This window comes from Metabacillus malikii (assembly GCF_030813355.1).
Classification (GTDB): Bacteria; Bacillota; Bacilli; order Bacillales; family Bacillaceae; genus Metabacillus; species Metabacillus malikii.
The window spans coordinates 57,672-115,342 of the sequence record NZ_JAUSUD010000008.1 but is presented as its reverse complement, the minus strand read 5'-3'; the positions used below and the strand labels follow the sequence as shown (position 1 = coordinate 115,342).

Annotated in this window: 38 protein-coding genes and 1 pseudogene (2 of these 39 cut by a window edge); 25 read left to right on the top strand and 14 right to left on the bottom strand. The window is 35.5% G+C overall.

What is annotated here, in order from left to right; genetic code table 11:
- On the top strand, nucleotides 1–240 hold the 3' end of the coding sequence (locus tag J2S19_RS10030) for a VOC family protein (protein ID WP_307340965.1). The gene continues 606 nt to the left of window position 1, outside the view; 240 of the gene's 846 nt are visible here — the last part of the coding sequence; its start codon lies beyond the left edge, outside the window; the stop codon is at nucleotides 238–240.
- 112 nt (nucleotides 241–352) lie between these two features.
- Here the strand turns inward: J2S19_RS10030 and J2S19_RS10025 are convergent, their stop codons facing one another.
- The 3 genes from J2S19_RS10025 to J2S19_RS10015 form a co-directional block, all read right to left on the bottom strand.
- Nucleotides 353–1,060 carry an ABC transporter permease gene (locus tag J2S19_RS10025; RefSeq protein ID WP_307340962.1) on the bottom strand — a complete coding sequence of 236 codons (708 nt, stop codon included), beginning with the start codon at nucleotides 1,058–1,060 and terminating at the stop codon, nucleotides 353–355.
- Nucleotides 1,057–1,905 (bottom strand): ABC transporter ATP-binding protein, encoded by an 849-nt coding sequence (locus J2S19_RS10020; protein WP_307340959.1) that lies wholly within the window; start codon nucleotides 1,903–1,905, stop codon nucleotides 1,057–1,059. The genes J2S19_RS10025 and J2S19_RS10020 overlap by 4 nt, the downstream gene beginning before the upstream one ends.
- A gap of 131 nt (nucleotides 1,906–2,036) precedes the next feature.
- Entirely contained in the window at nucleotides 2,037–3,089 is a 1,053-nt protein-coding gene (locus J2S19_RS10015; protein WP_307340957.1) for a LytTR family transcriptional regulator DNA-binding domain-containing protein, read from the bottom strand.
- A 244-nt stretch (nucleotides 3,090–3,333) separates the two neighbouring features.
- Here J2S19_RS10015 and J2S19_RS10010 point away from each other — a divergent pair, with 244 nt between their 5' ends.
- The 9 genes and pseudogenes from J2S19_RS10010 to J2S19_RS09975 all read left to right on the top strand — a co-directional run bounded on the left by J2S19_RS10010 (nucleotide 3,334) and on the right by J2S19_RS09975 (nucleotide 18,084).
- Nucleotides 3,334–4,062, top strand: coding sequence for a DsbA family oxidoreductase (locus J2S19_RS10010; protein WP_307340955.1), 729 nt, complete (start codon nucleotides 3,334–3,336; stop codon nucleotides 4,060–4,062).
- A gap of 607 nt (nucleotides 4,063–4,669) precedes the next feature.
- Nucleotides 4,670–7,180, top strand: a pseudogene (locus J2S19_RS10005) (LamG-like jellyroll fold domain-containing protein); the annotation flags it as partial.
- A gap of 21 nt (nucleotides 7,181–7,201) precedes the next feature.
- Nucleotides 7,202–7,660 (top strand): LPxTATN C-terminal sorting signal domain, encoded by a 459-nt coding sequence (locus J2S19_RS23830; protein WP_503128645.1) that lies wholly within the window; start codon nucleotides 7,202–7,204, stop codon nucleotides 7,658–7,660.
- 643 nt (nucleotides 7,661–8,303) lie between these two features.
- Entirely contained in the window at nucleotides 8,304–9,296 is a 993-nt protein-coding gene (gene ganR / locus J2S19_RS10000; protein ID WP_307340952.1) for a galactan degradation operon transcriptional regulator GanR, read from the top strand.
- Between the two features lie 229 nt (nucleotides 9,297–9,525).
- Complete coding sequence (gene ganS, locus J2S19_RS09995; protein ID WP_307340950.1) at nucleotides 9,526–10,803, top strand: arabinogalactan oligomer ABC transporter substrate-binding protein GanS; 1,278 nt, start codon at nucleotides 9,526–9,528, stop codon at nucleotides 10,801–10,803.
- Between the two features lie 95 nt (nucleotides 10,804–10,898).
- Nucleotides 10,899–12,155 carry a galactooligosaccharide ABC transporter permease GanP gene (gene ganP / locus J2S19_RS09990; protein WP_307340946.1) on the top strand — a complete coding sequence of 419 codons (1,257 nt, stop codon included), beginning with the start codon at nucleotides 10,899–10,901 and terminating at the stop codon, nucleotides 12,153–12,155.
- A 3-nt stretch (nucleotides 12,156–12,158) separates the two neighbouring features.
- Entirely contained in the window at nucleotides 12,159–13,010 is an 852-nt protein-coding gene (gene ganQ, locus J2S19_RS09985) for a galactooligosaccharide ABC transporter permease GanQ (RefSeq protein WP_307340944.1), read from the top strand.
- Nucleotides 13,011–13,049: 39 nt separating this feature from the next.
- Nucleotides 13,050–15,113, top strand: a complete 2,064-nt coding sequence (ganA, locus tag J2S19_RS09980; RefSeq protein WP_307340941.1) for a beta-galactosidase GanA — start codon at nucleotides 13,050–13,052, stop codon at nucleotides 15,111–15,113.
- Nucleotides 15,114–15,300: 187 nt separating this feature from the next.
- Nucleotides 15,301–18,084 carry a glycosyl hydrolase 53 family protein gene (locus J2S19_RS09975; protein WP_307340938.1) on the top strand — a complete coding sequence of 928 codons (2,784 nt, stop codon included), beginning with the start codon at nucleotides 15,301–15,303 and terminating at the stop codon, nucleotides 18,082–18,084.
- 156 nt (nucleotides 18,085–18,240) lie between these two features.
- Here J2S19_RS09975 and J2S19_RS09970 read toward each other — a convergent pair whose 3' ends face one another.
- Together J2S19_RS09970 and J2S19_RS09965 are read right to left on the bottom strand one after the other, a co-directional pair.
- A complete protein-coding gene (locus J2S19_RS09970; protein ID WP_307340936.1) occupies nucleotides 18,241–19,449 on the bottom strand; it encodes a SpoIIE family protein phosphatase in 1,209 nt (402 codons plus the stop codon).
- A gap of 34 nt (nucleotides 19,450–19,483) precedes the next feature.
- Nucleotides 19,484–20,287 (bottom strand): alpha/beta fold hydrolase, encoded by an 804-nt coding sequence (locus J2S19_RS09965; protein ID WP_307340933.1) that lies wholly within the window; start codon nucleotides 20,285–20,287, stop codon nucleotides 19,484–19,486.
- Between the two features lie 357 nt (nucleotides 20,288–20,644).
- On the opposite strand from J2S19_RS09965, the gene J2S19_RS09960 reads away from it, so the two are divergent.
- Both J2S19_RS09960 and J2S19_RS09955 read left to right on the top strand, forming a co-directional pair.
- Nucleotides 20,645–20,980, top strand: coding sequence for a PadR family transcriptional regulator (locus J2S19_RS09960; protein ID WP_307340931.1), 336 nt, complete (start codon nucleotides 20,645–20,647; stop codon nucleotides 20,978–20,980).
- On the top strand, nucleotides 20,977–21,987 hold the full coding sequence (locus tag J2S19_RS09955) for an HAAS signaling domain-containing protein (RefSeq protein ID WP_307340929.1): 1,011 nt from the start codon (nucleotides 20,977–20,979) through the stop codon (nucleotides 21,985–21,987). The genes J2S19_RS09960 and J2S19_RS09955 overlap by 4 nt, the downstream gene beginning before the upstream one ends.
- 79 nt (nucleotides 21,988–22,066) lie before the next feature.
- Here the strand turns inward: J2S19_RS09955 and J2S19_RS09950 are convergent, their stop codons facing one another.
- The 4 genes from J2S19_RS09950 to J2S19_RS09935 form a co-directional block, all read right to left on the bottom strand.
- A complete protein-coding gene (locus J2S19_RS09950) occupies nucleotides 22,067–24,007 on the bottom strand; it encodes an ABC transporter permease (protein ID WP_307340926.1) in 1,941 nt (646 codons plus the stop codon).
- Nucleotides 23,997–24,758, bottom strand: a complete 762-nt coding sequence (locus tag J2S19_RS09945; RefSeq protein ID WP_307340923.1) for an ABC transporter ATP-binding protein — start codon at nucleotides 24,756–24,758, stop codon at nucleotides 23,997–23,999. Before J2S19_RS09945 ends, J2S19_RS09950 begins: the two co-directional genes overlap by 11 nt.
- 102 nt (nucleotides 24,759–24,860) lie before the next feature.
- Nucleotides 24,861–25,862, bottom strand: coding sequence for a sensor histidine kinase (locus J2S19_RS09940; RefSeq protein WP_307340920.1), 1,002 nt, complete (start codon nucleotides 25,860–25,862; stop codon nucleotides 24,861–24,863).
- Nucleotides 25,859–26,548, bottom strand: a complete 690-nt coding sequence (locus tag J2S19_RS09935; RefSeq protein WP_307340917.1) for a response regulator transcription factor — start codon at nucleotides 26,546–26,548, stop codon at nucleotides 25,859–25,861. Before J2S19_RS09935 ends, J2S19_RS09940 begins: the two co-directional genes overlap by 4 nt.
- 370 nt (nucleotides 26,549–26,918) lie before the next feature.
- Between J2S19_RS09935 and J2S19_RS09930 the strand changes: the two genes are divergently transcribed.
- A complete protein-coding gene (locus tag J2S19_RS09930) occupies nucleotides 26,919–28,130 on the top strand; it encodes a NupC/NupG family nucleoside CNT transporter (protein ID WP_307340914.1) in 1,212 nt (403 codons plus the stop codon).
- Between the two features lie 474 nt (nucleotides 28,131–28,604).
- On the opposite strand, the gene gdhA is transcribed toward J2S19_RS09930, so the two are convergent.
- Both gdhA and J2S19_RS09920 read right to left on the bottom strand, forming a co-directional pair.
- Nucleotides 28,605–29,987 carry an NADP-specific glutamate dehydrogenase gene (gene gdhA, locus J2S19_RS09925; protein ID WP_307340913.1) on the bottom strand — a complete coding sequence of 461 codons (1,383 nt, stop codon included), beginning with the start codon at nucleotides 29,985–29,987 and terminating at the stop codon, nucleotides 28,605–28,607.
- Between the two features lie 779 nt (nucleotides 29,988–30,766).
- The gene (locus tag J2S19_RS09920) at nucleotides 30,767–32,260 is read right to left on the bottom strand and encodes a peptide MFS transporter (protein WP_307340910.1); all 1,494 of its coding nucleotides are present in this window, start codon (nucleotides 32,258–32,260) and stop codon (nucleotides 30,767–30,769) included.
- A 584-nt stretch (nucleotides 32,261–32,844) separates the two neighbouring features.
- Here J2S19_RS09920 and J2S19_RS09915 point away from each other — a divergent pair.
- Both J2S19_RS09915 and J2S19_RS09910 read left to right on the top strand, forming a co-directional pair.
- Nucleotides 32,845–34,587, top strand: a complete 1,743-nt coding sequence (locus J2S19_RS09915; RefSeq protein WP_307340907.1) for an ABC transporter ATP-binding protein — start codon at nucleotides 32,845–32,847, stop codon at nucleotides 34,585–34,587.
- A complete protein-coding gene (locus J2S19_RS09910; protein WP_307340904.1) occupies nucleotides 34,588–36,621 on the top strand; it encodes an ABC transporter ATP-binding protein in 2,034 nt (677 codons plus the stop codon). It begins immediately after the preceding gene.
- A 220-nt stretch (nucleotides 36,622–36,841) separates the two neighbouring features.
- On the opposite strand, the gene J2S19_RS09905 is transcribed toward J2S19_RS09910, so the two are convergent.
- Nucleotides 36,842–38,122 (bottom strand): MFS transporter, encoded by a 1,281-nt coding sequence (locus J2S19_RS09905; protein WP_307340901.1) that lies wholly within the window; start codon nucleotides 38,120–38,122, stop codon nucleotides 36,842–36,844.
- A 238-nt stretch (nucleotides 38,123–38,360) separates the two neighbouring features.
- A complete protein-coding gene (locus J2S19_RS09900) occupies nucleotides 38,361–38,801 on the bottom strand; it encodes a GNAT family N-acetyltransferase (protein WP_307340899.1) in 441 nt (146 codons plus the stop codon).
- Nucleotides 38,802–39,163: 362 nt separating this feature from the next.
- Here J2S19_RS09900 and J2S19_RS09895 point away from each other — a divergent pair, with 362 nt between their 5' ends.
- A complete protein-coding gene (locus J2S19_RS09895) occupies nucleotides 39,164–42,706 on the top strand; it encodes a glycosyl hydrolase (protein ID WP_307340896.1) in 3,543 nt (1,180 codons plus the stop codon).
- A gap of 92 nt (nucleotides 42,707–42,798) precedes the next feature.
- On the opposite strand, the gene J2S19_RS09890 is transcribed toward J2S19_RS09895, so the two are convergent.
- Nucleotides 42,799–43,632 (bottom strand): MurR/RpiR family transcriptional regulator, encoded by an 834-nt coding sequence (locus tag J2S19_RS09890; RefSeq protein WP_307340893.1) that lies wholly within the window; start codon nucleotides 43,630–43,632, stop codon nucleotides 42,799–42,801.
- A 182-nt stretch (nucleotides 43,633–43,814) separates the two neighbouring features.
- Between J2S19_RS09890 and J2S19_RS09885 the strand changes: the two genes are divergently transcribed.
- From J2S19_RS09885 to esaA, 9 genes are all read left to right on the top strand, one after another.
- Complete coding sequence (locus tag J2S19_RS09885) at nucleotides 43,815–44,669, top strand: DUF8171 family membrane protein (RefSeq protein WP_307340890.1); 855 nt, start codon at nucleotides 43,815–43,817, stop codon at nucleotides 44,667–44,669.
- Between the two features lie 2 nt (nucleotides 44,670–44,671).
- Entirely contained in the window at nucleotides 44,672–46,384 is a 1,713-nt protein-coding gene (locus J2S19_RS09880) for an ABC transporter ATP-binding protein (protein ID WP_307340887.1), read from the top strand.
- Nucleotides 46,359–47,174, top strand: a complete 816-nt coding sequence (locus J2S19_RS09875; protein WP_307340884.1) for an energy-coupling factor transporter transmembrane component T family protein — start codon at nucleotides 46,359–46,361, stop codon at nucleotides 47,172–47,174. The genes J2S19_RS09880 and J2S19_RS09875 overlap by 26 nt, the downstream gene beginning before the upstream one ends.
- Nucleotides 47,175–47,237: 63 nt before the next feature.
- Nucleotides 47,238–48,008, top strand: a complete 771-nt coding sequence (locus tag J2S19_RS09870) for a PHP domain-containing protein (RefSeq protein WP_307340881.1) — start codon at nucleotides 47,238–47,240, stop codon at nucleotides 48,006–48,008.
- 530 nt (nucleotides 48,009–48,538) lie between these two features.
- A complete protein-coding gene (locus J2S19_RS09865; RefSeq protein ID WP_307340878.1) occupies nucleotides 48,539–48,832 on the top strand; it encodes a WXG100 family type VII secretion target in 294 nt (97 codons plus the stop codon).
- Nucleotides 48,833–48,923: 91 nt separating this feature from the next.
- On the top strand, nucleotides 48,924–49,163 hold the full coding sequence (gene yukD / locus J2S19_RS09860) for an ESX secretion system protein YukD (RefSeq protein ID WP_307340875.1): 240 nt from the start codon (nucleotides 48,924–48,926) through the stop codon (nucleotides 49,161–49,163).
- 15 nt (nucleotides 49,164–49,178) lie between these two features.
- Nucleotides 49,179–50,513: a type VII secretion protein EssB gene (gene essB, locus J2S19_RS09855; RefSeq protein ID WP_307340873.1), complete on the top strand. Its 1,335-nt coding sequence runs from the start codon at nucleotides 49,179–49,181 to the stop codon at nucleotides 50,511–50,513.
- A 38-nt stretch (nucleotides 50,514–50,551) separates the two neighbouring features.
- Nucleotides 50,552–55,015 (top strand): type VII secretion protein EssC, encoded by a 4,464-nt coding sequence (gene essC / locus J2S19_RS09850; protein ID WP_307340871.1) that lies wholly within the window; start codon nucleotides 50,552–50,554, stop codon nucleotides 55,013–55,015.
- On the top strand, nucleotides 55,012–57,671 hold the 5' portion of the coding sequence (gene esaA / locus J2S19_RS09845) for a type VII secretion protein EsaA (RefSeq protein WP_307340870.1). 646 nt of this gene lie beyond the right edge of the window; the window shows 2,660 of its 3,306 coding nt (coding positions 1–2,660); the start codon lies at nucleotides 55,012–55,014; its stop codon lies off the right edge, out of view. Before essC ends, esaA begins: the two co-directional genes overlap by 4 nt.

The window sequence follows — 57,671 nt, the reverse complement described above, 5'->3', positions numbered from 1 at the left end:
TTTCTATCAAGCGGTAATTATCATCACCATATCGCGATTAACTTGTGGCAAGGGGCAGATGCTAAGAAGCCAAGTCACAACAGTGTCGGTTTGAATTGGTATACGATTGTTTATCCTAATGTTCAAACTCTAGATAGGATTGTAGCAAATTTAAAACAACAAGATGTACCAATTACAGAGAACAATCAGTTCATTGAGACAGAAGATCCGTCAGGTAATAAGATTCGATTAACAGTTTAGAGTGGCCGGCAATAAATAGGAACAAATATAGTATCTGAAAAGAAAAATGAGTTGTTGCTACACGAATAGCAACAACTCATTTTTAATTCAAGACCCTTCCTGAGATGTAATGTTAATCTATCATTCTTTTTCGATACAAGACAGTTACGAGGCTAAATATTGCAACAATCCAGATGAAAATTACGATGATGTTATTAATGACATCAATCATTCCTGCTCCAGTTTGTACTTCATTAGCTAATTGGATTAACTGGCTGTTCGGAAAATATTCAAGTACCCCTATAATAGGATAAGTATCACTCAAAGGAAGCAGAAAGTCTCCAAATGAGAAAATGCACATAAATGGTAGAATAATAATAGATGCTTCCATAATTGTTTTCGTAATTAACCCAAGCAACGTTCCAAGTCCAATATAAAAGAAAGTAGATAAAACAATTGCAATGGACACGACGGCTAAGTTTTCAGGAGCATATCCAGTTAATAATGCAGCTACAACTACAATTAGAATTGTCCCAATGAAACTTAGAAGACTTTTACCGATAATGATTTCAAATGTTGTAGCCGGGGAAAGCATGAGACCACGTAATGTGTTTTTTTCCTTTTCCTCAGCAATAAGTGAACATTGGACATATGCTGCTACTAAACAAAGCACCATATTAAAAACCATATAATGCTCATTAATCGTTTCAACTCCAAGTCTTCCATATATTGCTGCGAGAATAAGTGGCATAAGTGCAGATGATGAAACAAATAAATTTTTTGATAAATCTTTATAATCCTTTTGAAGAATAGCGATCGAACGTCTCATAGAAAATGTCATGATAATTTCCTCCCAGTAACTTCTACAAATATATCTCCAAGTGTAGGTTCATTAGAATAAATGGATACGATTTTATCTTCTTTCATATAATCATAAACTGCTTGTGCTCCGTCCGGTCCTTTATTAATGGTTACCTTATTTCCATCCGTAAGTTCGAGCGTTAAAGTGTCATTAGCAAACGTTGTCCGTAGCTTTTTTGGTGTATCAAGTAATTGAATCTCACCTTCATGTAAAAATGCTACACGGTCACAAAGTGTTTCGGCTTCATTCATATCATGTGTTGTCAGGAAAATTGTTGTCCCATTTTCCTTTAGACGGTTTAACCCTTTATATATATGTTTCGTATTAACAGGATCAAGTGCTGAAGTTGGTTCATCAAGGAATAATAAATCAGGTTCATGTAAAAAGGCTCTAGCTAAAATGACTCGCTGGACCATTCCTTTAGAGAGTTTTGAAATGGACTTCTTCTTTGAGTCAGTTAAGTTAACCATTTCTAAAACTTCATCTATTCTTTTATAACTCACTTCATATAAGTCGCAATAAAGTTTCAAATTATCATAGACAGTTAGCCGCTCATACAAACTGGAATTATCCGTTAGTACTCCGATTTTTTTACGGTAGTTTGATTCTTTTAATTTTGAAGCGGGTACACCAAATATGTAGGCATCACCATCCGTTTGTTCAAGCTGTGCAGTTAAGATTTTTATAGTAGTCGTTTTTCCTGATCCACTCGGACCTAAGAAACCAAATATTTCACCCTTCTTGACGTCAAAAGAAACACTTTTTAATGCTTGCTGATTGGCAAAAACCTTTGCTAAATTTTTCACTTCTATAATACGCTCCATATCATCCATCCTCCATCGCAGAAATGCTTTTGATAACTCAATCTTAGTAAATGATAATTGACAGTGCATTATATATTGGATGAAAGGAGCCTTCTAACAGACGAATGGAGAAAAAACAGGTTAAATGGAACTCATTTTAACCCTAACATTCCTTTTAATTCTGTCATTTTTGCTTTTGACAGTGGAATTTGTGACTTTTTTGTATCATTTAGTACTAAAGAAAAACTGTTCCTAGTGAATGTAATAACCTCACGTACTTTTTGTAGATTAACAATATAGGAACGATGGCATCTAAAGAAACCGTATGGAAGCAATCTCGTTTCTAACTCAGCCATTGTAAAAACACTCGGATATGTATCCCCTTTTATATAAATATTTGAGTGACCCTCATTGCTTTCAATGTAGTCAATTTCAGGTGGGTCAAAAAGAATGATTTTATCATTGACCTTTGTTGGGATTTTTTCGAAACGCACTGGTTGAATTGCGATTTGTTCTAAATCTTCAACTGTTGCAGCGGACTCCGCATTCACCAATTCTTCTTCAGAATTTATGTCGAGAGCGTTTAAACCGGATTCATCTAAACGATATACTTGATTAGTAAATAGAAGAGAACTTTCTATGTTGTCTGTAAAAAGTAAGATAGCCTTACCTTGTTGACTTAATTCTCTAACTATTTTAGTGAAGATTCGTTTCGATTCGAGGTCGACGTTCTGGTCAGGTACTTCAAAAATAAAAAGGTTAGGATTTTGTAAAAGTAACCGGCCAAAATGCACCCTCCTTTTCTCCGAATAGGATAAGTTGCATATACGTGTTTTCTTTTTACCCTCAAGCTGAATGAAGCGGAGACAATCTTCTATTGAGAGTTCTGATTTATAGATATCTCGATAAAATAAAAGACTGTCTTTTACAGTCAATCTTTCATATAGGCCGTCATCAAGTAGGAAAAAGCCTACCTTACTTGAAAGAGTTTTAATGACAGACTTATTGATGTGTTGCTCATATAATTTTATCTCTCCATTTGATATGGAAACCTCACCCATTATCATCTTTAAGAATATAGATCTAACATTTGTCGTTGCATGAATTGCAATGACATTGGACTCAAATATACTCAAAGAGAACTCTGAGAAAATTACCGTATGCTCTTCATGTTTTTCTAGATTTTTTATATCTAATATAGACATTGTAATTCACCCTTCTGACTGTAAATAGTTAATCATCTATTACCAATTATAATGTTTAGTGTGAGAGTATAGTGGAAAAATTGCATAGAATGACAAAAATAGGTTATTTCCAAGGAAATAGTGAGTGGAACTTGAGAATATTAGTCGAAATATGTAGTAAAAGCATAAACTTTGAGCAAGTATTTTTGTGGATGAGGAAGCACATGCTACAATTATGAATACTGAAGGAAAGAGGTGCAGCATATTGAAAATAGAAGTATGGTCGGACTTTGTATGTCCGTTTTGCTACATAGGAAAGCGAAGATTAGAAATGGCTTTGGAGAAATTTCCACATAAAGAAAGTGTAGAAGTGGAATTTAAAAGCTTTGAATTAGACCCAAATGCAGATGAGTATTCAGGTAAAAATATTCACGAAGCTATTGCATCCAAATATGGAATGAGTATTGAAAAGGCGAAGCAAAGTAATGTACAAATTGGAGAGCAAGCAGCTGCTGTTGGTTTAACGTTTAATTTTGATGACATGAAACCTACAAATACATTTAATGCTCACCGCTTAGCGAAATTTGCCAAGGAACATCAAAAAGAGAAGGTTATTACTGAAAATTTGTTAAATGCATACTTTGCTAATGGCGAGAATTTAAGTGAAATTGATACACTTACAAGAATTGCGGAAGAATCCGGATTAAACAGGAAGCAAGTGTTAAATGTACTTAACGATAAGAACGCCTATGCAAATGACGTCCGTATAGATGAGGGAATTGCCCAACAATATGGTATACGAGGGGTTCCATACTTCATCATCAATCAGAAATATGCAATTTCAGGCGCACAACCACTTGAAACATTCGTAAGTGCTTTACAAAAGGTTTGGGAAGAGGAAAAACCAAAACCAATGTTTCAAGAAATTAACTCGGATACTGCTGATGGGGCAATTTGTACAGATGACAGCTGTGAAGTACCTGAGCAAAAATAGTAAATGGTTAGCCTTTAAAAAGGTTTCTCTTTAAGAGGAGCCTTTTTATTGTTTTAAGGTAGATTCGTATGTACAAATAGGAATATTATAAAGATTGAGTTTATATTTGTATGGTTGTTCTGATTTACACATTAAGACATGTTTATAATAGATTGAAATATTCCAATAATTTAAAGATAGTAGTCCATACATGTCTATCAATGATCTATGAAAATGGTAAAATAGTTAGTAAGGTTTATTGAAGAATAAACCAAAATATAGTATGTTTAATGTGTAATAAACTTGTCGGTTAGTTTTGTAAGCGGTTTATTACTTGTATGCACATAAGAAAATTAAGGGAGGGAAATAGATAGACAAGTAGGGGATTATATAACATACAACTTCGAATTGACACACTTCAAACAAATCTACACGATAGAAAAAGCACATACTATTCCTTTTCTGCCCAATTCACTACATAGAGATTATGAGGTTTATAGCAACTAGAGCAACTTTTATTCTATTGATATGAGAGCGATTACTAGTGTTGCCGGTTTAATATTAATAGAGTTTTTGGTGCGATTAAATGGATGCGTTTTCATTTGTGCTAAATTGAGGGGAGAATAAGATGATATCAAATCTATTTAGAAAACTATCACTTACACTGTTAGCCTTTATTTTGCTGATTCCTGGAATGTTACTAGGTAGTAATAACGAAAATATAGCAAATGCAAATGAAAGTGAACCACCTGTATTTAAAAATGTTTCTGTTCATGACCCGTCAATTATAAAAGAGGGTAAAAATTACTATGTATTTGGCTCTCATATTGAGGCGGCGAAATCAACAGATTTACAAAGCTGGACCACGTTTACAAATGGATATACGACACCTAACAATGTGCTTTATGGTGATCTATCTGAAAACCTTGCTGAATCCTTTAAGTGGGCAGGTGAAGATGATTCAGATAGTAAAGGCGGATTTGCTGTATGGGCCCCAGATATTTTCTGGAATGCTGATTATAAAAATGAGGATGGCACAACTGGTGCATTCATGATGTACTATAGTGCATCTTCAACATATATTCGTTCAGCTATTGGTTATGCTGTATCAAAGAATATTGAAGGTCCATACACATATGTTGATACAATCGTTTATTCTGGTTTCACAAAAGAAGAAGCATATGATGCAGATAGTGATGTAAATAAAAAATGGACAAATACGAATATTCAAACGCTAATTGATGAAGGAAACTTAAACGGACCAAATGAAAATTGGTTTAATGAAAACGGTACTTATAATAATCAAATTTATCCAAATGCAATAGATGCTAATATTTTTTATGATGAAAACGGAAAGCTATGGATGTCATATGGTTCATGGTCTGGTGGAATATTCATGCTTGAACTGGATAAAGAAACAGGTGCTGCAATCTATCCAGGAGATGATGCTAAAACGGATGATGGCCGCCTAATTGACCGTTATTTTGGTACTAAAATTGCAGGTGGTTACGGTAAATCAGGTGAAGGTCCATATATTGTCTATGATCAAGCTTCTGACTACTACTATCTATATGTGACATATGGTTGGTTAGGAGCAGATGGTGGATACAATATGAGGCAATGGAGAGCAAAAAATCCAGAAGGTCCTTATATAGATGCAGCTGGACAAGATGCTGTATTGCCAAGCAGTGTTGAGAACACAAATTACGGTAATAAAATTATGGGGAACTTTTTATTTGAACGTCAACTCGGTGAACCTGGGAATATTGACGGTGTTGGTTATGTCTCACCAGGTCATAATTCTGTCTTTTTAGATGATGAAACAGGTCAGCAATTTTTAGTTTTCCATACGAGATTCCCTGAACGTGGGGAAATCCACGAAGTACGAGTCCATCAAATGTTTAAGAACAAAGATGGTTGGCCTGTTGTTGGAGCTCATCGCTATTCAGGTGAAACAATTGATGAAAATGTAACAAAGGAAGAAGTAGCAGGAGAATATAAGTTTATTAATCAAGGGTTAAGCTACTCTGCAGATATTAACAAATCTATCTTAATACGCTTGAATGATGATAACACAATTACTGGTGATGTGAGTGGAACATGGAGTCAAGATAAGCAATATGCAAGTCTAACAATTGATGGCGAAACATATAATGGTGTATTTGTGCGCTTATGGGATCCAGTCTCTGAAAGCTATGCGATGACATTTACTGCGTTATCAAATAAAGGTGTATCAATATGGGGAAGTAAAAGTCCATTATCTGACCAATCTGATGAAGAAATTGTAGATGGTATATTACAGGATTTAAAACTAGGAAATATTGATAGTATCGTAGGAAACATGAATTTACCCAAAACAGGTACCCGTAATACTGAAATAAAATGGGAGACATCAAATGCAGAGGTTATCACGACAGAAGGTGTTGTGACAAGACCAAGCTTTGAGGAAGGTCCTTCTAAAGTAACACTGACAGCAACAGTTACAAAAGGTGATATTGAAAAGACAAAAACTTTTGAGGTGACTGTGTTACCAAATAAGAAGGAAGAATTAATTGCACACTATAAATTTGAAGACGATCTTTCTGAGGAAACAGGTAATTTTGCTGAAGGTAAAGAAACCGGAAATCGAATTGACAATACTGGTGGTACTATTTCTTATGAAGAGGGAATCATGGGGAAAGGTGCAGTCTTCAATGGTGAATCTGGAGTAAGGTTACCAGACGGCTTGATTACGAGTCATTCCTATACTGTATCACTTTGGTTAAATCCTGAAGCACTAACAGACTTTACAACAACATTTTTTGGTGCTAAAGATGAAAACAATTGGGTGAGCCTTGTTCCACAAGGGCCAGTTGAACAAAATACAATGGTATGGTCTGGAAGTTCAACATGGTATGATGCACCTACAGGAAAAACAATCAATACTGGAGAATGGACGAATGTGACATTTACAGTAAAAGAAGGAGATATTAAAGTTTACTTAAATGGTGAGCAAGCTTTTGAAGGAAAGGAATTCCCACATCGTTTCACAACAACTAATACTTACTTCGGATTAGGTGTTAACCATTGGGATACTCCATTCAAAGGCGCAATGGATGAACTAATGATTTATGAGGGTGCGTTATCCGGCGAAGAAGTGAAAAGTTATTTTGATAGTGTGATGAATCCAGAGCCTCCAAATGAAGATGACGGAAAAGAAACACCAGGAAAACCAGGAGAAGATGACGGAAGTGAAACACCAGGAGAACCAGGTGGAGATGATGGAAGTGAAACACCAGGAAAACCAGGTGAAGATGACGGAAGTGAAACACCAGGAAAACCAGGTGGAGATGACGGAAGTGAAACACCAGGAGAACCAGGTGGAGATGATGGAAAAGAAACACCTGTAAAACCTGACGAAGGTGACGGAACAGAATCACCTACGGTAAAACCGGTTGTAGATAATGATGATGAAAAGACTGGTACAGGGTCCGAGGCAACAAATGGAGAAGCTAATAAAGATGGAAATACCTTACCAGCTACAGCAACTAATCAAGTTAATATTTTACTAGCTGGTATCGTGATGTTAATTATTGGTTGTATAGTGTTTGTTGTAAGAAAAAATAGATTAGAAAACTAAATGTAGAAAAGTCCGTATTCTAATTCATTCGAATACGGACTTTTTTCGTTCAAATTTAAAATAGAATCTACAGGTGGTTTAATTAGGTTATTTCTAAAGGATTGTGGATCTTTATACTAACCTTTTTATGGGTTTGTTGAATTCTGAGGGGTGCGTGGGAGAGGTGAGCCGTGAGTCGTCGGGGCGCAGACAAGCTTACCATCTATCCACGGAAAGCGAGTGATGCAAGAGGAGACCAACCCTAAACGACAACTTAGTAAAAAGCAACAATATATACGAAAACAGCCTATATTTATAAGAAATCATGTATCACTTAACTACTAGTAATAGTGAAAAGGCTTTATCGAATAGATCTTACATAAATCGGTAGTATTTGCTAAAATTTGAGTTACAAGATAAAGTCTTGAAATTAGTTTATAGGTCTGTTCTATGTGAAAAATTCGATATATGACTGATATAAACGGAGAATTTGTTTAGATATATCAATATATTCCTAATACATAACCAAGTAAACGGTGATTTAATTATTAATTATTGCTAAAAAATAAGATTTTTAGTAAAAAATTTTACTAAATGATAAAAAGATGGTATCGTATGATATAGATAAATAATCTTGATTATTAAACATTGGTGGTGTTTTTATATGGCGACAATTAAAGATGTTGCTGAGGAGGCTGGCTTTTCGATATCGACTGTTTCTCGAGTATTGAATAACGATGAAAGTCTTTCTGTACCGGATGAAACAAAGGAAAAGATATTTGAAGTTGCTGATAAACTTAATTATAGAAAAAAAACGATTAGACCTAAAATTAAAAATATAGCTTTTTTATATTGGTTAACGGATAAAGAAGAATTGGAAGATGTTTATTTTAAGACAATGAGATTAGAAATTGAAAAGCTTGCTAAAAAATTCAATGTGGATTTGACTACTTACAAAATTACAGACGATATATCGAGTATACCTACTGATATTGAGGGGTTTATTGCTGTAGGTACTTTTTCTGATAAAGAATTGCAATACTTAAGAGAAATTACTAATAATGGAGTGTTTTTAGATACATCACCTGACCCGAATCACTTTGATTCTGTACGCCCTGATTTAGCTCAGTTAACAATAAATACAATTGATTTGTTTATCGAGAAGGGGCATCGAAATATTGGATTTATTGGTGGAACATATCATAATCCGAATAATGATACGGATGAAATGGATGTTAGAGAGAGAATCTTCCGCTCATACATGGCTGAAAAAGGCCTTCTGAACGATGAGTTTATTTTTTGCCACAGAGGCTTTTCGGTAGATAATGGGTATCATTTAATGCAGGAAGCTATAGGGAGATTGGAAGAAAGGTTGCCAACAGCGTTCTTTATTGCCGCTGATCCAATAGCTGTCGGGTGCTTGCAAGCGCTTAATGAGCATGGGATTGCCATTCCTAACAGAGTTAATATCATTAGCATTAATAATACAAGTGTAGCAAAATATGTATCACCGCCATTAACAACTTATAATATTGATTTACATGAAATGTGTAAAAATGCAATCGAGTTATTATTAGAACAATTAGTAACAAAACGGAAAATTATTAAAACATTGTACCTTGGCGCAGAGTTAATCGTGAGAAAAAGTACAAATTAATCGTTATGTTAGTAAGAGGGTGACTTAGTCACCCTCTTACTATTTTTCCTAACAAATAAAGGGGAATGGTTTATTTTTTGTGTAGATAGATTGTTCCTGAATATTGTTTTCGTAAATTTTTTTACCGAAAAAGGTAAAATATTTATTTACAACTTTTTCTGTTAGTGCTATATTACTATTGTGAACGCTTTCTTATATACATTCCAATTGAAGGGAAGAAAAATATTCTATGAAAAACTTTAAAAGCATTATTAGTATTTTTAGTATTATAGCTTTATTTTTTGTCTTAGCTGCATGTGGACCGCAGGAAAGTGACGAAAAAGAGTCGAGTGGTAAAAAGGAAGATTCAGCTAAAAAGGAATTACTAGTTTGGGAAGATATTGAGAAATCAGATGGAATTAAAGATGCTATTGCAAAGTTTGAAAAAGAACATGATGTAACTGTTAAAGTCGTTGAAAAAGCTTATGCACAACAAATAGAGGACTTACGTTTAGATGGACCGGCAGGAACAGGCCCAGATGTCCTTACGATGGCTGGAGATCAAATTGGAACGGCTGTTACTGAAGGGTTAATAAAAGAATTAACAATTAGTGATGAGATTAAATCTCTTTATACAGAATCTGCTTACCAATCACAATTAGTAGATGGTAAGGCTTATGGATTACCGAAAGCAGTTGAAACTACATTGCTTTACTATAACAAAGATATTATTTCTGAAGATGAGTTACCTGCAACATTAGATGAATGGTATGAAAAATCAAAAGAATTAACAAAGGATGGAAATTATGGTTTCCTAGCATTATTTGACCAAATCTACTATGCACAAAGTGTTTTAGGTGGTTATGGCGGATATATCTTCGGGCTTGATAACGGTGTTTATGACCCGACAGATATCGGTTTGAATAATGAAGGCGCAATTGAAGGTGCTGAATATATTCAAAAGTTCTATACAGAAGGGCTATTCCCAGCAGGAATTATTGGTGAACAAGGTATTAATGTTTTAGAATCTTTATTTACTGAAGGAAAAGCTGCTGCAATCATTTCAGGTCCATGGAATTTAGAACCATTCAAAAAAGCAGGCGTGAATTATGGTGTAGCAAAATTACCACAATTATCAAATGGTGATAATATGAGTGCGTTTGTTGGAGTGAAAAGCTACAACGTAAGCTCATACTCAAAAAATGCTGAACTTGCTGAAGAGCTTGTTAAATTCTTAGCAAATGAAGAAAACTCAAAAACACGATATGAAATTACACAAGAGGTTCCAGCTGTACAAGCATTAGCAGATGACCCGGTTGTTAAGGAAAGTGAAGCGGCACAAGCTGTTGCTGAGCAGTCTCAATTCTCAGAGTTAACACCTAATATTCCGGAAATGAATGAAGTATGGACACCTGCGGATAGTGCTCTTCAAACGATTGCGACAGGTAAAGCAAAACCAGAAGAAGCATTAAACCAAGCTGCTGAGACAATTAAAGGTCAAATCGAAGCTAAACATAGCGGTAATTAATCGTAGAGAAAATAGGGTCGGCTCTTTCAATTGAAGGGGCAGACCCTATTAAAATAAATGACTAAATCATGTCTCATTTTATAGAGGTGAAAAAGGTGACATATCGAAAAAAAGCCTTATTATTATCAATTATTCCTGGTTTTGGCCAGTTTTACAATAAACAATGGGCTAAAGGTCTTTTGTTTCTCATTTTAGGTGTATCATTCTTTACCGCATTTAGTGACTTATTAAATATGGGTTTTTGGGGTCTTTTCACATTAGGGACAGAAGTACCGCGTGATAATTCTGTTTTCTTATTAGCAGAAGGGATTATTGCGGTTATCGTTACATGCTTAGGTTTATTAGTCTATTATTTAAATTTAAGAGATGCCTATAAAACGGGCGCAATGCGTGATGAGAATAAGGAATTATATACATTAAGAGAACAATATCAAAATTTGATTGCGCAAGGCTATCCATATTTAGTGAGTGGGCCATCACTATTTATTTTAATCTTTGCTGTTATTTTTCCGATACTGTTCAGTTTTGCATTAGCATTTACAAACTATGATTTATATCATTCTCCACCTGCTAACCTAGCAGATTGGGTAGGTCTTAAAACTTTTGGCCAGATTTTTACTGTTGATATTTGGCGGTCAACGTTTTTTGATGTACTAGGCTGGACAATTATTTGGACACTTTTTGCATCTTCACTTCAGGTAGGGCTTGGCATTTTGCTCGCTGTAGTAGTAAATCAGAAAGATATACGTTTTAAGAAGTTCTTCCGGACCATTCTAGTATTACCTTGGGCGGTTCCGGGGTTTGTTACAATCTTAATATTTGCAGGTCTATTTAATGATAGTTTTGGAGCTATTAATAATGACATTCTTGCCTTTTTTGGCATTGATGCTATTCCTTGGTTAACAGATGCAAATTGGTCTAAATTAGCACTGATATTAATGCAGGGTTGGTTAGGATTTCCGTATATATTCTTAGTAACTACAGGGGTATTGCAATCGATTCCAGATGATTTATATGAAGCTGCAACAATAGATGGTGCATCTATCATGGCAAAATTCAGACATATTACGATGCCGATGATCCTCATTGCAATGGCACCGATTATTATTACACAGTTTACATTTAATTTTAACAACTTCAATATTATCTATCTCTTTAATGGTGGTGGACCTGCTGTACCTGGTAGCACTGCAGGAGGTACAGATATACTCGTTTCCTGGATTTATAAACTAACAATGCAATCAAGCCAATATTCATTAGCAGCTGCATTAACAATCTTACTATCTATCTTTGTTATTGCAATTGCATTATGGCAATTTAGAAGAACAAATTCGTTTAAAGAGGGGGCTTAAGAGATGGTAACAGATATGAAGAGAAAGAAATTCATTCGACTCCTAAGTTCCTATGCATTATTAACATTTATGGTAGTCATCATCATCTACCCGCTACTATGGACAGTTGGTGCTAGTTTTAATCCAGGGAATAGCTTAATCAGCACATCAATTATTCCGAAAAATCCAACTCTCGAACATTATAAAGAGTTGTTTGCTGGAAAAGAAAGTCTTCAGTATGGTAATTGGTATTTGAATTCATTAAAAATAAGTATTTTCACGATGCTAGGAACAATTTTAAGTGTTTCTTTTACTGCTTATGCATTCTCACGATTTCGGTTTAAAGGCAGAAAAAATGCATTAACGATATTCCTTTTATTACAAATGATCCCTCAGTTTTCAGCGTTAATCGCACTGTTTGTGTTAGCGCAAATACTTGGATTAATGAATAGTCACTGGTTATTAATCTTATTGTATATCGGTGGGCAAATCCCTATGAATACGTACTTAATGAAGGGGTATATGGATTCAATTCCAATCGACTTGGATGAAAGTGCGAAGATTGATGGTGCAAGCAATACGAGAATCTTTTGGCAAATTATTATGCCATTATCAAAGCCGATGGTTGCAGTTGTTGCGATGAATGGTTTTACAGGGCCGTTAGGTGACTTTATTTTATCTTCAACTATATTAAGAACACCTGAATCATATACATTACCTATTGGATTATACAACTTAGTAAATGATGTAATGGGAGCAAGCTATACTACGTTTGCCGCAGGGGCATTATTGATTAGTATCCCAATTGCAATTGTTTTCTTATTGCTACAAAAGAATTTTGTATCAGGATTAACTGCTGGAGGTACAAAAGGTTAAAACAACTCCATAGGAAAAAACATGATAAGGGAGAGTACTATGCTAAATCGAGAAAAAAACTATGTAACAGATGCAAAATTTATGCTTCATGGTGGGGATTACAACCCTGACCAATGGCTAGACCGTCCAGATATTTTAAAGGACGATATAAAATTAATGAAACTTTCACATACAAATACTTTCTCTGTTGGCATTTTTGCGTGGAGTGCTCTTGAGCCTGAGGAAGGTGTTTACAAGTTTGAATGGCTTGATGAAATTTTTAAAAACATTGAGGGAATAGGTGGGCGTGTCATATTGGCAACGCCTAGTGGGGCACGTCCTGCTTGGATGTCACAAAAATATCCAGAAGTATTGCGTACGAATGCGCATAGGCAGAAACAACTTCATGGTGGTAGACATAATCATTGCTTTACATCAAAAGTGTATAGAGAAAAAACACAACAAATGAACCGTAAGCTTGCTGAAAGATATGGTCAACATCCTGCACTATTAATGTGGCATATTTCAAATGAATACAGTGGCGAATGCCATTGCGATAATTGTCAGCATGCATTCAGAGACTGGTTGAAAAAGAAGTATAACAATGATTTACAAGCTTTAAATAAAGCGTGGTGGACAGCATTTTGGAGCCATACATTTACTGACTGGTCACAAATCGAATCACCATCACCGCTTGGTGAAAATGCCGTTCACGGGCATAATCTGGATTGGCGTCGGTTTGTAACAGATCAAACAATATCATTTTTTGAAAATGAAATCGTTCCAATTAGAGACATTTCGCCAAATGTCCCAATTACAACTAATTTTATGGCAGATACAGATGAATTAATCCCATTCCAATCGTTAGATTACAGTAAGTTTGCGAAACACCTAGATGTGATTAGCTGGGATGCGTATCCTGCATGGCACAATGACTGGGAAACTACCGCAGATTTAGCAATGAAGGTAGGCTTTATTGATGATTTGTATCGGAGTCTTAAACAACAACCATTCCTACTAATGGAATCAACGCCAAGTGCTGTCAATTGGCACAAAGTAAATAAAGCAAAGCGCCCAGGCATGCATCTTTTATCTTCGATGCAAATGGTTGCTCATGGGTCAGATAGTATTCTTTACTTCCAATGGCGAAAATCCCGCGGGTCTTCGGAAAAGTTCCATGGCGCTGTTGTTGACCATGATAATAGCTCAGAAAACCGCGTATTTAAAGAAGTTGCGCAGGTCGGTCAAACATTAGAAAAGCTATCAGCTGTAGTCGGAACAAATAAATCAGCAGATGTAGCAATTCTATATGATTGGGAAAACAATTGGGCACTCAATGATGCACAAGGCTTTGGCTTAGAGTCAAAGAGGTATCCGCAAACATTGCAACAGCACTATAAGACATTTTGGGAAAATGATATAACGGTTGATGTGATTACGAAGGAACAAGACTTTTCGTCTTATAAACTATTAATAGTCCCAATGCTTTATCTAGTTAGTGAAGAGACGATATTACGCTTAAAAGCGTTTGTTGCAAATGGCGGTAAACTTGTGATGACATATGTAAGTGGGCTTGTGAACGAACATGATTTAACGTATACAGGCGGATGGCATCCAGATCTTCAAGAGTTGTTCGGGATTAACCCTGTCGAAACGGATACCCTTTATCCGAAAGATGAAAATCAAGTTTTATTCGGTAATGGAAGTTACCTATTAAAAGATTATGCGACGATTATCCATGTGGATGGAGCGGAAGTGAAGGGAACCTATGGGCAAGATTTCTACGCTCATACACCAGCAGTTACATGTAATAAGTTTAAAAAGGGAGAAGCATATTACATTGGCGGACGTTTAAATGAAGCATTTCATCGCGACTTCTATCAACAATTAATAGAGGAGCTTTCCATCGAGCCAGCCTTTAAATTAAAGCATGATAAAGGTGTATCTGTGCAAGTAAGACAAGATGCAGAAAAAGATTATATTTTCATCATGAATTTTACAGAAGAAAGTCAACAGATAACATTTGCAGAAACAGTAAATGATCTTATCACTGGTGAGCCAGTAACTGGTGAATATATTTTGAAAAAGTATGAAGTGAAAATAGTAGAAAAAAATAGAGATTAATAAAAAGGTGGGCGCTCAAAACGAATGCATTTCAAGTCGCCCACTTAATTTTCATTTGCGTTTTCAAATAAGGCATACCATCATATGCAAGAGCAAGCACAATTAGACGAGCTCATCCCCTAGAGTTTTACGGCTTTATGAAAGCGTTTTAATACTACTTTTTAATAAACGTAAAGGTGATGAAGTGATGAAAATGTATGTTTTAAATAAACGAGTAATGCATGTATTAGTTGTCATGATAATTTTAATAGGCTCATTCGTAATACATAATCCATCTAGTTATGCCATAGAGAATACATCTCCTATAACAAATGGCGGGTTTGAATCAGATTTTTGGGATGATAACACTTGGCAAATTGAAGGATCCGATGAAATAGAAATACACCATTTTCAATACGCAACTGACGAATGGATAACAAGTGATGAAGGATTGTCTGCGATGAAATATTGGATAAAGGATTCAGCAAAGACTACCGAGAATCTATCAATCAAGCAAACTATACCAAACATAGCTTCAGGACAATATGAATTGTCAGTACGGGCAATGGGCGGAGTAGATAATGAGGCAGCAACAGTTAGCTTGTTTGCAGGAAATGAGCAAGGTACAGCTACTTCTACAACAGGTTACAATGAGTGGCAAACAATTACATTGAACTTTGAAGTAAATGAGGATACGTCAGACCTTGCGATAGGTGCAACGATTAATGGTGATGCAAATGCATGGGGATACTTAGATCAAGTGAGATTAACCTCTTTAAACGAAAGTGAGCCACAACCTGTAGATGCAGAGATTTTTGTGGAACGAGTAGATGGTCTAGATGAAGGCTTTATTAAAGGAGTTGACGTCTCAAGTATTATTTCACTAGAGGATAGTGGTGTAAGTTTCTACAATTTTGAAGGTGAAAAACAAGATATATTTACAACATTAAAAGATGCTGGTGTGAATTATACTCGCATTCGCATATGGAATGACCCTTATGATTCAAATGGAAACGGCTATGGTGGAGGCAACAATGATTTAGCGAAGGCAATTGAAATTGGTAAGAGAGCAACTGAAAATGGTATGAAAGTACTCGTAGACTTCCATTATTCTGATTTTTGGGCAGATCCTGCGAAACAGCAGGCTCCAAAGGCTTGGCAAACATTAAGCTTTGATGAGAAGCGTGCGGAAGTCTACAATTATACGAAAGACAGTCTCCAGGCATTGATTGACGAAGGGATAGACATTGGAATGGTTCAAGTTGGCAATGAAACAACTGGTGGCTTTATCGGAGAAACAAACTGGGGAAAAATGAGCCAGCTATTCAATGAAGGTAGTCGGGCGATTAGAGACATTGACAAGGATATTCTAGTAGCTTTACATTTTACAAACCCAGAGAAATCGGGTAGCTATAAGTCTATCGCAAAGACTTTACATGACAATCAAGTAGATTATGATATTTTTGCAAGCTCATATTACCCTTTTTGGCATGGCACATTAGATAATTTAACATCTGTGTTAAAGCATGTTGCCGATACGTACGGTAAGAAGGTAATGGTTGCGGAAACATCCTACACATATACAGGTGAGGATGGAGATGGTCATGAAAATACTGCACCAAAGGATTCAGGTCAAACGCTTAATTATCCAATATCTGTTCAAGGTCAGGCAACTGCAGTAAGAGATGTCATCGAAGCTGTTGCAAACGTTGGTGAGGCAGGACTCGGAGTCTTTTATTGGGAACCTGCATGGATTCCTGTTGGCGATGCTAGTGAACTAGAAAAGAACAAGCAAATATGGGAAGAGTTCGGTTCTGGTTGGGCAACAAGCTACGCAACAGAATATGACCCTGAAGATGCTGGACACTGGTATGGAGGTAGTGCTGTAGATAACCAAGCATTATTTGATTTTAATGGAAGCCCATTAGCGTCGTTAAATGTTTTTAAATACGTGAACACAGGAGCTAAGGCCCCTTTATCAATTGAGGAGATTCAAGCTGTTAAAGTGAGTGGGAATGTCGGAGATAAAATAACTTTACCAAACACAGTTATTGTGAAATATAATGATGGGACTGAAGGAAAAGTTCCAGTCAATTGGGATCAGGTTATGCTTGAACAGGCAATAGCAAAAGGAATCGGACAATATATTATTGAAGGAACTGTTGAAGGTGGGCAAAAGGTTAATGCAGAGCTTGAAATTAAGCCAAAGAATCTTCTGAAAAATCCAAGCTTTGAGGATGCTGACCGTAGTATGTGGGACATATTTTATGAGAATGGATTGGAACCACATACTGATTTTGAAAAGATTGCAGCAAATGCAAAAACAGGTGACTATTCCCTACACTATTATTCAGATGACAATGTAGGGTTTAAGGTTGAACAAACAATAACAGGTCTTGAGCCAGGTTATTATCATTTATCGATGTTTATCCAAGGTGGAGATGCAAAAGATTCAACAATGTACCTCTATGCTAATACGAATGAACAAGAATACAAGGCAGATACTTCTGTTAAGGGTTGGGTTAATTGGAATCACCCAAGCATTAATGAAATACTTGTTTTAGATGGGACATTAACAATTGGGGCATCAATTAAAGCGAATCCTGGTGCATGGGGGAGCTTGGATGACTTTAACTTGTACTTAGCAAAACCGTATGTTCCAGAGAATGACGATGTAAATCCAGAAGAAGAGGACGAAGGAATGAAGGATCATCCGGCTGACATCAATGATGGTGAACAGGAACAATCAGAGGGTACTAAAAATGCTGATGGAGAAAAGGGAAATACCGATATAAATCCACAACTTGATGCAAACGATGAAGGGAATGGTGCAAGCATAACAAATCCAAGCGGAGAAAATAAAAGTGCTCAAGTTGTTGGTAAACAATTACCTAATACGGCAACATCAACTTATAATCTATTATTGCTTGGATTACTCATAGGAGGAATCGGGATTATCTATTTGCTTAGCCGGAAAAGACAAGCAGAATAAATACTATAGTAGCAATATCATGAAATGATAGCTTTTTTAAGGAGAAAGACAAAGTGTCAGACCTTTAAAACAAAAGATATAGATTAATAGAAAAGCTTTAATCTATACCTATATGTGTAAAGAGGTCTGACACATTATGATTATATGTAATAATAATTACGATAGCTCTGCTAAAACAAAACATTGATCATCACTTTTATGATAGCTTGTATTCGGATTAAGAGAATCGATAATTAAATTCTTCATTACAGTAAAAGGTTTAAATTGATTTGCCTTAATTAAAGGACCTAAGTGATTATCACCGAGTGGATCTGCAACACCGTCTGTATAAAGGAGAAGGTACCCACCAATCTCGTATTTAATCATGTTTGACTTGAATGTTAACCCTTCAAATGTCCCAATTGGAGGGTTTGTTGCATGTAAGTAAAATTGTTCTCCATCCTGTTGCTGCCATATTGCAGGAGGATGGCCGGCATTTGTATAATGAATCTCTCTTTTATTTGTATCGACGATAAGGTAAATAGAAGTGCAATAATGTCGTGCTTCTTCATTATTTTTAAACAGCGTATTCAAGTGATTATCTAATTCTTTCATCACCATATCTGTGGAAAAGCCCCTCAATATAATTCTCCGAAACAGTGAATGGAGAGACATTGTAATTAAAGCGGAAGAAATTCCATGTCCCATTACATCAAGAATAATAATTCCATAGCGGTTATCATCAATTTGATAGAAACCATAAATATCTCCTGACAATTCTTTAGATGCCTGGTAGAAGGAATCGATTTTAATATCGTCCTGATAAATAGGTTCTGTAAGAGGAGTTTCCTGGATTTTTCTCGCAAGCTCCAGCTCTTTTTTTGTTTCAATTTTATACTTTTGATTTAAATTATATAATTCTAGTAATTCCTCTTGTTTTGCTTCTAGTGTTTCATAGACCTGTTTTAGTTCATCTAAGGCATGATGTTTTGCAACATATGCTTCTTCAGCAGTCTTCTTCGCTTGCAAAAGCTTATGTTCTAATTCATTTCGTTTTCGTATTGGAATAATTATACAATCAATTGTCGAGTTACTAGAGTTATTTCTAGTTACCGCATTAATTAAAACAGGTATTTCCTCACCATTTTCAGATAACAAAGTACTATATAATTCTTCAATATGGCCCTCTAGTTTTAATAAAGGGAAAAAATAAAACTGAAAAAAGATCTGGGCGGATTTAACAAGGATTGAATTGATATGTAAGCCTTTAAATTTCTCTGATCTGTTACTTAGCATAGTAGAAAGGGTTTGATTAATGGATAAAATAATGCCTTCTTCTGACAGTGTCAGAAATCCACACGGTGCGTTATTTAATTGATTATCCATCTAATGGCCACCTTTAAACGGTTCATTTGTTATGTTATTCTTCTATGTATGCCTTTATAAGCTTAATTGTTTCTTCTGGGTGACTCATATGTGGGCAATGGCCAACAGCCATCATCTCTTTTAACGTACTACTTGGCATCTGATTGTGCAAATAATCACCAACAAAAGGAGGAGCAATAATATCTTCAGAGCATTGAAGAATAAGAGTTGGTGTTGTTACATTTGGTAAGTCACTTCGATTATCGGCAAAAAATGTTGCCTCTGCAAATTGACGCGCAATCAATGGGTCTGTCGAGCAAAAACGGTCTTCTAGTTCTTGTTTAACATCAGGCCGATCTGCTGTACTCAATAATGTAGTCGCAAATGCACTGGTCCAGCCAATATAGTTCTGTTCCATCATCGCAAGTAGACCTCGTAAATCTTCCTCTTCAAATCCCCCAACATATTCAGGTGGGTCATTTAAGTAACGGGGCGATGGGCCGATCATAATTAAGTGAGAGAAGAAATTCGGGTGTTCAAGTGAAGCAAGCATGCCAATCATACTACTTACTGAATGTCCTATGAATATGGCATTTTCTAAATCTAGTGCAGCACATATCTCTAACACATCTTGTGCATACCCTTTTAGTGTACTGTAACGTACCTCATCATACGATTGTAAATCTGATTTACCTGCACCGACATAATCAAATAAAACAACTTGATAATCCTCGGTAAAATCATCAATCATGTCCTTCCAGACACTTTGGTCACAGCCAAATCCTGCAGCAAAAATAATTGATCGTTTCCCTTCACCAATAATGTTTACATTATTACGCTTGATGACATCAATTTCCATAAGATAGACACCTCTTCAAAAAAATACTTCTTATAATGATAGCATTTTATTAAAATAATTTCAGAATATTTATGATTGTTTGCTAAATCATGTGAAAAAGGAAATATCTAATTAAATCATATTCAGCATACGGTATTTTATTAGAATTTAAGACAAAGGAAATTTAAATGAGTACATATAAAGAGTTTTCTTTTACGTTAACAAGAAATTGCTATTGTTTATCCAATAACTATAATAGTGCAATTTCCTTATTTTCCAGTTTATTCAATAAAGTTGATTGCTATACGAACTATAATACTGTACGATACATAGTATACAATATATATTATTATTTAATATTAAATAGGAGGTGTACCATTGGATTCAATCCGTCAATCATTATCAACTGAATTAAGAAGAGGAACCTTGACATTAGCGGTATTAAGTCAGTTGAAAACACCACAATATGGATACTCTCTTGTCCAACTATTAGAAAAGAGCGGCATCTCAATTGAACAAAGTACTTTATATCCATTACTTCGTAGATTGGAAAAGCAGGAATTAGTAACAAGTAGTTGGGATACATCTGAAAATAGACCCCGTAGATATTATGTTTTAAGTGAGTTAGGTATTGACGTTTTAGCACATCTGAAAAAGGAATGGGAAAAGATGTCTAAGGAACTTTACAATCTACTAAAGGGAGAAGATGAATGATGAATATAATGAACTTATATATTCAGGAGGTAGTTCGAAGGCTACCTGAAAAGGGTAGAGAGGATATAGCATTAGAATTAAAGTCAACAATAGAGGATATGCTGCCTGATGAATATAGTGAGCAGGATGTAAAGGCGGTTCTGGCTACATTAGGAAATCCACGTGATCTTGCTAATAATTACTTAGATAGACCAAAGTTTCTAATCGGGCCTAACTATTATGATGTTTATATGAATCTTCTCAAAATGATTATTCCAATCGCAGCAATAATTAGCATGAGTTCAGTTATCACAAATCATGTTATATCGTATAATGGCGAAGAAGCATTATTAAATCTTATTTTTGAAATAGTCGGTCTAGGTATTTGGCAAGGGATAAGTGTGTCTATCCAAGTGTTCTTTTGGTTAACCATTACTTTTGCAATTATCGAACGGGTAGATCCGAATGTGAAATATGCTACAATGACAGGAAAAGAGTGGACACCAGATGATTTGAAGCTCATGCCATATGTTGAAGCAGAAAATCGAATACCTGTCTCTGAAATATTCCTTGGTCTGCTTTGGACAGCGATTTGGGGCTCTGTTTATTTTACTGCTTCACAGCTTATTGGTATCTACCAAAGTAGTGGCGATAAATTAGAATTTATTACACCAACATTTAATCAGGAAATTCTCTTATCTTATTGGCCTTTTGTTGCTTTATTAATTGGTATGGAGATAGTCATTTCCACATGGAAATATTGCATCAGACATTGGACCATGAAACTAGCAACGTTTAACAGTCTTTATCATCTGTTAGCAACGGTAATTTTTATCGTGATTGTTAGTAACCCCAACTTAATTACTCCAACATTCATTGAATATTTTACAAACATGTTTTCAGCAGATAACGGCTGGGAAAATTGGATTAGACCACTGTCTATCTTTACTTTTATTGTATTTGCAGGAGTAGATGCATTGAGTGGATATAGAAAGGCGAAAAAAGTGAAGAAGCTTAAATTAGATTGATAAGACAAAAAGTTATATTATAGAAAGCAAAAAGGCCGTTATTTAAGATGCGGCCTTTCTGCAATCTATTACTAGTAAGTTATAAAGCTTCCTTAATCACTTTCTTATAATAAAGAACAGATAGCAATCCGAAAATTGAGTAAAGTCCTGTATATAAGACCATGACGATAATCATCGGTGTCCACAATTCTGTACCGAATAAAAACCAGCCAGATTGAACTGCAAAGTAGCTGTGTAATAGCCCGATAATTAATGGGATTCCAAAATTGTAAAGCTGCTTAATTTGGATGCCTCTTAATAAGTCGGTTTGTGTAAAACCGAGTTTCCTAAGAATTGTATAGCTTCCTTTCTCATCTTCACTTTCATCCATCTGTTTAAAATATAAAATGCATCCTGATGTAATAAGAAATGTTAGTCCTAGGAAGCCGACAATAAACATAATCAACCCCATATTGTTCTTTTGGTTTGAGCTCATATCTAGTCTTGAAAGTGCCTTTTCTGAAAGCTCTGCCTCGTGGAAAAGTTTGTTAGCCTCTTCTAAATCATTTGGATTTTTTATATTTATTCCAATGTAATAGGTTGAATCTTTTTGAATTTCTGGATTTACGTCATCTTTTAGTTGTTCAAATAGATCCTTATCAACAATTGCAGCGGGAAGTCCACCATTTGCGTATGTGTATGGCACGACATGGTCTTTCTTTAACCCCAAATAGTTCATTTTATAATCTTTATTCTTACCGTTTATTATGACTGTTCCTGATTCCTTTAAGCTCATAAATCTTTGTAAAATGTCAGTATATCCAGTAAAAACAGTCTCATTTTTAGAAAGGTTAACTCCTCGAAGTACATCTTCACTTAACAAGGGCAGTGTCATTTTACTTGTATCAAAATTCATCTCATTAAGGTTAGAATCCATGATATTTTTAACATCAATATCTACTTGAATAACAGGTGTAGTGTACTTGTTATACTCGATATCATCCTTTTGTAAAGCTTTTTCAAATCGTTCTGCTTCTTGTTCATCGAATAAAGCAAAGTGTGCAGGAACGCCATCCATTGCAGACTTTTCCGCTGAGTAGTAGGAAATATAACTTAGCGACAATAGACCTATCGCTAGTGCAGAAACTGTTGTAATAATTGTTAGCAAAAATGCATTCGATTTCATACGGAACATAATCGAGGATAAAGATAAGATTTCATTAATATTTAGGTAGCCCCCTTTACTTCTCCTTATAGCGTTAGCAAGGAAGCTTACAGACCCTTTATAAAAAAGGTATGTTCCAATAATGACAGTACCTAAAATGAAAATCATCGCAAAGAATAATTCATTCATTGACTTGAAGTCACCGCTAAATAATTTAGAGGAAACATAATACCCCAAAATTATAGAAGCGATTCCGATTGTCCCAATTATCATTTCAAAGATTGAAAGTTTTTTAACTTTATTTTCAGAAGAAGTTGTGACTCTAAATAGGGATAAAATACTTTGTCTTCGGATGAATGATATATTCAACAATAAAATGATGATGAATATTCCAGAGAACACGATAAGTGTTTGAATAAGTGCCATACTAGAAAATTGTAGGCTTGCGATTGCTTGGACTCCGACAATTTTATATAAAGTTAGAATAATTAATTTTGATGCAGAAAAGCCGATAAAAATTCCGATGAGCAAGGAGCTAAAGTAAAGAATGAAGTTTTCAACACTTAAAATCCGGAATATTTTATGCTTTGTCATCCCAATTAATTGAAAGAGGCCAATCTCCTTACTGCGTCTTTTAATGAACAGTCTGTTTGCATACAATAAAAAGATGGTGACAATTGCTACCAGAAGAATTGAGGCAGAACGGATTGCGGCGGCTCCTTTTATTGATCCTTCAACTTCATCCATCGAAGGATCATATTGCAATGTGACGAATGCAAAGTATAGGGCAACACTGAATATTAAAGCAAATACATAAAGGTAATAATTTTTTAAATTTTTCCTTAAATTACGGAGTATGAGCTGATTAATATTCATTTTGAACGCCACCTAATACACTTTGTGTTTTCATAATATCTTGAAAAAACACTTGTCTTAATTGTTCACCTTTATTTAGTTGTGTATAAATTTGCCCGTCTTTAATAAAAATCACACGACTACAAAAGCTTGCTGCAACTGGGTCATGTGTAACCATGATGATTGTAGCCTTACGCCTTTTGTTCAACTCACTTAATTTATTCAATAAGTCTGATGCTGATTTTGAGTCCAATGCCCCTGTTGGTTCATCGGCAAATATAATGCTAGGTTCATGAATAAATGCTCTTGCAGCTGACGTACGTTGCTTTTGGCCGCCAGATATTTCATTTGGGTATTTATCTTTCAATTCTAAAATACCAAGCTCTTTTGCTAAGGATTGAAATTTTTCATCTGCTTTTCTTTTAGGTGTCCTTGTAATTGAAAGCGGCAGTAAAATATTTTCCTTCACTGTTAATGTATCAAGTAGGTTGTAATCTTGAAAAATGAATCCTAAATTATTTTTTCGAAATTCCGCTAATTTCTTTTCTTTCATGCGTGTCATTTCATTTCCCTCAATCTTTATCGAACCTTGTGAGAGTTGGTCTATAGATGACAGGACATTTAATAAGGTCGTTTTGCCAGATCCTGATGCTCCCATAATACTTACAAATTCACCATGTTCAATTGAAAGATTTATCCCCTTAAGAACTTCTTGTCTATTTAATTTATTGCCATAGCTTTTATGGATTTGTTGGGCCTCTAGTATATACATAAGTTTTATCTCCCTTGTCTTTGATACTCTTATTATAAAAGGGTATTGATATCTAATTCCTTTCATTATCCGAACAATAGAGAAAAGCATATGACATTTTTGTCACATGCTCATGATATCAACAAAGTCATTGCGTTTAGGGAACGTTAAAGTGAAGGTAGTTCCTAAATTAATGTTCGACGTAACCTCAATTTTTATCATTAACGCAGTAGCAATCTTTTTTGTTAAATAAAGTCCCATACCTGTTGAAGCATTATCTGTAAAGGTAGTTGAAGTAAAGCCCCGTTCAAAAATTCTAGGTATATCTTGCGGACTAATACCACGCCCATAATCAGTGAAAGCTAATACTGTTCGTCCATCAATTTCATAGCTACTTATGTTTATATCAGAGTTATGACTATATTTAATAGCATTTGTAAGTAATTGACGAACGATGAAGGCTAACCATTTCTCATCCGTTAAGGCTGATTCTCTTTCAAGATTAACCTCAAAGCCAATTCCCTTCTGAATGCACCACGATTGTAATGTTTTGATTTCTTGGTAAATCACTTTTTTTACATTCACAGTTTCTAAGTACATATCATTTTCAATAAAGGAGGCACGTTTCTGATGTAGTTGTTGGTCTAATAAGAGATGGATTCGAAGCCATTCATACACTATTTGTGACTTTAAAGGTCCCTCCTCAAGTCGTTCAATCATTAAGTGCATAGCAGTCAATGGAGTTTTTACCTCATGTATCCAAGCCATTAATTCATCTTTTTCCTGATTTAGTTCTAGTTGATTTTTAGTTGCGATTCGTTTTAGTTGCTCTGTTTGGCTTTCAAATTGCTCGATGACTATTTTCTCGAAGGGGGAATTAGCAAGAGTTATTTCCTTTAAATCTAAACTGTTGTCCCATTCATGTAGCTTTGAGTAGAACTTCGTTTCTTTTATATAACGAAAAGTAAAAAATAACACAAATATAACCGAGGTTAAAAATGTAATATAGAGCATTGATGTGAAAGGAATTGATGAATCGAGATATCCGATTATTAATATAATTAGTTGCTGTGTTAAAAAAAGAAAAATCCAGCTTCTTCTTTCAATTATGTAATTAGCAATCATAGGTTTTTTGCTTCCCTCGCCATATATCCTTGTCCTACCTTAGTTTCAATATATTTGCCAAGACCTAACTCATCTAATCTTTTTCGAAGTCGATTTACATTAACAGTTAACGTATTATCACTGACAAAGCGTTCATCGTCCCACAGTGACTTTATTAACGCTTCGCGGCTAACAATCGTATTTTTCCCTTCAATTAGTTGTTTTAAAATGAGTGTTTCGTTTTTGGTAAGTTCAATAGAGCCAACATTGTTTGTTACAGTATTTCTCTCAAAGTCTACGGTTGCTCCAGACCATGTTTTAATTGAAATGGCTTCATGATTGTAATCATAAACACGACGCAAGATTGCCTGGATTTTTGCAATTAGGACATCGAAATGGAAAGGCTTTTGGACAAAATCATCAGCCCCTAATTGCATAGACATCACCATATCGGTTGGATGGTCTCTTGAGGACAAAAAGATAATCGGAACCTTAGAATAAGTGCGAATCATCCGACACCAATGGAACCCATCATATTTAGGTAACTGAATATCAATGATGACTAAATCAGGTTTTATCGCTGTAAACTCTTCAAGTACATTTTCAAAGTGAGAAATTCCATATACGTCATAGGACCAATCTATCAATCGTTCCTTTACTTCATTAAATAGAGTTGTATCATCTTCAATTATGAGCAATTTAAACAATTCATTCACCTCATTTATGGTAAATACTTCTTTTATGAGTATAACAAATCTTTTTTTCTAGGTTGATATATTATTGAAACTTGAACAATTGAACAAGTTATAAATTTTAATTATTATCAGCAATTAGCCCCAATTAGCTATAACATAGATAGTCCAAAATACAGTTATTTCAAGAGATGCTTATATTATTTAAGGAATTTTATACAATATGAATGACAACACGCCTTATGTTAATAATAATTAGGAATTAATTAATCAAATTGGTTCATTTACAGAACAGAATTGCTTTGTTACGATTGAAAATGTTGTCTTATTAGGTATTACTATACTATTTAACAGGGTAATAAAATAAAAATGACGGGGTGATGAAATGAATTTATTATGGGGCATTTTTGGTATGATAATCGTTTTGCTACTTGGCCTACTTTTATCGAATAATAAAAAATCAATCCAGTATCGTACCATCCTTGGCGGGTTAGCAATTCAATTAATTTTTGCGTTTATTGTATTGAAGTGGGAAGCGGGTAGAAGTGCGCTTGAATGGTTTACTAAAGTCGTGCAAAATGTGATTAGTTATGCAAATGCAGGGATATCCTTTTTGTTTGGCCCTTTAGGAACTGGTGGGGAATTTGGAACAATCTTTGCATTCCATGTGTTAACAATTATTATTTTCTTCTCTTCTTTAATATCGATATTATATTACCTTGGTATAATGCAGTGGTTTATCCGAATTATTGGTGGTGGATTATCAAAACTATTAGGAACATCAAAGACAGAATCAATGTCAGCTGCTGCTAATATATTTGTTGGCCAAACAGAGGCACCTTTAGTTATTCGACCTTATTTGAAAAATATGACAAACTCAGAGTTATTCGCTGTCATGACTGGTGGTCTAGCATCTGTAGCTGGTTCTGTTCTAGCGGGTTACGCCCTGCTTGGAGTTCCGCTAGAATACTTACTTGCAGCAAGCTTCATGGCTGCGCCTGCAGGATTAGTCATGGCAAAGCTTGTGATGCCTGAAACAGAAAAGGCTAATATCGCTGAGTTTGAGATGGCAAAAGATACAGAATCTACAAATGTCATTGATGCTGCAGCACGTGGTGCTAGTGATGGATTAAAGTTAGCATTGAATGTAGCTGCAATGCTATTAGCATTCATTGCCTTGATTGCTTTAATAAACGGTATTTTAGGACTTATTGGTGGTATTTTTGGATATGGATCGTTAACACTTGAAGGAATATTAGGGGTTATTTTCTCACCGCTCGCTTTTGCAGTTGGAGTCCCGTGGTCTGAAGCAGTTACTGCAGGAAGTTATATTGGACAAAAGCTAGTACTGAATGAATTTGTAGCCTATTCTGCATTTGCTCCTGAAATTGGTGAGTTATCTGAAAAAACTGTTATTGTTGTTAGTTTTGCATTATGTGGGTTTGCGAATCTAAGCTCAATGGCAATCTTATTAGGAGGTTTAGGTAGCTTAGCACCTAACCGCCGTTCTGATATTGCAAGAATGGGTTTACGTGCTGTTGCTGCTGGTACGTTAGCTTCACTCTTAAATGCTGCAATAGCTGGAATGTTTTTATAACATAACACGTCGATAAAAATGATTAAAAAAATAAAGTAAGATTCAAGGGTCTTACTTCTCTTTTAATTACTAATATATAGATTGGATGCTTAGGTTTAATCTATATTGTGAAAGAGTAGTCTGACCCTTTTTTTGTTTGAATCTTTTAATTTCTCCCTCTATATAGGCAATAGATTGTAGGGAAAAGTGACATGTAAGGACATGAGAGTTTATAATCATGTAACGGCTCAAATGACCGAATCCTGATCGGTAAATAGCTTTTTGCTGAGAGGAGTATCGAAGGAAACAATTAAAAGTGTGGGAGTAACACCGAGTATATAGAAGAACAAAAGTAGAGAAGCAGATAATCACTTTATTATATGAAGCAAAAGATACTATACATACATGTAAACATATTAAAGGAACAAAATGAAAAGAGGAATTACCTTTATATAAGGGAATCCTCTTTTCATTATCTTGTATAGGGAAGGTTAATTAAATTACTCCTTGTGCAATCATTGCATCCGCAACTTTTACAAAGCCAGCAATATTAGCACCTACAACAAGGTTACCAGGATGGCCATACTCATCCGCAGCTTTTACACTGTTGCGATAAATATTTTTCATAATATCATGTAATTTAGCATCCACCTCTTCAAACGTCCAAGAAAGTCTGCTGCTATTTTGAGCCATTTCAAGTGCAGATACAGCTACACCACCTGCATTAGCAGCCTTTGCTGGTCCAAATAACACCTTATTGTTAAGGAATACATCAATTGCTTCAAGTGTTGATGGCATATTTGCACCTTCACCGATTGCTATGACACCATTGTTAACAAGTGTTTGAGCAGCGGCTTCATCAATTTCATTTTGAGTCGCACAAGGTAGAGCAATGTCACATGGAATTGACCATATGCCTGCACAGCCTTCTACATATTGTGCTTCTGGATGTTCTTTCACATATTCACTAATACGTTTTTTCTCAACTTCTTTAAGACGTTTCACCGTATCGAGGTTAATTCCGTTTTCATCATAAACATAGCCACCTGAATCGCTACATGCAACAACCTTAGCACCTAGTTGGTGAGCCTTTTCAATTGCATAAATAGACACATTACCTGAACCAGAAACAACAACCGTTTTACCTTCAAAGCTCAAACCTTTATCAAGAAGCATTTCTTGTACAAAGTAAACTGTACCATAGCCAGTTGCTTCAGTACGCGCTAGGCTTCCGCCATATCCGATACCTTTTCCAGTAAGGACACCTGCTTCAAATGCACCACGAATTTTCTTATATTGACCAAACATGAAGCCAATTTCTCTTGCACCTACGCCAATATCTCCTGCAGGTACGTCAACATCCGGTCCGATATGTTTATATAATTCAGTCATAAAGCTTTGTGTAAAACGCATAACTTCGTTGTCTGATTTACCTTTTGGATCAAAGTCAGATCCACCTTTACCTCCACCAATAGGTTGACCAGTTAATGAGTTTTTGAAAATCTGCTCAAATCCTAAAAATTTAATAATACTAGCATTAACAGATGGATGGAAACGCAAGCCACCTTTGTAAGGTCCAATTGCACTATTAAACTGTACGCGGAACCCACGGTTTACTTGAACTTTCCCTTGATCGTCAACCCATGGAACTCTGAATGTAATAACTCGTTCTGGTTCAACCATTCGTTCAAGAATTGAATGCTCAATATATTTTGGTTGCTTAGCGAAAATTGGAATTAATGAGTCAAAAATTTCTTTAACAGCTTGGTGAAATTCACTTTCATTTGGGTTACGTTTCTTTACAGTTTCGAATACTTGATTAACGTAATCTTTAGCAGCTTGTAAACCAGGTTGACTAACATCTTTTGTTGTAATCATTTTATTCACATCTTTCTTTATAAATTTAATATTTGGCCTTTCACTTAAAGAAGTGTTTTGAAAATTGCAGTTTTCGTATACATTGTTACTTTTTACTAAGTTGGAGTCTTGAAGAGTTTTTCGCTCTAGCTATAATAAGTTTTTTAACTTTTATGATAGTTTGAATTTTATACTGATAAAGCAATATAAACAATATCAATATTAGATGATATTAATGCCGATATTAGATGGGTGTAATGCAGTCAATTTAAACCTATATATATCAGTGTGTTTGAGATGTTCTATATGTTAATTAATGGAGTAACCGCCATTGATGTTATATAATAAGACATACAATGTCACAAAAAGAGCATTTCTAATATAATAATTTATGATTGAGGTGTGTGGTTGTATATTTGATGGTTTAATTATGTTTTTTTGTTAGTGTAATTAGCTGTTTATTTAAAAAACCAGTGAGAGGCTAGTATTAAAAGTTATATTTTGGGCATTTACATGTCATTAATATTGACGTAAATGTCGACTTGTTTCTTCTATTATATATCTTGTGTTAATACGAGGAGTTATAATCATTTAGTCGATTATTGATTATGTCTACGGTTTTGTATTCATTAGCAGCTTACCTGTTGTGGTGTTAGGGGCATTCTTATAGATGAGATTTATAGTGTTTGGGTATTGGAGCTACTGAGCCTCTAGATATGTGTTGTTCACACATACAAAGGCTCACTCCAAACAATGTACAACGCTTATTACTTCATTAAAATGACTACATAGAGTTAGTTTTATTTAATGCCTTTCATAAACGATTGTATCTTTGATGATAATAAAAACAGAATAATACTTAATAAGATAGCAATACCGCCAATTGTGCCGAAATATACCATTTCAGTTTCTGGTGTATAAAATTTTACGATTTGTGCATTAATTGCTTGTGCGGCAGCATTAGATAAAAACCATAGGCTCATTGTTTGTGCTGAGAACGCCGCAGGAGCAAGCTTCGTAGTTGCTGATAAACCTACAGGTGAGAGACAAAGCTCTCCGATTACGACAATGAAATAGCTAAGTACGAGCCATAATGGATTTACAAGTGAATTTTCTCCGCCAAAATATGCAGGAAGTAATATGACGATAAATGAAATACCTGCAAATAATAAACCTAATGAAAATTTCTTCGGGATCGACGGTTGTCTGTTGCCAAGTTTCACCCATAACCATGCAAATACCGGTGCTAAAAGAATAATGAACAGAGGATTTAACGATTGAAACCAAGCTGGAGAAATCGTTAAGCCTAAAAATTCCAAATCTGTTCGTGTATCAGCATAATTAGCCAATATGGTTGCACCTTGTTCCTGAATTGACCAAAACATAACGGATGCAATGAATAAAGGGATGTATGCGATAATTCTAGACCGTTCAATTGCTGTTGTATCAGGACTACGATACATCACGATAAAATATATCGTTGGAATTAATAATCCGAGCACTCCGATGAATGCAGTAAATGTCTTAAATGTAAGAAGACCTAACGGGAGTGTAATCGCGATTAAGATTAAAATGATTGCGATACTTAAAGAGATAAACTTCAACGTCTTTTTCTTCTCAACATTTGATAAAGGATTTGCAACAATATTTCCAGCAAGCCCAAGATTTTTCTTTCGTGTGAACAAAAAGACAAGCAGACCGATAAACATCCCTACTGCTGCTATTGAAAATCCTAAATGGAAGTCATGCTTTAACCCAACTTCACCAACAATCAATGGAGCAATAAATCCGCCAAGGTTGATACCCATATAGAATATGCTGAAACCTGAATCACGACGATTGTCCTCTTCACTGTAAATTTCACCAACAATACTAGATACATTTGGTTTTAACAGTCCGGTACCAAGGACAATGAGAATCATCGAGATGAAAAATAATGATGTATTACCGGGGATCGCTAGAGCGATATGACCAAGCATAATTAGGACTCCACCATAAAATACTGCTTTTGATGTTCCTAATATTCTATCGGCAAGCCAGCCGCCGATAATGCCTGACATATATACTAATGATCCGTATATTGACATAATCGCCAGAGCAGTGCTTTTCTCTAAGCCGAGACCCCCGTTAGTAACGGAATAATACATATAATATAAAAGTATTGCTCTCATTCCATAGTATGAAAAACGTTCCCAGAATTCTGTAAAGAATAAAGTGAAAAGTCCCTTTGGATGTCCAAAGAATCCTGTTTGAGGAACGCTTGAAACAATTTTTTGTCTGTTAATATGTGACATCAGACAACCTCCTTCATTATTCTATTATAATACTTTTTTCTGAATATGAAGGAAAAATTGATAATTTCCAATAATTATTTGAATATATAACTTTATTAGCATATTAAAAATTCTAATTAATAACCCTGAAATGTGTAGAGTAATGAATGAAGGTGTGAAAAACTTATTGACAACAATAAATGGAAAAACATAAAATAGAAAAGAAATATTTTACAGAAATGGAGGGTTATAAAATGAAACATATTATGATGAGCCAAAAAGATATAATTTCATATAAAGTAACCCGCCGTTATAACATTTAAGATTAAATGCTTATTTGTCTTAACATTGCTATAAATGTCTTTAAATTAGCGCAGGTTACATAAAGTAACGTGCGTATATTTATGTCGATTAAAAGGGACACCATGCACTTACGCATTGGTGTCCTTTTGTGTATTCCGAGCTTTGCTCGTTTATATAAATAACAAATTTGAAAGGATGTTTCAGAATGGAACTAATGGTGATGATACGTATTGATTTGGATTGGATGAAGGGTGGCTAACAATGCTTTGAATTGAAATGAAATCCAGAGAAGGGATGATTTGATGTTTACAATTTTTAATAAATTGAGTTGGTTTTTTAAAAAGTACTGGAAACGCTATGCTGTCGCAATAACGCTTTTAATTATTGTCAGTGTGTTAGATGTTATTCCGCCAAAAATTATTGGCTTTGCAATTGATGATATACAATTTGGGCAAATGACTATTGAGCGGCTTGTGCAACTAATCGTGTTTTTTTGCACGCTTATTTTTCTAAGTTATGCGATAACTTATGTGTGGATGTACCAGCTATTTGGTGGTGCTCACTTAATTGAAAGAATTTTAAGGAAACGTTTTATGAAGCATTTGCTAGCGATGACCCCTAGTTTTTATGAAAAGAATCGTACAGGTGACTTAATGGCTAGAGCTACGAACGACCTTAAAGCAATATCGTTAACTGCTGGATTTGGCATTTTAACGTTGATCGATTCAACGATATTTATGGTTATTCTTATATTGGTTATGAGCATATCAATTAGTTGGCAATTAACTCTTGCAGCACTTCTACCTTTACCAATAATGGCGATTGCAATCAACCATTTTGGAAAACTGATTCATAACCGATTTATGAAGGCTCAGGATGCATTTGGTGATTTAAATGACAATGTCCTTGAATCAATCGCTGGCGTTCGAGTTATTCGTGCATATGTTCAGGAGAAGGCTGATGAGAAGAGATTTCACGAAATGACAGAGGATGTATATGAAAAGAATATTGAAGTAGCAAAGATTGATGCCTTATTTGAACCAACAATTAAAATACTTGTCGGGTTAAGCTATGTAATTGGACTTGGCTATGGTGCCTATCTAGTGTTTCACCAAGTTATCACATTAGGTGAATTAGTAAGTTTTAATATTTACTTAGGAATGCTGATTTGGCCGATGTTCGCTGTTGGTGAGTTAATCAATATTTTGCAACGTGGTAACGCCTCATTAGACCGCGTAAATGAAGTGCTCTCATATGATCCTGATGTAAAGGATGTTGTTCAGCCTCAGAATGTAAATGTTGCAGAATCGATTGATTTTAATAATGTCTCTTTTCGTTACCCATCTTCTTCTGTAGATAATCTCAATCATATCACTTTACACGTAAATAGAGGTAAAACAATAGGGATTGTTGGAAAGACAGGTAGCGGTAAAACAACATTGTTAAAGCAATTGCTAAGAGAATATCCTCTAGGTGAAGGGGAACTAAAAATATCTGATGTGCCATTGGAATCGATTAAGATTGACGATGTCCATCATTGGGTTGGTTATGTTCCACAAGAGCAAATATTGTTCTCAAGAACGATTCGGGAAAATTTGAAATTTGGTAAAGAAGAGGTGAGTGAGGAGGAAATCCTCAAATCACTTGAGTATGCATCCTTTGATTTGACAATGCTACCCAAAGGTTTAGATACACTTGTCGGAGAAAAAGGTGTTGCTTTATCAGGTGGTCAAAAGCAGCGGATATCAATAGCAAGAGCTCTAATAAAAGACCCAGAGATTTTGTTGCTGGATGATGCAATGTCGGCTGTCGACGGAAAAACAGAAGCGAATATTATTAAAAACATTCGCCGTGAAAGAAAAGGGAAGACGACGTTTATCGCAGCACATCGGATTTCAGCAGTAAAACATGCTGATTGGATTATTGTTATGGATGATGGAAAAATCATAGAAGAAGGAACACATGAACAACTTCTAAAACAAGGAAAATGGTATAAAGAGCAATTTGAACGGCAACAGGCTGATTCATATGGAGAGGTGAGTTAATTGAAGAAAACAACGACAGGAAGACGATTGTTTCAATATGCACTTCTCTACAAAAAGACTATTATTATTGCACTTTTCCTATTAACATTTGCAGTTGCTGCTGAGTTAGTTGGGCCATTTATTGCAAAGAAAATAATCGATGAACATATGATGGGTGTAGAAAGCCCATGGGTTGAAGTAGAGAAAGCAACGGATAAATCTGTAGCCTATAATGATAGCTATTATAAACGAGAATCATATGTTACAGAGGAAGATGTAGTTCGGGATGGAAAACTACAAATCATTCAAGTTGGGCATGTTTATTATGTGACAAATGAACACTTACAATTTGATGGGGAAAGAACGGTTAGCAATCATGAGTTAATTGTGAATAAAGGGAAAGAAGAAGCTAAATATCCAGTTACAAAGTTAAATCAAAATGAGTTAATTGCCTTTTATGGACCGGAAATAAAGCCAATAATTCTCTTGTTAAGCCTTTATGTAGGGTTGTTGTTCATTGCGGCATTTTTCCAATATGGCAAGACTCTAATGCTGCAAAAAGCTGCAAATCGGATCATTCAAAAAATGAGAACGGATGTATTTGGGCATATTCAACGGGTACCGATTCAATACTTTGATAATCGCCCAGCTGGAAAGATTGTTTCTCGTGTCACAAATGATACCGAAGCAATAAGAGAACTTTATATAAAAGTATTAGCCACCTTTTTTACTAGTGGTATTTATATGACAGGTATCTTCATTGCGTTATTCTTTCTAGATGTGAAATTAGCAATGATTACATTGCTGTTAGTACCGATTATCGGATTGTGGATTGTAATCTATCGAAAGCTTGCGTCAAAATACAATCATCTCATTCGGACTAGAATTAGTGATATTAATGGAATGATAAACGAATCAATCCAAGGGATGCCAATTATAAGAGCATTTCAACGTAAGAAACAAACGATAAATGAATTTGAAACGTTAAATAAGGAGCATTTTACTTATCAAAATAAATTATTAAGTTTAAACTCCTTAACATCTCATAATTTAGTGAACATCTTACGTAACGGTACATTTGTCGTATTAATCTGGTATTTTGGAGGACAATCGATTAATGCAGTTGGAATTGTATCAATTGGTATGCTATATGCGTTTGTTGACTATTTAAATAGATTGTTCCAGCCGGTTACAGATATAGTGAATCAGTTGGCACAGTTAGAACAGGCGCGTGTAGCCTCCGAACGGGTTTTTGAACTGCTAGATGAAAAGGGTGAAAAGGTAGCGGAAGGAGAGATTCCTAGATATCGAGGTGATGTTCAATTCCAGCAAGTTTCATTTTCCTATGATGGCAGCAATGATGTATTAAAAAATATTACATTTGAAGCTAAAAAGGGAGAAACAGTCGCTCTAGTTGGGCATACAGGGTCAGGGAAAAGCTCAATCATTAACCTATTATTCAGATATTACGATATTGAAAGAGGAACAATCACAATTGATGGTCAGGATGTATCGCAAATTCCGAGGCAGCACCTTCGGCAACATATGGGCATTGTTTTGCAGGACCCGTTTTTATTTTCTGGTACGATAACATCAAATGTAAGTTTAGATAATCCAGAAATATCTGAGGCTCAGGTCATTAAGGCACTAAAGGATGTTGGTGCAAATCGTTTTATTGAAAAGTTGCCAAAACAGTATGAAGAGCCTGTAATCGAGAAAGGGAGCACGTTATCAGCTGGTGAGCGCCAACTCATTTCATTTGCCCGTGCACTCGCATATGATCCAGCTATTTTAATATTAGATGAAGCGACAGCAAATATTGATACCGAGACAGAAGCAATGATTCAACGGGCATTGAATATTGTGAAGGAAGGCAGAACGACATTTATTATTGCCCACCGCCTTTCAACGATACGCAATGCGGATCAAATACTAGTGTTAGACCATGGTGAAATTGTAGAGCGAGGAAATCATGAACAACTACTTAGCCAAAGAGGCAAATACTATCAAATGCATCAGCTTCAGTTAGGCAAAGAAGTATCAAATGTTGGGTAAAGAAAGAGGGAGAATCCTATTCGTGGCGATTCTCCCTCTTTTAGTTTATTATCATGTAGGTTGCTTTGAAAAAAATAAACAGAATAAAATGTGACTTTTCATGAGATTTTTATTCCAATGGGCACAAGACTATTGTTCACGACTCTCTACCAACTACCTGAGTAACCCAACTAGTATGCTACTTCGAATAAAAGGTAACTAAATTTATTGCGTTTGCTCCTCAATAAGAAATAGTATTTGGTGGAATCGTCTTATCAGTTTTCGGCTCGGGAACACGGGCTAAAACAATCATGCCAATTATGAATAATATAATAAGACTAAATACACCCGTATTTGATTTCCCAGTTAGTTGTGCAGTGACACCTACTAAGATTGGCCCCATAATGGAGGCGAATTTACCAAAAATATTATAAAAGCCAAAAAACTCATTTGTTTTTTCTTTAGGGACAAGCTTTGCAAAGTATGATCTACTCAATGCTTGTATCCCACCTTGTGAGGTTGCAACAAGCATCGCTAAGATCCAAAAATCAAGGGTTGTCTTTAGGAAATACGCGTATATACAGACAATCATGTAAACAAAGATTCCGACATATAACATTTTCTTACCGGTAAATCGTTCTGATAATCTACCGTATAAGATTGAAAATGGGGCAGCAACTACCTGGGTGACGAACAAAATTATTAATAGACTTGTTGAATTAATTCCTAAATCTGTTCCATATGCAGTCGACATTGTTATAACTGTTCCAACTCCATCGATGTAGAAGAAATATGCGATTAAAAATAAGAATAGAGCTCTATATTTCCTAATTTCCTTCAATGTTTTCGCTAATCGTTTAAAACTATTAGCGACAGGCTTAGGCTCGCGTTTAATATAATAAATTTGTTTAACATTTTTTAATAATGGTATCGAGAAGATTAGCCACCATATCGCAGTTATTAAGAACGCAATTTTACTTGCAATAGTAGCAGATATAGGGATTATCCCGTTTTGTGATAAGAGAATGACCGCAATGCTAATAATAAAAGGAATGGTACTCCCGATATATCCGTAACTAAATCCTCTTGAAGAAATGCGATTCATTTTTTCTTCTGTCGTAACATCAACCAAAAAGGCATCATAAAATACATTGGCACCTGTTGAACCGACTGCAGCAAATGTATAACAAATTAATAATAATAACCATTGATCACTTGGGATAAAGGCAAGTATAGCAGTTGCTAATACTCCTAATGAAAAAAAGAAAATGAAAAAGCGTTTTTTGAAGCCTTGATAATCTGCAATTGTTCCGAGTATAGGCCCAAGCATCGCAAGTATAAATGTTGCAATTGCAACCGTATAGCCTAAATATGCAGTTGAATCTGCTGCACTAACTCCTGCACTAGTAGCAGCTGCTTTGTAGAAAATGGGGAAAACAGCTGTCGTAATAATAATAGAATAAGCTGAGCTAGCCCAATCATACATCATCCAACTCTTTTCTTCCTTGGAAAAACGCCTCATATAGTATCCTCCTAGTATATAGTTAACTTCATTGTACAAGGAAAACTTGTTTTCGAGATGTGCTAATAGAAACATTTACATATAATTTACAATATTCTAAGCTCTAGCATTGCATGTCTTATGTTATATCGTAAATATGAGGCGGAATTACTTTGAGAGGTATCAATTGAATTTTATAAATAGCCTAGGTCTATTTCAAAATATAGTGATTTAACAAGTTTAAAAGGTGATCCTGAATTTATACTAGTCTATGTTCCATGATAGTAGAAATATCATAAAAACCTAGACTTTCATAAAGTTGCTTAGCTGGATTTCCGCTGAAAACGTTAAGCTGTACCTTCTTATAATTATTCATACGGAATTCATTTAGGGCATGTAACATTAATTGTTTACCGATACCGTGTTTTCTGTATTCAGGGTACACATACAATGAGATGATACTACCGGTTTTTTCGTAATGAATAGGATTGAAATCAGGACCAATTAAAATCCACCCGCATAAATGCTGATGATGAGTTGCAATGAGATAATATGCACCATTATTGAGCAAAGGCATAAAGGCATTTTGGCTATTTTCTAGACTGTTTTTTACTTGACCCATCGAACTTTCTTCCATTACTAATGCAGATAAGTGGATAAGTTGTTGTGTTTCTAACTGATTAGCTTTTCTAATCTCCATACTTCACTCTCCCCAATTAGTTCACACTTTAGAATAATATAGAATATGAGAATGCAAAAGAATGGTTAAAATGTATTGGACTAAATTGATTAATTGATGGATGTGAAGTCAATTGTTTGGATTATTTGTAACAAGGAGATTTAAGAGAGTTTTAGCTTCTGCAGTTTCGAAAAACAGTCATATAATAAAACTTTTCTTGTGCCTTTAGGTAATCGTTAAACTAATATTTATAAATAATAATTATAAAAATCAAAAATATTACTTTATTAATTTAAGTAATGAAAGTATAATAGATTCCGTAGATAGCGCTTACATAAGTTTTCGTGCTATTTAAACTAAACAATTAGTGAGGAGAGGATACTTTGAAAAGGAGTAAAGGGTATTTATCTATTTTTTTAGTGATTTTACTAGTTTTTTCAGGATTCCCGTCAGCTTTTGCTGCAACGGATGGCGGTGCAAAATCAATTAAGTTAGTTGACCAAGATGCATCAAGCTACACTAGACAGTTATATACATATTTACAACGAGTAAGTGGTCAGCAAGTATTATTCGGCCATCAACATGCAACAGATGAAGGTTTAACGATAACTGGTTCTGGTACACGTGCGGGCTCAACGCAATCCGAAGTTTTAAACTCTGTAGGAGATTATCCAGCTATATTTGGTTGGGATACGTTAAGTCTTGATGGTGATGAAAAGCCAGGGTCAAATGACAACACTGATGAGCAAAATCGCGCTAACCTAATAAAATCAATGAAGGCAGCTCATGACTTAGGTGGTATTGTTGCTCTTAGTATGCACCCGCCTAATTTTGCGACAGGTGGACGTTATAATGATACAAGCAGTAAACGTGCAGTAGCAGATATCCTTCCTGGTGGACCTGCTAACGATAAATTCAATGCATGGTTAGATAATTTAGCTGCATTTGCAAATAATTTGAAGGATGATAATGGTGAGCTAATCCCGGTTATTTTCCGTCCATTCCATGAACAAAATGGCGGTTGGTTCTGGTGGGGAGCTCAAACAACGACAACAAGTGAATATAAGGAAGTATATCGTTATCTAGTGGAGTATTTACGTGACAAGAAGGGTGTTAGTAACTTTTTGTATGCGTTCTCACCGAATGGTCCCTTTGACGGAAATAAGGAAGACTATTTAAAAACATATCCAGGGGATGAATATGTTGATATTATCGGTATTGACCAATATGATAATCAAGAAAACCCTGGTTCAGAATCTTTCATTAGTAAATTAGTAAATGATTTGGCGATGGTATCGCAAATTGCTGAAGAAAAAGACAAAGTTTCAGCGTTTTCTGAATACGGTTACAGTCCACAAGGGATGAAAACGACTGGAAACGGTGACTTACAGTGGTTTACGAAAATTTTAAATGCGATCAAAAGTGACCCTGATGCAAAAAAGGTTTCATATATGCAGACTTGGGCAAACTTTGCTTTAAATGGCAATCTCTTCGTACCGTATAAAGGTTATGAAAATGCACCTGAAGGAGGTACAGATCATGAACTGCTTCCGGATTTCACCAAGTTTTATGAAGATTCATATTCAGCATTTTTAAGCGAAGTTGGCACGATATATACTGGGGTGCAGATTCCGACTACGGAGCATTCACCATTCTTACATGTTGTGACACCAACTGATAATGCCGAGATTAAAACAAATGTTACAACAATTCGTGCAAGAGTATTAAATGAGGACCCATCAAAAGTTGTATACAGTGTTGAAGGTTCTGATGAAGAGTTCCCTATGACACTTGATGAAAATGGATTTTATTATACAGCTGATTGGTCACCTTCTGCAGCTGTAAACGGTAAAACGGCAAACATTACGGTAAAGGCATATGATACTGCTAACAATATTATACTTAATCAGACAGTAAATGTTATTGTGAAGGTTTCTGAAATAGCGATGAATAGCTTCACATTTGATGAAGACCTTGAAGGCTTTCAAAGCAATGGAGCATATCCAGAAACAATCGAAACGTCTATTGAGCATGTGAAGCTTCATGATAATGGTATGCTGAAAATTAACACTAGTAATTTAGAAAAAGGCCAAACATGGCAGGAGTTAAAGTTAGAATTAAAAGATTTATCTGATGTTAACTTAGCAGCTGTAAAACGAGTAACATTCGAGGCATATGTTCCAACTGCTGCCAAAACATCTAACGCTAGTATGTTAGCTGTTGCAATGCTTCCTCCAGATTGGAATACGAAGTATGGAGAATCAACAACAGGAAAGCAGTTTAGTGAATTAGAAACAGTAACAATTGACGGTATTGATTATGCAAAGTATTCAGCATCAATAGATTTAAATGATCAAAGTAAGTCTGAAGCAGCAACTGGTCTAGCCCTTTCATTAATTGGGAAAGAGCTAAACTTAGACAATGGGGCTTTTTATATAGACAATATTCAGCTTCTTAGTGTTTTTGCTGAAGCACCAGCTGACCCATCATTAATTGATGACTTTGAATCCTATCTTGGCAGTGATGCGGCTCTAGGTAAAGCGTTTGTACCTGCAAACGGTTCTGTCAAAACCTCATTAACTGGTGAAAATAAGAATGAAGGAACATATGGATTAAAATATGACTATTCATTTGCTGGAGCTGGAGATTATACAGGGATTACAAAATCCTTAAATAATCTGGATTGGTCAGAGTTTAATAAGCTTCAATTTTGGCTGGATTCTGATGGTAAAGGTCAAAAGCTAGTCATTCAAATAAATATTGATGGAATCGCATTTGAAGCTTACCCATCGTTGGCTGAAGATAATTCAGGACTAGTTGAAGTGCCGTTTAGTGAGTTTAAGCCAGCACCTTGGGATACGGCAAATGCAGGAAAGGTTATTACAAAGGAAAACTTAAAGAATGTATCAAAATTCTCAATTTATCTTAATGCTCAAGATGAATTATCCCAACCAATAAACGGTACCCTTTACTTTGATGACATTAAAGTCATTAATGATGGTACTGGTGGTGTACCTAACGGTGGTAATGGTCCAGGAAGTATGCCAGAACAGCCCGGTATTCTTTATGACTTTGAGGATGGAACAAATGGCTGGGCAGTTGAATCAAATGAAGCGAATGCAACGAAGGCAGAAGTAACGGATGAAGAAGCAACGCACGGTTCAAAATCATTAACAGCGACATTTGATTTATCAAAAACATCAGGCTTTGAACTTGCAAAGGTACAAGCAATTGACTTATCTGCTGTAAAAGCAATTAGTACAAAAGTTAAATTATCGAACGGTACAGCTAATGCCCGCATATATATCAAAACAGGTTCTGATTGGGCATGGTTTGATAGTGGAATTGTTGTAGTTGATAGCACAGAATTTAAAACACTAACAATTCCATTGGATAGTATCGGAAATACAAACAGTGTGAATGCCATTGGCGTAAAAATTGAACCAACAGAAGGTACCGGAACAGCGAAAGTGTTTGTGGACGAAGTTGTTCTACACGGAGAAGATGAAGAACCAGGAGAGGAAAATCCAGGAGAAGAACCAGGAGAAGAAAATCCAGGAGAAGAGCCAGGAGAGGAAAATCCAGGAGAAGAGCCAGGAGAGGAAAATCCAGGTGAAGAGCCAGGAGAGGAAAATCCAGGTGAAGAGCCAGGAGAAGAAAATCCGGGTGAAGAGCCAGGAGAAGAAAATCCAGGAGAAGAGCCAGGAGAAGAAAATCCAGGAGAAGAAAACCCACATAAAGATAAGGGGAAACTTAATTCAGATAACAATGTAACTCCTGATAAAGATAATCATAAAAATCTTACAGAAAATGAATTACCAAGTACAGCATCTACCCAATACAATTGGATATTATTTGGTCTATTTATACTCGCTGTCGGTGTAACGATCATAATGTTATACAAAAAGAAAGAAATTAAAGGTTAATAAGGAGAGGACTGGCAAATAATAGTCAGTCCTCTTTTGCGTTCTCTGGTATATAACGAGTAAGGAAAGATACTGGCCTAAGGTACTTGCGATTACCTAGGTAATTCACTCGAATATTTCTTCCTTAAGTCACTAAGTTCCTCAAGTTTCTTTATGTTCATTGTTTTGTTTTCCATTCCAGTTGCAATGATGATATTTTCAACCATATAGGTTGGTGCGACCATTGAATGGAATTCTTGTAGCTCCCCTCTACTTGTAAAAAGGACAGAATCGGCTAAATCTGTAAAGTTTGAAACGAGCTGGTCTGTTAGCAGGATTGTTTTAAAGCCAACCGCTTTAGATTGCTGCAGAAGTACCTTTGCCTCAGGTAAAAGACGGATAAATCCAAATATAACTACTACATCCTCCTTTTGGATGTGGAGTAATTCTTCTAAAATTTCACTGCCATTATTCTCAATTAACTTAATTGACATTCCATATCTAGACATTCGATAGGACATTAGCTCACCAAGACCCCTTGAAGGACCAGGGCAATAAAGGAATATTCGTTTCGATGTCGTGAGAGTATGGATCACTTGTTTAAATTCTTGAGCAGAGAAATATTGCAAGGTTTTGTTTAGATGATTGATACTAATTGATAAAGTATGATGTTGTAGCTCTCCACCTTCAACTTGTCTCATAATATTCTCCATCTTCCCTGCTGGGGATGTTTCAATTTGCTCCTTTACCTGTAATTTAAACTCCTTAAAGTTTTTATAACCTACGGAACGCCAAAATCTCGATACGGATGCAATACTCATATCTAATTTATTCGATATCTCTTGTTCTGTTGATAATAAAACAAACTCAATATTTTTCTGAATAAAGTCAGCTAGTTTAAATTGATTCGGTGATAGTGTATCAGTGTTCCAGTTAAGTTCTACCATTATAATCCCCTTTTCTAGCAATCTTTCTATTTGAATTTATCATATGAAAGAAAAGTTATGTAAAAAAAATTACAACTTAACATATTTTGATAGATTTTTTACATCCACTTAACAATATTACCATATTCTATTAACAATCCCTCTATAAACTGTAAGTAATTCAGATTAAGGAGGTTTTAACGTTGGCTTATATCAATCAAAGGTATGTTTTAACACAATCGCAAAAAATGATGGTCTTTATCTTATCAATGTCACTGTATGGATTATCGAACATGATTACTGAATTAATACCAGAGGTAAGGATAGGTCCAATTGAATTTTCAGTTGAGTACTTTGCATTTATTCCTTTAACACTTTGTATTCTTTTCCACCCTCTATACGCTGCAATTGGTGCATCATTAGGAGAAGTGATATTTGGTGAAATTATGCTTGGTCAATTTGGTGGATTAGGTGAATTGGAGAAGTTTTTAGCCTTTTCATTGGCTATGTTTATTGCTGGATCTCTAGTGAATGATCCAAAAAATAAGCGTCAAGTTGGTATAGCTGCAATCACCGGTGTAGCGATTCATCAGTTAATAAGCAGTTTGGTGGATGTTGGAAAAGTTTGGATTGGTCTAGAGGAGTTAGAGGCCGTCCCTGGTTTAGCGGAAAGTGTTTTAGTTATTGAAGGTGTGTCGTTTCTAAATGATGTGTTATTTTCCGGGATTTTATTTGCCCTTCTTCCTACATTATATTTAGTACCAAGATTGTATGGAAAAATTGAACCCCTTCTTGGCATGAAGCCTAGAGATCGCTCTGTTCATTATTCAATTGGTGATATTTTAGCACCACGTATTGTAATCGGTGCAATTTTTATTGCTGCGTTTGCTTTCATTGCTGAATTTTTAGCTGAAGCAGATATAAATATTGTTGAATGGGAAATGGAGCTTGGAGATAGTTTTGTATGGATAAGTATGGGTGTGGCAGGTGTTGTTGCACTTATTACAGTACTCTATATGCTTATGAATAAAAACAAAGGTGTTAGTAAAGGTGGTTAATAATGGCGATAGAAATAAATAACGTTACTTTTACTTATCCAGGAGCAGAGAGCCCAATTTTACGGAATGTGTCGTTAACGATTAATAAGGGAGAATTCATTGCAATTGTCGGTGGAAATGGAAGTGGAAAATCAACATTATGCAAGCTAATGAATGGTCTGATTCCTCACTATTATGTTGGCGATTTTGAAGGAGAAGTTCTAATAAATGGACATTCCTCCTTGGAAGGAAAAGTATCAAGCTTTTCTGAGCAGGTTGGTTATGTTTATCAAGATTTTGAAAACCAACTTGTTCGCCCGACTGTTCTAGACGATGCTAGCTTTGCGCCATTAAATTTTGGTTTCTCTGACTATAAGGAACGAGGAAAAAGAGCGTTAGAAATTGTTGGTCTTGTTGGATATGACAAAGAGTTTATTTGGCAATTAAGTGGTGGGCAAAAACATCTACTAGCTCTTGCAGGTGCTCTTTCTTTAGACCCGGATATACTCATTATCGATGAACCAGTTGCACAATTAGACCCATGTCATGCAAAAGAAGTCTATGAGATTTTAAGAAAGCTACATACGTCTTATGGGAAAACAATTATTGTCATTGAGCATCATACAGAATTCATTGCAGATTATTGTGAGCAGGTAGTGTTAATGGACAATGGTCAGGTAGCATGGAAGAAGCCGACAAAACAAGGACTTTTAGAAGTAGAATCGCTAATGGACAGACAAATATACCCGCCGCAAGTCACACAGGCTGCATATCAGCTTGGTGATGAAGGTCCATATCCGCTCACGTTAGCTGAAGCTGTAGATTACTTTCGGAAGGATAGCACAAACCAATCTACCATTTCAGAGCTTGGTCATGATGATTCTATTAGTAAAGAGTCCTATATTAAGATAAATAATCTGAAATATGGGTATAAAACGATTAATCGTGATAAAAAAATGGTGTTGAAAAACCTAAATCTTACTATCAATCGAGGCGATTTAATTGCCTTAATTGGTAATAACGGAGCTGGCAAATCATCCTTAATGAAATTATTGACCGGTCTTGTAAAACCAGACAGCGGAGAAGTTCTTGTAAACGGTTTTGACACAAAAAATTACAAACCAGAAAAATTAGCAGACTTTGTAACTTACATCTATCAAAATCCTGAGGAAATGTTTATCGAAGATAGTATAAGAAAAGATGTCGAATTCTTCTTGAAAGCTAGAAGAGTAGAAAATTTTGAGGGAATTGTGGATGAGATATTAGAGCAGTTTGAGCTTACACACCTACAACAGCGGGATGGTCGTTTAATGAGTGGTGGGCAGCAAAGAAGGGCATCACTTGCTATCGGTGTGGCTATGAATCCCTCGGTAATTTTATTAGATGAACCAACAGCAAACCTTGATATCGCAACTAGAAAACATATAACAAAGTTAATTAGTAAACTAGAAAACTCTGCTGAAACTGTCATAGTGGCAACTCATGATATGCAATTAGTGGCAGAATGGGCAAACAGAATCATTGTTCTTAGTGATGGAGAGGTTATCCATGATGGAACTAGAGAGACAGTATTCTCAAACAATGAGTTGCTGAAGCAGGCGGGACTTGAGGCACCGCAAATAGTAGAACTTAGTAGAAGGCTAGGAATGAAACCTTTAACATATACTGTTCGGGACTTTGTTCATTATATGGAAAGGAGGAGGGTGAAAAGTGGATTATACACGCAAACTGTTTGATAAATTATCTGTTGAACAAGTGAAAATAGAATTATTGAATACTGCTTATGGAAATGGAAATACCTTTTTGGCGAAATTGGACCCAAGAACTTTATTCATATGGTATCTCTTTTTTGGGATTGTACCTTGGTTCATTCATAACCAAGCCGTTCTTTTTAGCATGTTCATTTTTATGGTTTTTACAACAATTCTAGCGCGGGTTAGTCCGCTAATTCTCGTAATTCTTTCCTTAGGATTGATAAGTCAAGCGGGATATATGGTTGTGGTTTCATGGTTTTTCGGAGGAAATCTCGATGTTCTACTGCCACTTATGAAGCTAACCTTGAAATTATCAGTTATTTCCTTAGCGAGTATTACGGTTTTTTGCTCGATGGATCCTGAGAAATTAAGTGATGGCCTTTTAAGTATCGGAGTACCTGGCCAAGTTTCGTTTAGTATTGCATATGGATATCGGATGTTACCTAGCTTATTAGAAGAATATCATCATGTGTTTCTCTCTTTTCGCTTAAGGGGGAAAGCACCGGAAAAGAACGGGTTCCTGTATTGGCGCATGATTGTGTACTTTTGTAAACTAGCGGTACTTTCGTTTTATCCATTAATATTAAGTACATCAAAAAGAGCCCGAACAACAGTTGAAGCTCTGGAGACGAAAGGGTTCTCCTACGCATTTACAAATAAAGATGTGAAGAAATTAAAAATAGCACACTTGAAGTTTTCAGTCCGAGATTGTATATTCATTAGTTTCTCAATGATATATATTGCTGGAACGTTCATGTTATTTAGTCATTAATAATAGATTAAAAGTGAATATTTTTGTTAAATAAAAATTTAAATTTGGATGAGGAGTTTGAAGATGTATATAGACTTTCATACACATGTTAAGTTATCAAAGAAAGCAGATTTTATGCCCGAATATTTCAGAGAGATGATACAAGAAGCACAAGATAATGGATTGACAGCTATGGCGATGACAGAGCATTTTAATACACGGATGTTCACTGATATTTATGATTATCTGGATAACAATTACTCATATGTAGAGGATTTCTATGATATAGATGGATTTAGGCTATTTCCGGGAATTGAAGTAGATGTAAAGGAAATTGGTCATATATTACTCATCGGTAACCGTAAGGACATACTAGCCATTTATAAACAGTTAATTCCACATAAGGAAGAAGAACATTTCATTGCATTCAGAGATTTACTCAATCTTGCCGAGCAATATAATGTATTAAAAATCGGTGCACATCCGTTTCGAAAAAGCACACCACTTTATCATCATGATATTGAACAGTTAAAAAGATTAGATGCCTTTGATTTAAATGGTAAAGACATCTATACACAAGGTGAAGAAGCGTATCGTACAAAGCTGCAGCCATTTGCTGAAATGGTAGGTAAGCCAATTGTTGGGGGGAGTGACACCCATCATTTCCTACAATATGGGTGTGTTGTGAATAGGTTTGATGTAGCTTGTCATACGATTCAACAGCTGAAATCTTCTATTCAACAGGGGCAGTATGCTATCGAGATATCTCCTAGTCTACCAATTAAAGTGAAATCAGCAAAGTTAGTTAAAAAATATATGAAACAAATGGTTGAGTTAAATGTACATATGAAATAAATTACTTATAACACGAGGATGTTCGAAAGGTTAGTAAGTTATAGCCTTTTGAACATCCTTTTTTATTAGCATAATAGTGAACTGAATACGATTCTTTACATAATAAGTATTCTTTTAGTTTTGCTAAATACTAGGATATCCTTTACTAGAGGCTAAGTTAAAGCTTAGATTTTAGTTAGTAGAGGATGTCTTGGTACCTCTGTATAAGACAATGTAATGGTACTTAAGTAAATTTACCTAAATCCTCATCAATATGTTATTACCTTTGGGTTATTTTTCCATTGGTAAACTAGAGTGAAAGATAAGTAGATGTACCTGTGGTTTTTGTGCAGATAAGGAGGAAAGTATGGTTTTTAAACAGATTACTCTAATAAACTGTTTTTATTTAAATAGATATGATATTGGTATATTATAGGATCTTTTTGTAAAACGATAATATCCTCTCATTTGACTAGTAGAGGATATTTACTACTATGGGTACTCACATTTTATATAGATGATTACCAAAAAAACAATTGGGAGATGAGAATATGTCAGGATTAATTCAAGTGACACCTGCTGAATTGCAAGATATGGCAAGAAGATATTCAAATGAGAGCAATAAAGTGAAGGACCAGATTGATGAACTGGATAACATGATCGATCAATTAGAGGGTATGTGGAAAGGTGAGTCTAGCAGAGCGTTTAGTGAACAATATAGTGCTTTAAGGCCTTCTTTTGTCGATATGCAAGAACTTCTTGATAGCATTCATAGACAGTTGAATGAGACAGCAAACGCAATTGAAAGTGCTGACCAACAAATTGCTAGCCAAATTAGAGGATAAGCGAACTTAAATGATTGAGAAGAAAAGACTGTCTCGAATTATTAGGGTCAGACCTATGCTGGACAGTCTTTTCCTTATGAGGTGAACGACAGTGTATATTGAAGTAACAGTTGACTTGAAAAATTATCAGCAGGAGTGCTTTGACTTACGGTTGTCAAACTATCACTCTGTTAAAAAGTTCATTGATATCGTTTGGCAGACTAAGCAATTAACTGAAAAGCCACGAGATGGTTACTGGATTAGAGTAACGAATAAACAAAAAGTTGCCCATGGTACTAACCGATTAATTGATGTTGGCATTACAACAGGAGACCGTATTGAAATTTTATGAAGGAGCTAAATGGGGATGTCATCACAAAAAGAAATGTCATACATAGAAGAAAAGCTAGAGGCAATTATTAAAGTTGAAAAGCAAACAATTGAGTTTATCTTTCAAAAGGAAAAAATTAAGCTAAATCATCAAGATGAGATTTCATTTCTAAAAGAAATAAATCCGGTTATTAAGAAGCAAATCCAGATGATGGATGATGAATTATCAGTTCGTCACACAATTCCTACATCCTTTACATACCTTCCTCACATGCAAAAAATAGATGAACGAGATCGCTTACTTATTGCGTTCCGTATTGTACAATCGGTAATCTCTCATACATTAACAAGAATTCATCTATTTGTTTGCCCAGAAAACATTGTTGTTGATAAAGGGCTAAATCCATACTTTCTACATTATGGAGTGAAAGAGAGCCTTCCACCATATGAAAAAAACTCTGATCAATTAATGCAAGATGTTAAAGCAACAATTGCTTCTATTGTTGACATACAATATACCTTTACCCAATACGTAAATTACTTTGAAACGCTAAAACGTACAGGATTAATTGACCAAATATGTCATGCAAATAGTTTAGCGGAGCTATTAACCATTTTAGATAAACGCATTCAAGAAATTAATGAAGAAAGAGCGTTACTAGTTACTGTTAATAAAAAAACTTGGAAACTGAATAGATACATTCTTATTGGACTTGCTGCTTGCTTCATTCCAACACTAATTTTTGCCCTGTATTCATTGTTTTTTATCCAACCTAAACAGGCTAGTTTTATAGAGGCACAGGAAAAGTTCTTAAAGAATGAATACAGTGAAGTCGTAACCGAATTACAGCCGTATGAATTTAAAGAGATGCCGAAAGTAACACAATATGAACTTTCAATCGCATATCTAATTAATGAGTCATTAACAGAAGAACAAAAAGAAATCATCCAAAACACAGTGACATTACAATCTGACCCTAAATATTTTGAGTATTGGATTCATATTGGCAGAGGAAATGCTGATGAGGCATTAGATATAGCAAGGTTGTTAGAGGACCGTGAATTAATTCTGTATGGATTATTTAAATACGAGGAACAAGTTAAAGCAGATGATAACCTAGACAGTGATGAGCGTAAACAGCTTTTAACAGAGATTGAAGCAGAAATTGACCAATATCGTGCTGAAATGGAGAAAGAAATGGAAGAGGAAATAGTGAACGAAGAAGCGGAAGTAATTGAAGAAGACGAAACCTCTCTTCCTGCAAGCGGGCAATCAAGTGAACTAGAGCAGCAAGGAAATGCGGAAAATGAAGCAATAGAAACAAAGGCAGAAGAAAAGCAAACTATACAGGATTCTGAGGAGAAAAAATAACAGATAAGGTTTACTAACAAGAACAGGCGGTGATGCAGATGCATATATTATGGGTTTTTTATAATCAGTCCTATCAGCAGCTTTCTATAACGCTGAATCAAAAACAAGAAGTGACAATTGGTCATGATTTGCAGCATACAATCACTGTGCGTGGACTTGAAAAGACGGTAAAAATCATTACAGAAGATAATCACTATTATATGGTGGATGATAATCGGAAAAGCGTTGTGATTGAGGAGAAGCAACCATATCCAATCGGTACTGATTTGGATGCACCATTCTTAGTGATTACTCCAACATTAATGGCTGCAAAAACCTACTATATAGGACATCAACTAGAGGTCACCTTTCAAATTGAAGAGTCTGGTGGAGCATTTCAAAAGAATGTGGAAGCTCCCTTTTCTCAAATTCAATTTACGCTCCATAAGGAAAGCGAAGGTTGGAAAATTAGTACAGCTGAACAGGAATCACTATTTCTAAATGGCTCTCAATTTGATGGCTCTGCAAATATGATGATAGGTGACTGCATTTTTTGGCCTTATATGAAGATTACATTACTAGAAGAGGATTTTATTCAGATTGAAAGTTTAATTGACTATAAGACAACACTTTCAGAAACGCTTAAGCCACAGTCTGAGATGCAAAAGAAGTATCCGATTTATCGAAGAACACCACGTATGGTTTATGACCTGCCAGATGAAGATGTTAGACTTTCATTTCCGTCTCAAGAACAAGAACCTTCAAATCGGAGCTTATGGTTAATTATCTTGCCACCATTAGTGATGTTACTTGCAATGGGTCTTGTCGCTATTTTTGTTCCGAGGGGAATCTATATTCTTATCACGTTAATCATGTTCTTGACAACGATTGTTACCTCAACTGTTCATTACTTCAAGGATAAGGGTAACCAAAAAAGAGCAAAAGAAAGACGGTTACGCATTTATACGAATTATCTTGAAATGAAAAGACAAGAGCTTCAAGCATTAGCAGATAAACAAAAAGAAGTCTTAACGTTTCATTACCCGTCTTTTGAGAGAATGAAATATTTAACAAATCAACTTTCTGACCGTCTTTGGGAGAGAACGCTTGAAAGTCCTGATGTCCTACAGTTTCGATTAGGTCTTGGATCCGTTGATGCTAGCTATAAAATATCGATGAGTTCATCAGATTTGTCTAATCGAGAAACCGACCATTTGTTAGAAGAATCGCAAAGGTTAGAAAGATATTATAAAAAGCTGTCAAATTTACCAGTTACAGCAAACCTATCAGAAGGTGCGATAGGTCTAATTGGTAAAGATTCAGTTTTAAAAAATGAGTTACACCAAATTATAGGTCAGCTTGCCTTTTTTCATAGCTATCATGATTTGCGCTTTGTCTTTATTTTTAATGAAGAGGAATATAAAGAGTGGGAATGGATGAAGTGGTTACCGCATTTTCAGCTCCCCGGTTCATACGCAAAGGGATTTATCTACAATGAGAAGACACGTGACCAGCTCCTTTACTCATTATATGAATTGATTCGCGAACGTGATTTGGAAGAAGAGAAAGAGAAAATCCGTTACTCTCCACAATTCGTCTTTGTTGTCACGAATCATCAACTGATTGCTGACCACGTTATCTTAGAGTATCTAGAAGGTGAACATAGTCACTTAGGCATATCGGTTATATTTGCTGCAGAGGCAAAGGAAAGTTTATCAGACAATATTCATACACTTATTCGTTACATTAATGACGAACAAGGTGATATCTTAATTCAACAGAAGAAAGCGGTGAAAATTCCTTTTACATTAGATACTCATCATCGAGAGAACAATGAACCCTATGCACGAATGTTACGAACGCTTGACCATCAAATGGGAATGACGAACTCAATACCTTCTAGTGTATCTTTCCTGGAAATGATGAATGTGAAAACGATCGAGCAGCTCCCAATTAAGCAATTTTGGTTAACGAAGGAATCTGCAAAATCATTAGCTGTTCCTATCGGTTTAAAGGGGAAGGAAGATACAGTTGAATTAAACTTACATGAAAAGGCACATGGGCCACATGGTTTGCTAGCTGGTACAACAGGGTCTGGTAAGAGTGAATTTTTACAAACGTATATCTTATCTCTAGCAGTACATTTTCACCCGCATGAAGTTGCATTTCTCCTCATTGATTATAAGGGTGGAGGTATGGCACAGCCATTTAAAAATATGCCACACTTGCTCGGGACGATTACGAATATAGAAGGTAGTAAAAACTTTAGCCTACGGGCATTAGCATCAATAAAAAGTGAGTTAAAGCAACGGCAACGTTTATTTGACCGGTATAGTGTTTCGCATATAAACGATTATACAAAGCTTTATAAACAAGGAAAAGCTGCAAAGCCTTTACCACATCTCTTTTTAATTTCGGATGAATTTGCAGAATTAAAAGCAGAGGAACCAGAATTCATAAAGGAATTAGTCAGTGCAGCTCGTATAGGCCGTAGTTTAGGGGTCCATCTCATTCTTGCCACGCAGAAGCCTGGTGGTGTAATTGATAATCAAATCTGGAGTAATGCGCGCTTTAGAGTAGCATTAAAAGTGCAGAATGTAGAGGATAGCCGCGAGATATTAAAAAATGGTGATGCTGCATCAATCACTGTAACTGGTAGAGGGTATTTACAGGTTGGTAATAATGAGGTTTATGAGTTATTCCAATCTGCATGGAGTGGTGCTCCATATCATGAAGAGGATTCCTATGATCTTGAAGATGAAGTTGCGATTGTTACAGATTTAGGCTTGATTCCATTATCTGATGTTTCTGCATCTGAAAGTATTCAAAAAGAAACTAGAAGTGAAATCGGCGTTATCGTTGAAAAAATTGAACAATTAGAGAAGGAAATGAAGCTGGAGAGAATCCCTAGTCCTTGGCTACCCCCATTACCTGGCCGTATGTTCATCGATGATGTAGATGAAGATGGCGAAAAGTCGAACATATTACTTGCTATGGTGGATGAGCCAGAAAAACAAAGTCAATCAGCTTACTACTACCAAATGATGGATGATGGCAATGTAGGAATCTTTGGGACTGCAGGTTTTGGGAAATCACACACAGTAATGACTCTGCTAGTCGGGATGGCAAAGAAATATAAACCTGAAGAAGTCCACTTTTATATTATGGACTTTGGTAATGGTGGTCTTTTGCCTGTTAAACAGCTTCCACACACGGCAGACTACTTTACAATTGATCAAGAACGTAAAGTTGAAAAATTCCTGACGATGCTGAAGTCAGAAATAGTAAAAAGAAAGAGGCTCTTCCAAACGGCAGAAGTTGGGTCAATAAAAATGTATAATGCGTTAACTACCGAAAAGCTGCCATTACTATTTTTAGCAATCGACAATTTCGACATCATTAAAGAAGAAATGTATGAACTTGAGCAACAGATAAATCAAATGGCACGTGACGGTGTGTCATTGGGGATATATATGATTATTTCTGCTACACGAGTCAATTCAGTTAGACAAGCTTTAATGAGTAATATTAAGACAAAGGTTGTTCATTATTTAATGGACAGTAGTGAAGCAAGTTCAATAGTAGGAAGACTTCAATTTTCTCCTGAGTCAATACCTGGAAGGGCAATTATTAAAAAGGATGATGCATTTTTTGCACAAGTTTTCCTACCTGTAAAAGCAGATAATGATTTTGAATTAATAGAGAAAATGAAAGATACGACACAACATTTAAAAGCAGTTTATGCAGAAAGTGAAAAGCCTGCTCCAATTCCAATGCTTCCAGTAGAATTGACGATTACCAACTTCTCAGAATATGTAAAGGAGAAATCTGAACAATTCCCAATTGGGCTTGATGAAGAGCATGTAACACCTGTTTACGTTAATTTTAATAAAACGAAACATTTTATTATTTTAGGCCAGGCACAAAGGGGTAAAACAAATGCCTTAAAGCTGTTTATCCATGAGGCTATTGAAGCAAATATCGAGAATATAGCGATTTTTGATTCAATTGATCGAGGACTATCAACATTCAATGGAGCAAAAGAAATAACCTATTTAGAAGATAAAGAGAAGCTATCAATTTGGTTGGACAAGGTTGAAGAGATTATTGCATTGAGAGAAACAGAGTATCAACATCAAATACAATTGAGGAATCATGCACCATCATTCCCGCCGATTTTATTTATGATTGACGGGTACTCAAACTTCTTACAAAAAATTGATAATCAGATGCAAACGAGGATTGTTCAATTCATGAAAAACTTTAGTCATCTCGGCTTCAATGTTATCGTCACAGGTAATAACAGTGAATTAACAAAAGGCTATGATGCCTTAACTGTGGAAATCAAACAAATCCGTCAAGCATTGATTCTAGTGAAAAAATCAGAGCAAACACTCTATACAATGACATATGAACGAAAAGAACCTGATGTACAAACAGGATTTGGTTATTATCTTGAAAATGGAAAAGAGCAAAGAATTCAAATTCCACTTGTGAATATTGAAAGGAAGGTACACGTATGAACGAAAAGGTAAGTGCCATAGCTAAGCTAGTAATTGTCATCCTATTAATTGGCATTACCCCGTTTCTTTTCTTCCGTGCAATTGGTGAGAATCCATTAAAGGTGGCAACACCTAAGGAAACAGCAACAAAAACAATTGCAATTATTAATGAGGATATTGGTACAGCTGAAGCGGAAGAAGAAATCAAATTGGGACAAGATGTTTCTTCGATACTGTCAAAGAATTCAAATTATGAATGGACAGTAGTCGGGAGAAGTGCAGGGGAAAATGGGTTAAGAGATAAGAAGTATGATGCCATCGTCTATTTACCATCAGACTTCACAGAGAAAATTATGACTTATGATGAAGAAAATCCAACAAAAACAAACCTTCAATTCAAAGTGCAAAGTCAATTAAATGCTGTGAATAAAGAGAAGGTATTAGTCGAACTGGAGAAGGCAACAAAACGTGTCAACCAAAAAATTTCAACGTTGTATTGGAATTATATCTCGTCAGATTTAGAACATGTTCGCCAAGAATTTGACGAAATATTAGAAAAGGAAGTTGCATTTCAACAAACAATGACGGCATTCTATAAGCCATCTTCAAAGGATTTGGCAGGTCAAATAGAAGACCAAAAAGCGATGTTAACAAACTTACAATCTTCTATTGCACAAATGACTGAACAAAGACCAGAGCAGAAATCAACAATGGAAGGATATGCAAAAAGTTTAGCAACATTTGTTGAATATGTTGAGCAATATAAGCAATACCAGGAAAAACAACAAACCTTGCTGGCTGAGGTACAAACAAAATCAATTGAAACAGTAAGTAAAGTAACTCAAAACCAGCATCCTTTATTTAAAGAATCAACGTCGCTTTTTGATGAACATGGAGCGGGCGTAATAAAAACTATCAATAATATAGAGACAAACTTTGCTGGTACTCAGCAGCTAGTTGAACAACTCGAAAACGACAGGTTTAGCATCGTAGCAAAGCAGGCAAGTGAGTACTATAAGCTACAAGAGAAGATATTAGACTTTTACCAGCAGCTTAAAGATACGACTTTTTTAAATGATGTAGAAGATGAACTGGAGAGTTTAAGTGCATTACTTAATGAACCTGCTGAGGAAGAAAAGCCTGAAGAACCAACCGATGAAGATAATAGTGATGGTGATGAGCCTGCCCCAGAGGAAAATGATGAGGGCGCTGATGAAAATGACGAGAGTCTATTAAATAATGAAGATCGTGATGATGAGGCAAACTCATATACAACGATGCAGGTAGAACAGCAAGAAGAGGCTAGTGAGGAAGAGCGTGAAGTAACAGAAGACCAAAATCCAGTAGAACAGCCTAAATCTGAAAAGCCGAACCAGTCAGAACCACCTGAACATGAGGAAAAACCTGAAACGCCAGAGGGACCCGGACATCCGGAAGATGGTGAAAACCCTGAAACACCAGAGGAACATGAACTACCGGAAGATGGTGAAAACCCTGAAATACCAGAACAACCAGAGACATCTCTAGTTGACTTAGAGAAGGAAAAGAAGGAATTAGCAGAAATAACAGAGGAAATAGTGAAAATTAAAGAACAGCTTACAACTTTATTGGACCCGACTTCAGAGGATGTTGCCATGGCTCTTACTGGATTGGATACAATTAGTAAGAGAATAACTGACTTACAATCTGATTTAGCAGAGAAAGAGAAAGGTAACAACCCACTAGAGGAAGAAATAAAGAAATTAGTAAAGGAATATCAAGCATTAGAGCTAATCTGGACTGAAACGCTAAAACATAAAGATGGTTATATAGAGTCGCTTGAAAAGGAAATTGAAGAATTAAATAGTAGTATCAGTGATTTAGAGGCAGAGAAAACTGATTTAATAGATGAAAATACAGAAATAAAGAAAAATATTGAAAAATTAGTAGCTGAGCTTGATTTATATAAGGAGTATGAGGGTGATATTCGAGAAGCAATTGATAGAAAAGAACAATCAATCTTGTCATCTTCAGCACTATCTGAATCGAGAAAACAAAGAATAACTGAAATATTATCTAAGGAAATAAAGAGTAAAGATTTACTACAGATGATGTATTATTATTCTTATTTAGATAGATATGAAGCAACATTAAAGAGCATGTTAGCGACTAATAAGGAAAAGGCAGCCGTACTTGAATCTGTAGAGTTACAGCAAGAGGCAAATAAAATCGTTGAAATTTCTGAAGAGGAAAGTAACAAATGGAATCAACTAGGCGAAGAGATGCCAACAACTCAGGATGCGTTAATGACTCTGGAGGATGGCTTTGCTGTCTTCATGGTCGACTATCGTAAAAAAGTCGATGAAAATCATAGATTACTATTAGAAAATCTTGATGGTATTCTCCAAGAGGCGACAGAAGTTCTTAACCATATTAATCAACCACAGCGCCTACTGACAGCTGAAGAACCAACCTCACCAGTAGAAGGACAACAAGTAGTAACAGATACTGAGAGAATCAATTCACAAATGGAAGCAATCCATACGATGATGGATTCAATAAAAGAGAACCAAGGTACAATCGTAGAGTATACTGGTGAAATGCAAGTAAGGGTTAACGATGTTCAAGTAGATGCAGATAAATTAAATAATAAATGGGCATCAAATGTTAAAATTACTGAATCAATTAGGGATGATGT

Bases quoted from the DNA above. Each gene is read 5' to 3' on its own strand.
- J2S19_RS09940 (WP_307340920.1), bottom strand. From the start codon at position 25,862: ATGATTGCTAATTACATAATTGAAAGAAGAAGCTGGATTTTTCTTTTT.
- J2S19_RS10025 (WP_307340962.1), bottom strand. From the start codon at position 1,060: ATGACATTTTCTATGAGACGTTCGATCGCTATTCTTCAAAAGGATTAT.
- J2S19_RS09915 (WP_307340907.1), top strand. From the start codon at position 32,845: ATGTTTACAATTTTTAATAAATTGAGTTGGTTTTTTAAAAAGTACTGG.
- J2S19_RS09870 (WP_307340881.1), top strand. From the start codon at position 47,238: ATGTATATAGACTTTCATACACATGTTAAGTTATCAAAGAAAGCAGAT.
- J2S19_RS09880 (WP_307340887.1), top strand. From the start codon at position 44,672: ATGGCGATAGAAATAAATAACGTTACTTTTACTTATCCAGGAGCAGAG.
- ganQ (WP_307340944.1), top strand. From the start codon at position 12,159: ATGGTAACAGATATGAAGAGAAAGAAATTCATTCGACTCCTAAGTTCC.
- essB (WP_307340873.1), top strand. From the start codon at position 49,179: ATGTCATCACAAAAAGAAATGTCATACATAGAAGAAAAGCTAGAGGCA.
- J2S19_RS23830 (WP_503128645.1), top strand. From the start codon at position 7,202: ATGAATCCAGAGCCTCCAAATGAAGATGACGGAAAAGAAACACCAGGA.
- J2S19_RS09955 (WP_307340929.1), top strand. From the start codon at position 20,977: ATGATGAATATAATGAACTTATATATTCAGGAGGTAGTTCGAAGGCTA.
- ganR (WP_307340952.1), top strand. From the start codon at position 8,304: ATGGCGACAATTAAAGATGTTGCTGAGGAGGCTGGCTTTTCGATATCG.
- J2S19_RS09950 (WP_307340926.1), bottom strand. From the start codon at position 24,007: ATGAATATTAATCAGCTCATACTCCGTAATTTAAGGAAAAATTTAAAA.
- ganA (WP_307340941.1), top strand. From the start codon at position 13,050: ATGCTAAATCGAGAAAAAAACTATGTAACAGATGCAAAATTTATGCTT.
- J2S19_RS09965 (WP_307340933.1), bottom strand. From the start codon at position 20,287: ATGGAAATTGATGTCATCAAGCGTAATAATGTAAACATTATTGGTGAA.
- gdhA (WP_307340913.1), bottom strand. From the start codon at position 29,987: ATGATTACAACAAAAGATGTTAGTCAACCTGGTTTACAAGCTGCTAAA.
- J2S19_RS09900 (WP_307340899.1), bottom strand. From the start codon at position 38,801: ATGGAGATTAGAAAAGCTAATCAGTTAGAAACACAACAACTTATCCAC.
- J2S19_RS09905 (WP_307340901.1), bottom strand. From the start codon at position 38,122: ATGAGGCGTTTTTCCAAGGAAGAAAAGAGTTGGATGATGTATGATTGG.
- J2S19_RS09890 (WP_307340893.1), bottom strand. From the start codon at position 43,632: ATGGTAGAACTTAACTGGAACACTGATACACTATCACCGAATCAATTT.
- J2S19_RS10015 (WP_307340957.1), bottom strand. From the start codon at position 3,089: ATGTCTATATTAGATATAAAAAATCTAGAAAAACATGAAGAGCATACG.
- essC (WP_307340871.1), top strand. From the start codon at position 50,552: ATGCATATATTATGGGTTTTTTATAATCAGTCCTATCAGCAGCTTTCT.
- ganS (WP_307340950.1), top strand. From the start codon at position 9,526: ATGAAAAACTTTAAAAGCATTATTAGTATTTTTAGTATTATAGCTTTA.
- J2S19_RS09945 (WP_307340923.1), bottom strand. From the start codon at position 24,758: ATGTATATACTAGAGGCCCAACAAATCCATAAAAGCTATGGCAATAAA.
- J2S19_RS10020 (WP_307340959.1), bottom strand. From the start codon at position 1,905: ATGGAGCGTATTATAGAAGTGAAAAATTTAGCAAAGGTTTTTGCCAAT.
- J2S19_RS09970 (WP_307340936.1), bottom strand. From the start codon at position 19,449: ATGGATAATCAATTAAATAACGCACCGTGTGGATTTCTGACACTGTCA.
- J2S19_RS09930 (WP_307340914.1), top strand. From the start codon at position 26,919: ATGAATTTATTATGGGGCATTTTTGGTATGATAATCGTTTTGCTACTT.
- J2S19_RS09975 (WP_307340938.1), top strand. From the start codon at position 15,301: ATGAAAATGTATGTTTTAAATAAACGAGTAATGCATGTATTAGTTGTC.
- J2S19_RS09920 (WP_307340910.1), bottom strand. From the start codon at position 32,260: ATGTCACATATTAACAGACAAAAAATTGTTTCAAGCGTTCCTCAAACA.
- J2S19_RS09865 (WP_307340878.1), top strand. From the start codon at position 48,539: ATGTCAGGATTAATTCAAGTGACACCTGCTGAATTGCAAGATATGGCA.